Source organism: Shewanella indica, assembly GCF_002836975.1.
In the GTDB taxonomy this organism is placed as follows: Bacteria; Pseudomonadota; Gammaproteobacteria; order Enterobacterales; family Shewanellaceae; genus Shewanella; species Shewanella indica.
In genome coordinates this window covers 1-56,360 of sequence record NZ_NIJK01000033.1, presented here as the reverse complement: position 1 = coordinate 56,360, position 56,360 = coordinate 1, and the positions used below count along the sequence as shown (strand labels likewise).

Annotated in this window: 54 protein-coding genes, 7 tRNA genes and 2 pseudogenes; 32 read left to right on the top strand and 31 right to left on the bottom strand. The window is 49.6% G+C overall.

Annotated features, from left to right (window positions below; translation table 11 throughout):
* Positions 1-603: 603 nt before the first annotated feature.
* The 9 genes from CX650_RS11180 to CX650_RS11140 all read right to left on the bottom strand — a co-directional run bounded on the left by CX650_RS11180 (position 604) and on the right by CX650_RS11140 (position 4,644).
* Positions 604-678 (bottom strand) — tRNA-Gln (locus CX650_RS11180).
* A gap of 67 nt (positions 679-745) precedes the next feature.
* A tRNA-Met gene (locus CX650_RS11175) sits at positions 746-822 on the bottom strand.
* A 26-nt stretch (positions 823-848) separates the two neighbouring features.
* A tRNA-Gln gene (locus CX650_RS11170) sits at positions 849-923 on the bottom strand.
* 20 nt (positions 924-943) lie between these two features.
* Positions 944-1,018 (bottom strand) — tRNA-Gln (locus tag CX650_RS11165).
* 35 nt (positions 1,019-1,053) lie between these two features.
* A tRNA-Leu gene (locus CX650_RS11160) sits at positions 1,054-1,138 on the bottom strand.
* A 31-nt stretch (positions 1,139-1,169) separates the two neighbouring features.
* A tRNA-Met gene (locus tag CX650_RS11155) sits at positions 1,170-1,246 on the bottom strand.
* A gap of 175 nt (positions 1,247-1,421) precedes the next feature.
* On the bottom strand, positions 1,422-2,513 hold the full coding sequence (gene ychF / locus CX650_RS11150) for a redox-regulated ATPase YchF (RefSeq protein WP_101095864.1): 1,092 nt from the start codon (positions 2,511-2,513) through the stop codon (positions 1,422-1,424).
* 85 nt (positions 2,514-2,598) lie between these two features.
* On the bottom strand, positions 2,599-3,186 hold the full coding sequence (gene pth / locus CX650_RS11145) for an aminoacyl-tRNA hydrolase (protein ID WP_025011686.1): 588 nt from the start codon (positions 3,184-3,186) through the stop codon (positions 2,599-2,601).
* A gap of 189 nt (positions 3,187-3,375) precedes the next feature.
* A complete protein-coding gene (locus tag CX650_RS11140) occupies positions 3,376-4,644 on the bottom strand; it encodes an FAD-dependent oxidoreductase (RefSeq protein WP_101095868.1) in 1,269 nt (422 codons plus the stop codon).
* Between the two features lie 152 nt (positions 4,645-4,796).
* Between CX650_RS11140 and CX650_RS11135 the strand changes: the two genes are divergently transcribed.
* The 11 genes from CX650_RS11135 (at position 4,797) to CX650_RS11085 (ending at position 15,364) form a co-directional block, all read left to right on the top strand.
* Positions 4,797-5,120, top strand: coding sequence for a hypothetical protein (locus CX650_RS11135; protein WP_226685334.1), 324 nt, complete (start codon positions 4,797-4,799; stop codon positions 5,118-5,120).
* Positions 5,121-5,217: 97 nt separating this feature from the next.
* Positions 5,218-6,642 carry a tRNA (N6-isopentenyl adenosine(37)-C2)-methylthiotransferase MiaB gene (gene miaB / locus CX650_RS11130; protein ID WP_101095863.1) on the top strand — a complete coding sequence of 475 codons (1,425 nt, stop codon included), beginning with the start codon at positions 5,218-5,220 and terminating at the stop codon, positions 6,640-6,642.
* Between the two features lie 129 nt (positions 6,643-6,771).
* The gene (locus CX650_RS11125; RefSeq protein ID WP_039035894.1) at positions 6,772-7,818 is read left to right on the top strand and encodes a PhoH family protein; all 1,047 of its coding nucleotides are present in this window, start codon (positions 6,772-6,774) and stop codon (positions 7,816-7,818) included.
* Positions 7,808-8,269, top strand: coding sequence for an rRNA maturation RNase YbeY (gene ybeY / locus CX650_RS11120; protein ID WP_039035893.1), 462 nt, complete (start codon positions 7,808-7,810; stop codon positions 8,267-8,269). The genes CX650_RS11125 and ybeY overlap by 11 nt, the downstream gene beginning before the upstream one ends.
* A gap of 32 nt (positions 8,270-8,301) precedes the next feature.
* Complete coding sequence (corC, locus tag CX650_RS11115) at positions 8,302-9,183, top strand: CNNM family magnesium/cobalt transport protein CorC (protein WP_025011682.1); 882 nt, start codon at positions 8,302-8,304, stop codon at positions 9,181-9,183.
* A complete protein-coding gene (gene lnt, locus CX650_RS11110; RefSeq protein WP_101095862.1) occupies positions 9,180-10,733 on the top strand; it encodes an apolipoprotein N-acyltransferase in 1,554 nt (517 codons plus the stop codon). Before corC ends, lnt begins: the two co-directional genes overlap by 4 nt.
* A 112-nt stretch (positions 10,734-10,845) precedes the next feature.
* The gene (locus CX650_RS11105) at positions 10,846-11,565 is read left to right on the top strand and encodes a thermostable hemolysin (RefSeq protein WP_101095861.1); all 720 of its coding nucleotides are present in this window, start codon (positions 10,846-10,848) and stop codon (positions 11,563-11,565) included.
* Positions 11,562-13,193, top strand: a complete 1,632-nt coding sequence (locus CX650_RS11100; protein ID WP_101095860.1) for an AMP-binding protein — start codon at positions 11,562-11,564, stop codon at positions 13,191-13,193. Before CX650_RS11105 ends, CX650_RS11100 begins: the two co-directional genes overlap by 4 nt.
* The gene (locus tag CX650_RS11095; RefSeq protein WP_101095859.1) at positions 13,193-13,864 is read left to right on the top strand and encodes an iron-containing redox enzyme family protein; all 672 of its coding nucleotides are present in this window, start codon (positions 13,193-13,195) and stop codon (positions 13,862-13,864) included. The genes CX650_RS11100 and CX650_RS11095 overlap by 1 nt, the downstream gene beginning before the upstream one ends.
* 14 nt (positions 13,865-13,878) lie before the next feature.
* Positions 13,879-14,724: an SDR family oxidoreductase gene (locus CX650_RS11090; protein ID WP_101095858.1), complete on the top strand. Its 846-nt coding sequence runs from the start codon at positions 13,879-13,881 to the stop codon at positions 14,722-14,724.
* The gene (locus CX650_RS11085; protein ID WP_101095857.1) at positions 14,711-15,364 is read left to right on the top strand and encodes a tetratricopeptide repeat protein; all 654 of its coding nucleotides are present in this window, start codon (positions 14,711-14,713) and stop codon (positions 15,362-15,364) included. Before CX650_RS11090 ends, CX650_RS11085 begins: the two co-directional genes overlap by 14 nt.
* A 128-nt stretch (positions 15,365-15,492) precedes the next feature.
* On the opposite strand, the gene CX650_RS11080 is transcribed toward CX650_RS11085, so the two are convergent.
* Complete coding sequence (locus CX650_RS11080) at positions 15,493-16,719, bottom strand: M24 family metallopeptidase (RefSeq protein ID WP_101095856.1); 1,227 nt, start codon at positions 16,717-16,719, stop codon at positions 15,493-15,495.
* 162 nt (positions 16,720-16,881) lie between these two features.
* Here CX650_RS11080 and CX650_RS11075 point away from each other — a divergent pair, with 162 nt between their 5' ends.
* Positions 16,882-17,202, top strand: coding sequence for a hypothetical protein (locus CX650_RS11075; RefSeq protein WP_039035888.1), 321 nt, complete (start codon positions 16,882-16,884; stop codon positions 17,200-17,202).
* 31 nt (positions 17,203-17,233) lie between these two features.
* Here CX650_RS11075 and CX650_RS11070 read toward each other — a convergent pair whose 3' ends face one another.
* A complete protein-coding gene (locus CX650_RS11070; RefSeq protein WP_039035887.1) occupies positions 17,234-18,010 on the bottom strand; it encodes an ROK family protein in 777 nt (258 codons plus the stop codon).
* A gap of 84 nt (positions 18,011-18,094) precedes the next feature.
* Complete coding sequence (locus tag CX650_RS11065; RefSeq protein ID WP_101095855.1) at positions 18,095-19,285, bottom strand: MFS transporter; 1,191 nt, start codon at positions 19,283-19,285, stop codon at positions 18,095-18,097.
* Between the two features lie 115 nt (positions 19,286-19,400).
* Here CX650_RS11065 and CX650_RS11060 point away from each other — a divergent pair, with 115 nt between their 5' ends.
* The 5 genes from CX650_RS11060 to lipA all read left to right on the top strand — a co-directional run bounded on the left by CX650_RS11060 (position 19,401) and on the right by lipA (position 23,771).
* Positions 19,401-19,664 carry a hypothetical protein gene (locus CX650_RS11060; protein ID WP_101095854.1) on the top strand — a complete coding sequence of 88 codons (264 nt, stop codon included), beginning with the start codon at positions 19,401-19,403 and terminating at the stop codon, positions 19,662-19,664.
* 141 nt (positions 19,665-19,805) lie between these two features.
* Positions 19,806-21,614, top strand: coding sequence for an aminopeptidase P family protein (locus CX650_RS11055; RefSeq protein ID WP_101095853.1), 1,809 nt, complete (start codon positions 19,806-19,808; stop codon positions 21,612-21,614).
* 135 nt (positions 21,615-21,749) lie between these two features.
* Entirely contained in the window at positions 21,750-22,016 is a 267-nt protein-coding gene (gene ybeD, locus CX650_RS11050; RefSeq protein WP_028781166.1) for a DUF493 family protein YbeD, read from the top strand.
* Positions 22,017-22,153: 137 nt separating this feature from the next.
* Positions 22,154-22,813: a lipoyl(octanoyl) transferase LipB gene (lipB, locus tag CX650_RS11045; protein WP_039035899.1), complete on the top strand. Its 660-nt coding sequence runs from the start codon at positions 22,154-22,156 to the stop codon at positions 22,811-22,813.
* A complete protein-coding gene (lipA, locus tag CX650_RS11040; protein ID WP_025009861.1) occupies positions 22,806-23,771 on the top strand; it encodes a lipoyl synthase in 966 nt (321 codons plus the stop codon). The genes lipB and lipA overlap by 8 nt, the downstream gene beginning before the upstream one ends.
* Positions 23,772-23,919: 148 nt before the next feature.
* Here the strand turns inward: lipA and rimI are convergent, their stop codons facing one another.
* Together rimI and CX650_RS11030 are read right to left on the bottom strand one after the other, a co-directional pair.
* Positions 23,920-24,411 carry a ribosomal protein S18-alanine N-acetyltransferase gene (rimI, locus tag CX650_RS11035; RefSeq protein WP_167388641.1) on the bottom strand — a complete coding sequence of 164 codons (492 nt, stop codon included), beginning with the start codon at positions 24,409-24,411 and terminating at the stop codon, positions 23,920-23,922.
* Entirely contained in the window at positions 24,375-24,710 is a 336-nt protein-coding gene (locus tag CX650_RS11030) for a DNA polymerase III subunit psi (RefSeq protein ID WP_101095852.1), read from the bottom strand. Before CX650_RS11030 ends, rimI begins: the two co-directional genes overlap by 37 nt.
* 278 nt (positions 24,711-24,988) lie before the next feature.
* Between CX650_RS11030 and dpsA the strand changes: the two genes are divergently transcribed.
* Entirely contained in the window at positions 24,989-25,459 is a 471-nt protein-coding gene (gene dpsA / locus CX650_RS11025) for a DNA starvation/stationary phase protection protein DpsA (protein WP_100144124.1), read from the top strand.
* 963 nt (positions 25,460-26,422) lie between these two features.
* Here dpsA and CX650_RS11020 read toward each other — a convergent pair.
* Complete coding sequence (locus tag CX650_RS11020; RefSeq protein WP_101095851.1) at positions 26,423-26,884, bottom strand: HEAT repeat domain-containing protein; 462 nt, start codon at positions 26,882-26,884, stop codon at positions 26,423-26,425.
* Between the two features lie 156 nt (positions 26,885-27,040).
* On the opposite strand from CX650_RS11020, the gene CX650_RS11015 reads away from it, so the two are divergent.
* On the top strand, positions 27,041-28,243 hold the full coding sequence (locus CX650_RS11015) for an IS4 family transposase (RefSeq protein WP_101095850.1): 1,203 nt from the start codon (positions 27,041-27,043) through the stop codon (positions 28,241-28,243).
* Positions 28,244-28,319: 76 nt separating this feature from the next.
* Here CX650_RS11015 and CX650_RS11010 read toward each other — a convergent pair whose 3' ends face one another.
* Positions 28,320-29,678 carry a biosynthetic peptidoglycan transglycosylase gene (locus CX650_RS11010; protein ID WP_229800121.1) on the bottom strand — a complete coding sequence of 453 codons (1,359 nt, stop codon included), beginning with the start codon at positions 29,676-29,678 and terminating at the stop codon, positions 28,320-28,322.
* 932 nt (positions 29,679-30,610) lie between these two features.
* Between CX650_RS11010 and CX650_RS11005 the strand changes: the two genes are divergently transcribed.
* The 3 genes from CX650_RS11005 to CX650_RS10995 are packed head-to-tail and all read left to right on the top strand — an operon-like array spanning position 30,611 to position 32,515.
* Positions 30,611-30,997 carry a hypothetical protein gene (locus tag CX650_RS11005; protein WP_101095849.1) on the top strand — a complete coding sequence of 129 codons (387 nt, stop codon included), beginning with the start codon at positions 30,611-30,613 and terminating at the stop codon, positions 30,995-30,997.
* A complete protein-coding gene (locus CX650_RS11000) occupies positions 30,990-32,153 on the top strand; it encodes a hypothetical protein (RefSeq protein WP_101095848.1) in 1,164 nt (387 codons plus the stop codon). The genes CX650_RS11005 and CX650_RS11000 overlap by 8 nt, the downstream gene beginning before the upstream one ends.
* A gap of 2 nt (positions 32,154-32,155) precedes the next feature.
* Entirely contained in the window at positions 32,156-32,515 is a 360-nt protein-coding gene (locus CX650_RS10995; protein WP_101095847.1) for a hypothetical protein, read from the top strand.
* A gap of 123 nt (positions 32,516-32,638) precedes the next feature.
* On the opposite strand, the gene CX650_RS10990 is transcribed toward CX650_RS10995, so the two are convergent.
* The 8 genes from CX650_RS10990 to CX650_RS10945 all read right to left on the bottom strand — a co-directional run bounded on the left by CX650_RS10990 (position 32,639) and on the right by CX650_RS10945 (position 42,311).
* Positions 32,639-32,896, bottom strand: coding sequence for a hypothetical protein (locus CX650_RS10990; protein ID WP_099659516.1), 258 nt, complete (start codon positions 32,894-32,896; stop codon positions 32,639-32,641).
* A 31-nt stretch (positions 32,897-32,927) separates the two neighbouring features.
* Positions 32,928-33,740: a hypothetical protein gene (locus CX650_RS10985; protein WP_101095846.1), complete on the bottom strand. Its 813-nt coding sequence runs from the start codon at positions 33,738-33,740 to the stop codon at positions 32,928-32,930.
* Between the two features lie 236 nt (positions 33,741-33,976).
* Positions 33,977-34,237 carry a hypothetical protein gene (locus tag CX650_RS10975; RefSeq protein WP_101095844.1) on the bottom strand — a complete coding sequence of 87 codons (261 nt, stop codon included), beginning with the start codon at positions 34,235-34,237 and terminating at the stop codon, positions 33,977-33,979.
* Positions 34,238-34,384: 147 nt separating this feature from the next.
* Positions 34,385-36,007, bottom strand: a complete 1,623-nt coding sequence (locus CX650_RS10970) for a hypothetical protein (protein ID WP_101095843.1) — start codon at positions 36,005-36,007, stop codon at positions 34,385-34,387.
* Positions 36,008-39,115 carry a MobF family relaxase gene (mobF, locus tag CX650_RS10965; RefSeq protein WP_101095842.1) on the bottom strand — a complete coding sequence of 1,036 codons (3,108 nt, stop codon included), beginning with the start codon at positions 39,113-39,115 and terminating at the stop codon, positions 36,008-36,010.
* The gene (locus tag CX650_RS10960) at positions 39,112-41,088 is read right to left on the bottom strand and encodes a type IV secretion system DNA-binding domain-containing protein (protein WP_101095841.1); all 1,977 of its coding nucleotides are present in this window, start codon (positions 41,086-41,088) and stop codon (positions 39,112-39,114) included. The genes mobF and CX650_RS10960 overlap by 4 nt, the downstream gene beginning before the upstream one ends.
* Positions 41,075-41,431 carry a hypothetical protein gene (locus CX650_RS10955; RefSeq protein ID WP_101095840.1) on the bottom strand — a complete coding sequence of 119 codons (357 nt, stop codon included), beginning with the start codon at positions 41,429-41,431 and terminating at the stop codon, positions 41,075-41,077. The genes CX650_RS10960 and CX650_RS10955 overlap by 14 nt, the downstream gene beginning before the upstream one ends.
* A gap of 403 nt (positions 41,432-41,834) precedes the next feature.
* Positions 41,835-42,311: a hypothetical protein gene (locus CX650_RS10945; protein WP_101095838.1), complete on the bottom strand. Its 477-nt coding sequence runs from the start codon at positions 42,309-42,311 to the stop codon at positions 41,835-41,837.
* Between the two features lie 609 nt (positions 42,312-42,920).
* On the opposite strand from CX650_RS10945, the pseudogene CX650_RS20415 reads away from it, so the two are divergent.
* From CX650_RS20415 to CX650_RS10930, 3 genes and pseudogenes are all read left to right on the top strand, one after another.
* Positions 42,921-43,208, top strand: a pseudogene (locus tag CX650_RS20415) (transposase); the annotation flags it as partial.
* 352 nt (positions 43,209-43,560) lie between these two features.
* Positions 43,561-44,094: a zinc-ribbon domain-containing protein gene (locus tag CX650_RS10935; protein WP_101095837.1), complete on the top strand. Its 534-nt coding sequence runs from the start codon at positions 43,561-43,563 to the stop codon at positions 44,092-44,094.
* An 80-nt stretch (positions 44,095-44,174) separates the two neighbouring features.
* Complete coding sequence (locus CX650_RS10930; protein ID WP_147289694.1) at positions 44,175-44,774, top strand: hypothetical protein; 600 nt, start codon at positions 44,175-44,177, stop codon at positions 44,772-44,774.
* Positions 44,775-44,918: 144 nt separating this feature from the next.
* On the opposite strand, the gene CX650_RS10925 is transcribed toward CX650_RS10930, so the two are convergent.
* From CX650_RS10925 to CX650_RS10910, 5 genes are all read right to left on the bottom strand, one after another.
* The gene (locus CX650_RS10925; RefSeq protein WP_189484325.1) at positions 44,919-45,632 is read right to left on the bottom strand and encodes a replication protein P; all 714 of its coding nucleotides are present in this window, start codon (positions 45,630-45,632) and stop codon (positions 44,919-44,921) included.
* Positions 45,632-46,465 (bottom strand): hypothetical protein, encoded by an 834-nt coding sequence (locus CX650_RS10920; protein WP_101095834.1) that lies wholly within the window; start codon positions 46,463-46,465, stop codon positions 45,632-45,634. Before CX650_RS10920 ends, CX650_RS10925 begins: the two co-directional genes overlap by 1 nt.
* Positions 46,462-46,695: a hypothetical protein gene (locus tag CX650_RS10915; protein WP_167388640.1), complete on the bottom strand. Its 234-nt coding sequence runs from the start codon at positions 46,693-46,695 to the stop codon at positions 46,462-46,464. Before CX650_RS10915 ends, CX650_RS10920 begins: the two co-directional genes overlap by 4 nt.
* A gap of 242 nt (positions 46,696-46,937) precedes the next feature.
* Positions 46,938-47,063 (bottom strand): hypothetical protein, encoded by a 126-nt coding sequence (locus tag CX650_RS20550; protein ID WP_268248605.1) that lies wholly within the window; start codon positions 47,061-47,063, stop codon positions 46,938-46,940.
* Between the two features lie 11 nt (positions 47,064-47,074).
* Positions 47,075-47,641: a hypothetical protein gene (locus CX650_RS10910; protein ID WP_101095832.1), complete on the bottom strand. Its 567-nt coding sequence runs from the start codon at positions 47,639-47,641 to the stop codon at positions 47,075-47,077.
* A gap of 411 nt (positions 47,642-48,052) precedes the next feature.
* Between CX650_RS10910 and CX650_RS10905 the strand changes: the two genes are divergently transcribed.
* The 4 genes from CX650_RS10905 (at position 48,053) to CX650_RS10890 (ending at position 53,329) form a co-directional block, all read left to right on the top strand.
* Positions 48,053-48,640, top strand: coding sequence for a hypothetical protein (locus tag CX650_RS10905; protein ID WP_101095831.1), 588 nt, complete (start codon positions 48,053-48,055; stop codon positions 48,638-48,640).
* Between the two features lie 51 nt (positions 48,641-48,691).
* Positions 48,692-49,063, top strand: a complete 372-nt coding sequence (locus tag CX650_RS10900) for a hypothetical protein (protein ID WP_101095830.1) — start codon at positions 48,692-48,694, stop codon at positions 49,061-49,063.
* Positions 49,060-51,171 carry a hypothetical protein gene (locus tag CX650_RS10895; RefSeq protein ID WP_101095829.1) on the top strand — a complete coding sequence of 704 codons (2,112 nt, stop codon included), beginning with the start codon at positions 49,060-49,062 and terminating at the stop codon, positions 51,169-51,171. The genes CX650_RS10900 and CX650_RS10895 overlap by 4 nt, the downstream gene beginning before the upstream one ends.
* Before the next feature lie 151 nt (positions 51,172-51,322).
* The gene (locus tag CX650_RS10890) at positions 51,323-53,329 is read left to right on the top strand and encodes a helicase C-terminal domain-containing protein (RefSeq protein WP_101095828.1); all 2,007 of its coding nucleotides are present in this window, start codon (positions 51,323-51,325) and stop codon (positions 53,327-53,329) included.
* A gap of 45 nt (positions 53,330-53,374) precedes the next feature.
* Here CX650_RS10890 and CX650_RS20150 read toward each other — a convergent pair whose 3' ends face one another.
* Positions 53,375-53,515 (bottom strand): hypothetical protein, encoded by a 141-nt coding sequence (locus tag CX650_RS20150; RefSeq protein ID WP_167388639.1) that lies wholly within the window; start codon positions 53,513-53,515, stop codon positions 53,375-53,377.
* Positions 53,516-53,811: 296 nt separating this feature from the next.
* On the opposite strand from CX650_RS20150, the gene CX650_RS10885 reads away from it, so the two are divergent.
* The gene (locus CX650_RS10885; RefSeq protein ID WP_039036185.1) at positions 53,812-54,039 is read left to right on the top strand and encodes a DUF4224 domain-containing protein; all 228 of its coding nucleotides are present in this window, start codon (positions 53,812-53,814) and stop codon (positions 54,037-54,039) included.
* A complete protein-coding gene (locus CX650_RS10880) occupies positions 54,032-55,048 on the top strand; it encodes a tyrosine-type recombinase/integrase (RefSeq protein WP_101095827.1) in 1,017 nt (338 codons plus the stop codon). The genes CX650_RS10885 and CX650_RS10880 overlap by 8 nt, the downstream gene beginning before the upstream one ends.
* Before the next feature lie 93 nt (positions 55,049-55,141).
* Here the strand turns inward: CX650_RS10880 and CX650_RS10875 are convergent.
* Positions 55,142-55,218, bottom strand: a tRNA-Trp gene (locus CX650_RS10875).
* A 223-nt stretch (positions 55,219-55,441) separates the two neighbouring features.
* Here CX650_RS10875 and CX650_RS20410 point away from each other — a divergent pair.
* Positions 55,442-56,164: pseudogene (locus tag CX650_RS20410) on the top strand (IS630 family transposase); the annotation flags it as partial.
* Positions 56,165-56,360 lie beyond the last annotated feature (196 nt).

The window sequence follows — 56,360 nt, the reverse complement described above, 5'->3', positions numbered from 1 at the left end:
GCTGATTTGAGTTCGGCGAGGGCGCGGCATAATAACCTCCTTGTTAAATGCTTAAACAAAGCATAGTCGGAGACTAACTAGCGCGCCATTAATGCTGGGTGTCCATTTTTTATCCATTTTTTACTGCCAATCACCTGCGGTGCGTCTTTCGTACTGGCGATCCTATGACACGGCGAGAGTTGCGCAGCAACATGCTTTCGAGCGCGAGTCATGGATGACGAGCTGGCCGTTAAACAGGGATGTTGTTGTGAATACGTCCATGTAGCCTCGACGAAAACATCTGACCTACAAGGACGTAGGAAATGCCGAATTTGTCGGGAACAAAATTCGGCCCTGTTTTCGACGGTCACAGTTTCACCTGTGCCTGGAAATGAGGTGTATGTCTGCGGACACTTCAAATGTTTCAAGCTACTCCATTCCCACAGAATGCACCAATTCCCCCTTCGGAGCCGCCGAGGGCCATTGGCGCAAATAACGTGGCTGAGGGCATGGCCTTTCACGGCATTGGGACTCTATCCCGCCGATATGCCAATAGCTGAAAAGTTCAAACGATGAAAAACAGATACAAAAAAGCCCGTCTATGACGGGCTCTTTCGTTGAATATGGCTGGGGTACCAGGATTCGAACCTGGGAATGCCGGGATCAAAACCCGGTGCCTTACCGCTTGGCGATACCCCATCAGGGTCGGTATTAACCGATACGAATCTTAAGACTCGTGAAGACCAAGTTTGCTGCTAAAGAAACATGGTAGCTATGGCGGGACTTGAACCTGCGACCCCAGCATTATGAGTGCTGTGCTCTAACCAGCTGAGCTACATAGCCACTGTATTTTTTCTCTTTAGCGTTTATGGCTGGGGTACCAGGATTCGAACCTGGGAATGCCGGGATCAAAACCCGGTGCCTTACCGCTTGGCGATACCCCAATATATAAACTTGGTAAAGATGGCTGGGGTACCAGGATTCGAACCTGGGAATGCCGGGATCAAAACCCGGTGCCTTACCGCTTGGCGATACCCCACCAATAATCAAAGCTATTTCAATAAGAGACAGATATGGTACGGGAGGAGAGACTTGAACTCTCACACCTTGCGGCACCAGAACCTAAATCTGGCGTGTCTACCAATTTCACCACTCCCGCAGTGTCTCTTGTTTTGACATCCCAAGAAGGATGGTAGCTATGGCGGGACTTGAACCTGCGACCCCAGCATTATGAGTGCTGTGCTCTAACCAGCTGAGCTACATAGCCACGATAACTTTGCTGTTCCCCGTGCCGAGGAACGGGGCGTATTATGCTTATTCAGGTTATTCAGGTCAACAGCTTTTTTAGGCTAAATCCCGCCGCCCCCGCCGTTTGCCTATAAACCCATCAAACTGGGCAACAGATATGCAAATCCGTGTTCTATCGCCCATTTAGAGTCACTTTATACGTTAAACAGGAAGTGCATCACATCGCCGTCTTTGACGATATAGGTTTTCCCTTCCACCCGCAACTTACCTGCTTCCTTACAACCGGCTTCGCCCTTGTACTGAATAAAGTCATCATAGGCCATAACCTGAGCCCGAATAAAGCCACGCTCAAAGTCGGTGTGAATTTTACCGGCCGCCTGCGGTGCGGTAGAACCTACGCTCACAGTCCAGGCACGAACTTCTTTCACCCCGGCAGTAAAGTAGGTTTGCAGTGTCAGCAATTCGTAACCGGCGCGGATCACCCGATCAAGCCCTGGCTCTTCCAGGCCCAGTTCTTCGAGGAACTCACTGCGCTCTTCCTCATCCATTTCCGCCAGATCTGACTCGATTGCGGCGCACACAGGCACCACAACGGCATTTTCTTTTTCGGCAATGGCGCGCACTGTATCCAGATGCGGATTATTAATGAAGCCATCTTCAGAAACGTTGGCAATATACATGGTTGGCTTGAGCGTCAGCAGGTTCAGGTAAGCCACGGCTTCCAGTTCTTCCGGGCTCAAATCCAGAGTGCGCAGCATATGGCCTTCGTCCAGTACCGGCTTGAGTTTTTCCAACACTTCGACTTCAAATTTGGCGTCTTTATCGCCACCCTTGGCACGTTTTTGCTGACGCAGTATGGCGCGCTCAACACTGTCGAGATCCGCCAGTGCCAGTTCGGTATTGATCACTTCAATATCACCGGCTGGGTCAACCTTGTTGGCCACGTGAACAATATTGTCATTCTCGAAGCAACGCACTACATGGCCGATAGCATCGGTTTCACGGATGTTGGCCAGGAACTTGTTACCCAGACCTTCGCCCTTGGATGCCCCGGCAACCAGACCGGCAATGTCCACAAACTCCATAGTGGTCGGCAGAACCCGCTCAGGCTTAACGATTTCAGCCAGGGCGTCCAGACGAGCATCCGGCACTGGCACCACACCAGTGTTGGGTTCTATGGTACAGAAGGGAAAGTTTGCCGCTTCGATGCCAGCCTTGGTTAACGCATTGAACAGAGTTGACTTACCGACGTTTGGCAGACCAACGATGCCGCATTTAAAACCCATGATGTTTACCTTTCTCTCTAATTTGAGCCCGGCGCACTCGGCCCCGGACAGGATAATGAAACAGGCGTCTGACGCCTGGATAATCTTAGACCGCTTTAAAGGAGTGCAGCCTGTGCATCGCCTTGGTCATATCCTCGGCAAAGAGGATATCTGTGGCGCGCACCGCTTCATCTACCGCGGCATCGATCAGCGACTGCTCAGTACTCGGCGCCTTGCCAAGCACATAGCCACTGACTTTATTCTTGTCTCCGGGATGACCTATGCCAATCCGCAGACGATAAAAATTCTTGTTATTGCCCAGCTTGGCAATAATGTCCTTGAGGCCGTTATGGCCGCCATGACCACCGCCAAGCTTGAACTTGGCCACACCCGGCGGCATGTCCAGCTCATCGTGGGCCACCAAAATCTCCTCCGGTTGAATACGGAAGAAGTTCGCCAATGCCGCCACCGACTTACCACTCAGGTTCATATAAGTGGAAGGGATCAGCAGGCGCACATCGCGGCCCTTGAGCGTAACTCTGGCAGTCAGGCCAAAATACTTGCTGTCGGCACTGAGCTGGGCACCGCAACCTCTGGCCAGCTCCTGCACATACCAGGCACCGGCATTATGACGGGTCTGGGCATACTCGGCGCCGGGATTGGCCAGCCCGACGATAAGTTTAATCTCTGTCATCAGTCTCTATTCTGTTTATTCAACGAGAAGTTCTGCGAAGGCCAGAGGTGGCCAGGCAAATATTCACCGCTCTTGAAGCTTGACCGTTACAGGCCAAAACCCGGCATAAAAGCCAATGAAAAATGCCGCATTCTTATAAAAACGCGGCATTTTAGCACTCTCTTGCGACAATCAACAAATCGACCGGGGTTATCTCAGCCCCAGCGCATACTTGAGCACTTGCTGCTTAACCGGAGTATTGATATCCGCCAGCTTAAGGCCGGCGTTACGCAGCAGTTTAAGTGGCAACAGATCGTTACTGAAACCGGCATAGAAGAGATCCATGCCAGTCATCATCAACTGATTGTCAAACCAGCGCTGCTTTTGGAACCCCTCAAGCACTGTGGCCTTTGACCAGTCTTCGCCCTTTTCCAGCGCCTGGGTGATTGTCGCTATCAAGGCTTCGACGTCTTTGAAGCCCAGGTTAACCCCCTGCCCCGCCAGCGGGTTAATGGTGTGAGCCGCGTCCCCCAGGATCACCAAGTTATCGCGATAGTATTGCTGCGCATGGCGCCGGGTCAGCGGAAAACTGCCCTTGGCCAACACTTCGAAGTGGGGATCGAGCCTATCGGGGAAGTGATTGATGATCGCCTGCTTCAGTTGGCTGTCGCTTAGCTGCATCAAACTGCGAATTTGTTTGGCATCGTCATACCAAACCAGGGACGCATTTTTGCCCGGCAATGGCAGCAAGGAACGCGGCCCTTGCGGAGTAAACTGTTGCCAGGTCACATCCTGCTCTTCGCACTCGGTGGCGATATTGATCAACATACAGGACTGGGAATAATCCCAACCGCTGATACCAATTCCGGCCCATTGGCGCACTCTGGAGTTGGCACCATCGGCCCCCACCAGCAAGCGGGCATCGAACACTCGACCATCGTCCAGGCTAACCTCGATGCCGGCACAGGAGCGCACCATGCGCCCGACCCGCGCCGGACAGCAGAGTGTCAGATTGGGGTAGTTGTCGAATTCCTGCCACAGGGCCAGCTGCACCAAACGGTTTTCCACTATGTGGCCCAGACGCTCGGCCTTAATCTGACTGGCATGAAAACGGGTTATGCAGCCTTCCATCTCCCAGGTTTCCAGGCCACGATAGGCCACATGGCGCATACCGAGCAGAGTATCGAATGCCCCCAAACGCTCGAGTAGTGCCTCCGATGCGGCGCTGATGGCCGAGACCCTGACATCCAGAGGTTGCGAGGCATCAAAGGCCTCGGGTTCAAAGGCCTCCACCAGCGCCACTTCCAGCCCGAGTTTGGCCAACCCCAGCGCCGTCGCCGCGCCCACCATACCGCCACCTATGATGACGATATCCTTGGTCTCATGTTGTTCTGTCACTATGCCTTTCCTGCTGTCTATCTTCTCTGTCGCCTTGGCCACAGAGTTGTGTTCAATGGTAACTGTTTTGGCTTCAATCATGAGCAAATGTTGCTGCCGGCCCTCCTGAAACACCTGCTTACAAGCCGACACACGAGTCTTGGCAACCATAGGCTAGCCTCAGTGTGTCCAAGCAGTATCTGTCATGGCCAACACCGCATTGGCGGTTGTCGACATCAACAAGTGAGGATACCATGTGCAAACTTACCAACAGCCTGATAGCCGCAGCCCTTATCGTCCCGGCCGCCTTTACCTCTGGTCATATTCTGGCCGCCACCACGGCAGACCAGATGGAAGTGATAACTGTAACCTATCGCTCGTCGCTGAATTATGCCCTATATCAACAAATCACGGAAACCATGGCCGGCTTTCATATAGAGGTACTGGAGGATATCTATCTTCAGGCTCGCGCCGGTACCCAACAGATGGCTGAGCAGTTTTATCAACAGCAGGACATTCAGCTGGCCGATAATCGCTTACCCACATTGTTTGAAGGGGTACTACAGTCACCAGAGTAATTCTCAGTCCTGGCGTTCAAAAGCTGGTCAGCGGACTGAACAGCGGGTAAAATGGCGCGCTATTTTTTAAGTGGTTCCGAAGAGCGACGCAAAACTGATGAGTAAAAAACTCCATATTAAAACCTGGGGCTGTCAGATGAATGAGTACGACTCATCCAAGATGGCCGATCTGTTAAACGAATTTCAGGGCTACACCCTGACCGAAGAGGCTGATGAGGCAGATATTCTGCTGCTCAATACCTGTTCTATTCGTGAAAAAGCGCAGGAAAAGGTATTCCATCAGCTGGGCCGCTGGAAAACACTCAAAGACAAGAATCCTGAGCTGATCATTGGCGTGGGTGGTTGTGTGGCTTCGCAGGAAGGCAAGGCGATAAAAGAACGCGCCCAGTGCGTGGATATTATCTTCGGCCCCCAAACCCTGCACCGTCTGCCAGAGATGATCAACCAGGTTCGCAGCGGCGACCAGGCGGTGATTGACGTCAGCTTCCCTGAAATCGAGAAGTTCGACCGTCTGCCCGAGCCCCGCGCTGAAGGCCCCACCGCCTTTGTCTCCATCATGGAAGGCTGCAGCAAGTACTGCTCTTTCTGCGTGGTGCCCTACACCCGCGGTGAAGAAGTCAGCCGGCCACTGGATGACATCATCCTGGAAATCGCTCAACTGGCCGAGCAAGGGGTGCGTGAAGTCAACCTGCTGGGACAAAACGTTAACGCCTATCGCGGCCTGACCCATGATGACGAAATTTGCAGCTTTGCCGAGCTGCTGCGTTATGTGGCCACCATCGACGGTATCGACCGCATCCGCTTTACCACCAGCCATCCGATAGAGTTCACCCAGGACATTATCGACGTCTATGAAGACACTCCTGAGCTGGTAAGCTTCCTGCACCTGCCGGTGCAATCAGGTTCAGACCGCATTCTGACCCAGATGAAGCGCGGCCATATGGCAATCGAGTACAAGTCAATCATTCGCCGTCTGCGCAAGGCGCGGCCGGATATTCAGATAAGTTCCGACTTTATCATCGGCTTCCCCGGCGAAACCAAAGAAGACTTTGCCGACACCATGAAGCTGATTGAAGAAGTGGGCTTTGACCACAGCTTCAGCTTTATCTACAGTGCCCGTCCCGGCACCCCGGCGGCCGACTTGCCGGATGATGTGGATATGGAAGAGAAAAAGCAGCGCCTGGCAATTCTGCAAGACAGAATCACCCAACAGGCGCAGCGCTACAGCCGCCAGATGCTGGGCACAGTGCAGCGTATTCTGGTGGAAGGCCCATCGGTCAAAAATCCCATGGAACTGCGCGGCCGCACCGAAAACAACCGGGTGGTCAACTTCGAAGGCCAGCCCAAGCATATAGGCAGCTTCGTGGACGTGGAAATCGTCGATGTCTACACCAACTCGCTGCGCGGCAAGTTTGTTCGCGGAGAAGATGAGATGGACTTGCGCAAGAGCCTGCGCCCCAGTGATATTCTGGCCATGCATAATCAGGAAGACACCCTGGGCGTGACTCAGTTCACCCCGTAAGCGCCGAGACTTCCACGGCGGCCCGGCTCTTCGGACCCGGGCCGTTTTATTTTAGGCTCGATTTTCCGTTAGCATTTATGCCTTCACGCTCGTAAACTGATCAAAGATGACATCAACAGGAGTTTTTGTTTGTCTCACAAATTAACCACCATGAATCTGTATCTCGAACCGGCCGACAGCCGCCGTCTGGCGTCTCTGTGTGGTCCGTTCGATGACAATATCAAACAGCTCGAGCGCCGGGTGGGCGTCGAGATAAGCTACCGCAACAACCATTTTCAGATTGTCGGCCAGCCGCGTAACTGCCTCACCGCCAACAACCTGCTGAAACAGCTCTATGTCGAAACCGCGCCGGTAAAAGGCTCGACTCCGGATCTTGAGCCCGAGCAGGTGCATATCGCCATTCAGGAAGCCATTGCCCTGGAAGCCGACGACAGCGGTGCAGAACCCAAAGAGCACTATATCAAGACCCGCAAAGGGGTGATTAAGCCGCGCAATCCCAACCAGACCCAATATGTGGCCAACATAGTGCGCCATGACATCACCTTCGGCATAGGCCCCGCCGGTACCGGCAAGACCTATCTGGCTGTTGCCGCCGCCGTGGATGCGCTGGAACGTCAGGAGATCCGCCGCATTCTGCTAACCCGCCCTGCGGTGGAAGCCGGTGAGAAACTGGGCTTCCTGCCCGGCGATCTGAGCCAGAAGGTAGACCCTTACCTCAGGCCTCTGTATGACGCCCTGTTTGAGATGCTCGGGTTTGAGAAGGTCGAGCGACTGATAGAGCGCAATGTTATCGAGGTCGCACCGCTGGCCTATATGCGTGGCCGCACCCTCAACGATGCCTTTATCATCCTCGATGAGAGCCAAAATACCACGGTGGAACAGATGAAGATGTTCCTCACCCGTATCGGCTTCAACTCCAAGGCGGTGATCACAGGTGACATTACCCAGATAGATCTGCCGCGCAACGCCAAGTCCGGCCTGCGCCACGCCATTGAAGTACTGAGCGAAGTAGAAGAGATCAGCTTCAACTTCTTCCAGGCCCAGGACGTGGTACGCCACCCGGTAGTCGCCCGCATAGTGGAAGCCTATGAAACGCACGATCAGCGCCAGCAGGCGGCCAAGGCCCAACGCGACAGCCAATATCAACTGACAGAGGCCGGCGCCCATGAGTCTTGATCTGCAACTGGACCTGCAACTGGCTACAGAAGCGCAAAACCTGCCATCCCAGAGCGATTTCGAGCTCTGGGCCCGTACTGCCATAGGCAATAGTATGGAGCAGGCCGAACTGACCATACGTCTGGTGGACAGCGAAGAGAGCCAGCAGTTGAACCGGGACTATCGCGGCAAAGACAAGCCCACCAATGTATTGTCATTTCCGTTTGAAGCGCCACCGGGAATAACCCTGCCATTACTCGGGGATCTTGTCATTTGCGTTTCAGTCGTTGAAAATGAAGCCGGTGAACAGCATAAACCGCTACAGGCGCACTGGGCACATATGGTTGTGCACGGTTGCCTGCATCTGCTAGGTTATGATCACATCGAAGATGCCGAAGCCGAAGAAATGGAGTCGCTAGAGACCCAACTCATTGAAAGCTTAGGTTTTACTGACCCATACAAGGAGCAATAATTGCCAGGGTTCGCCCTGTCATGAAGAACACTATGAGTGACGATATCCCCCCGAGTACCAGCGCCCATAAGAAAGGCTGGTTTGACCGTGTAAGCCAGTTATTCCAGGGCGAACCTCAAAATCGCGAAGATCTGGTTGAGGTGATCCACGATGCCGAGCAGCGTGAGCTCATCACAGAAGATACCCGCGAGATGATAAAAGGTGTTTTAGAGGTATCTGATTTGCGTGTAAGGGACATAATGATCCCCAGAGCGCAAATTGTCGCCATCCAATTCAATGACTCTGTTGAGGAACTGCTCAACACTGTCATCAACTCTGCTCATTCCCGCTTTCCTGTGGTCAATGAAGACAAAGACCATATCGAAGGCATACTGCTGGCCAAAGATCTGCTGAAGTACGGCTTCAACAACAGTGAAGAACCCTTCTCACTGGAAAAAGTGATCCGCCCGGCCGTTGTGGTGCCCGAGAGCAAGAGAGTGGATGTGCTACTCAAAGAGTTCCGTTCCCAACGCTACCATATGGCGATTGTGGTTGATGAATATGGTGGTGTTTCCGGCCTGGTCACCATTGAAGATATTCTCGAAGAGATTGTCGGCGATATCGAAGATGAGTTCGATCACGACAACAGCGACGAGTCTGAAATCCGTAAAGCCGGTAACCGGGTTTACATGGTCAAGGCACTGACCGAGATTGAAGATTTCAACGAAACCTTCAACACCCATTTCAGTGATGAAGAGTTCGACACAGTCGGCGGATTGGTGTCCCACGCCTTCGGTCACCTGCCGGAGCGCAACGAGAAGATCGTCATCGACGGCATTGAATTCAAAGTGATCAGTGCCGATACCCGTCGTTTATTGCAACTCAGGGTGAAACTACCCGATCCCAACGATACTGAAGACAGTAACGACCAGTGAAGTCCACATTAGCGGCGCTTAAACGCCATCCCAAGCTGCGTCTGGTACTGGCCTTTTTGGCCGGTGCCAGTACGGCACTTTCCTTTGCCCCCTACGATCTCTGGCCCATCTACCCGCTGGCGCTGGCCTTTGGCCTGTGGCACAGTGATAAGCTTTCCCCCAAGGCCAGTTTTGGCTATTGGCTCAGCTTTGGCTTTGGCGCCTTCGCCTTCGGGATCAGCTGGGTGCATGTCAGCATGGACAGATTCGGTGGCTTGCCGCTAATTGCTTCCATGGGCCTGATGGCCCTGTTGGCCCTCTATCTGGCCTTGTATCCGGCGCTGGCCGGTGCCCTGCTGGCACGACTGGCGCCCAAGCGTCATAACTGGCAACTACTGGGGCTGTTTCCGGCGCTCTGGACCCTGTGCGAATGGCTGCGGGGCTGGGTACTCACCGGTTTTCCCTGGCTCTGGGGCGGCTATAGCCAAACCTCTGGCCCCTTGAAGCCACTGGCCTCAATGATAGGCACTTTGGGGCTCAGTTTTACGGTAGCGCTGTTGGCAGCAAGCCTGGTGCTGCTGCTCAAACGTCGCTGGCTCAGCCTGGTGGTGAGCTCGGCACTACTCACCCTGCTTGTATGGCAGGCGCCGCGATTTTCAACGGTTGAGCGCACCGGCGAGACCCTCAGCGTGGCGCTGGTGCAGGGCAATATTCCCCAGAGCATGAAGTGGGAGCCGGACGCGCTCTGGCCGACTATGCTCAAGTATATGGATCTCTCCCGCCCGCATCTGGACAGAGACTTGGTGATCTGGCCCGAGGCAGCGATACCGGCCCCCGAAAGCATGGTGGCCGAGTTTCTCGACAACGCCAACAAGGTCGCCAATCTGCGGGATGCCGCCATCATCACAGGTATCATCAGCCAGCAAAATGGCGACTTCTACAACTCGCTGATCGTGCTGGGAAATCATCATCAGAAACAGCAACAAAACGCCAACTATAGCGCGGCTGGCGACAATCAGTTCCGTAAGCATCACCTGCTGCCAATAGGCGAGTTTGTGCCCATGGAGTCGCTGCTGCGGCCCCTGGCCCCCTTCTTCAACCTGCCCATGTCCTCATTTGCCAGAGGCAATTATCAGCAAAATAATCTGACGGCGTTGGGTCATACTCTGGCACCGGCAATCTGCTATGAAATCGCTTTCCCCGAGCAGCTCAGGGCCAACGTCGCCGAGGATACCCAGGTGTTGCTGACCGTCTCCAACGATGCCTGGTTTGGTGAATCCAATGGCCCGTTGCAACACATGGAGATAGCCCAGATGCGCTCGGCCGAATTGGGCCGACCTCTGCTGCGGGCCACCAACAACGGCGTTACCGCCGTGGTGGATGAATTTGGCAATATCAGTGCCAAACTGCCGCAGTTTGTAGAAGGTGTACTCACCGCTGAAGTGCCTCTGGTCGAAGGCCAGACCCTGTTCAGCCGGGTCGGTCAATGGCCGGTACTGGGGCTGAGTGGCTTGCTGCTGCTTTTGGGGCTGTTGTATTGCCCCAAGCGACGAAAGAACAATAAAAGCTAAAACCAACTCATTGATTTTTATCTAATTGATAAAATATTAATGGACACATAAGTATTTCTTAAGACTGCTTTTCTAGGCTTTGGATACTGGTTAACAGATCCGGAGTATCTCTATGGTCAAGCAGTTTCCCCTGTCTGCCCTGGAAAAGGACGTCCCACATTCTGCCAACCCGCCTCATGTGCTTCCCGAGTGTCGCCTGTTCCATGAACAGGCAGAGGGCCGCACTGAGGTCGAAGACTATATCGCCGCCAAATACTTTCAGGTGCATGGCGCCAGGCTCAAGGAGTTTTTGCCTTTCTTACTGCAACTGACCATTAAAGGTCAGCCTCAGGGCGCCTTCGGCCTCAGGGCCGGGTGTTACTATCCCTTGTTTCTGGAGCAATACCTAGAAGCCCCCATAGAGCAACAGGTGGCACTGCTGGCCAAACGCCCGGTGGATAGGGCTTCCTTGGTGGAAGTGGGCAATCTGGCACTCACCAATAAGAGTTCAGGGCCCCTGCTGCTGGTACTGCTTGCCGCCACTCTGGCCAGAGCCGGTTTTGAGTATATGGTCTTTACCGTCACAGAGCAGGTGGAAGCGCTAATGAAACTGCTGGGCTTTTCGCCCATGCTGCTGTGCAGCGCCGATCCTGAGCGACTGGAAGGTGACAGCGCCATCTGGGGCAATTACTACCGCAACAACCCCAAAGTCATGATTGGCGATCTGCGCCTCGCCCAAGAAGTGATAGAAACCAGTCCCCGCTTGAGACGACTGGCACAAAGGCACGAATCGGATATCAACACCATGGCGGCCGAATTGGCTTATGCCAGAACCCGGGAATCAAGCCTATGACTCCATCACCTCAATTAAATCAAGCCAATATCTCTGAGTCAGGCACCGGAACCAACCTTGATTGGGATGTCCTGGGCAAACTCAACGGCGAAGATCAGGCCATTGCCCTTAGCGATGCTGGGTGGCAACTCAGCTACCTTGAACTGAAAACAGAAATCCGCCGCTACAGTGATTTCCTCAAACGCCTCAATATCCGTAGCCTGGCACTGCATGCCGGCAACAGTGTGCAGTGGGCGATACTGGATCTCGCCTGCCAGCAGGCGGGAGTTCTTTGCCTGCCCTTGCCGCTGTTTTTCTCCCAAGAGCAGTTGGCAAACTGCCTTGAACAAACCTCGGTTGAGCTGGTGCTGAGCGAAAGCCCACAAATTCAGCCTTGTTTGCCAAAGGGCTTTGCGCCGTACCAAGGTCTCAGTGAACTGGGCTGCAATCTATACGGCTGGCATTTATACGGCAGACAGTTATATGACGAGCGGCTATCTGAGGGACAGCTCTGCGACGGGCATCCGGGCCAACAGAGTGTTTGCGCCGAGAGTAGGACGGCTTTTCCGCAAGCCCCACAGGGCACAGCCAAAATTACCTTTACCTCAGGCTCTACCGGTAACCCCAAGGGGGTGTGTCTCAGCAGCGAGCATCAATGGCGGGTGGCCGAATCGCTTGCAAAAGTCACGGCCCTGCCCAGCCCCAGGCATCTTTGTCTGTTGCCCTTGAGCACCTTGCTGGAAAACATCGCCGGTATCTACAGCCCCTTGCTGTGCGGCGGCACTGTGCTGCTGCCCTCGGATAAAGCCCGCGGCATGCACGGCAGCTCAAGACTCGACAGCCGGGCGCTGCTGCAGACCATAAGCCGAGCGCAGCCGAGCAGCATGATCCTCATTCCTCAGTTGCTGACACTGCTGGTCGGGGCCTGCGAGCAAGGTTGGCAAGCGCCAGATTCACTGCGCTTTGTCGCCGTTGGTGGCGGCAAGGTCGCTCCCGAGTTGCTAATGCGAGCCAGGGAGCTTGGATTGCCGGTTTATGAAGGTTACGGCCTGTCGGAATGTGGCTCCGTCGTGGCGCTCAACACCCCGGACAAAGACACTCCCGGCTTTGCCGGCACTGTGTTGCCTCACTGCAAAGTCACCATTCGCGGCGGCGAAATCCATGTCAGCGGCGCCAGTCACCTGGGGTATCTCGACCAACCCGAGACTTGGGGCCAGGGAGAAATCGCCACCGGCGACCTTGGCCAACTCGATAAAGGTGTGCTCACCATTAGCGGGCGCCGCAAGCATCTGCTTATCAGCTCCTTTGGCCGCAATATCAGCCCTGAGTGGGTGGAGTCGGCGCTGATGGCCAGACCGCTGTTGAGTCAGTGTATGGTCCTTGGCGACGCCAGGCCCTGGCTCAGCGCGCTACTGTGCGCTCCGCACCAAGTCAGCGATGAGCAACTCCAGACCTGGCTGGATGCGGTCAATGCCATACTGCCCGACTATGCCAGGATCAAACGCTGGATAAGACTGAATGAAACCGAGCTCAAGCTTCACACCACCGCCAATGGCAGGGTCAAGCGCGCCTCACTGCTGAGCGCCCTGGCCGCTCAAATAGAACAGCTCTATCTATCTGAAACCCTATATCTTGAGGGAACCTTATAATGAATTTCTACGACCAATTACAACAAGCAACCCAGAGCGGCCGCGAGTATCTGCAGGCCAGTCCCATCATAGGCAAATGCCTGCAAGGAGAGATAAGCCTGGAGGACTATGTCGCCTTCCTGCACCAGGCCTATCACCATGTGAAGCACACTTCGCCGCTGCTCATGGCCACAGGCGCCAGACTGCCGGAAAGCAAGGAATGGCTCAGGGTGGCGGTAGCCGAATATATCGAAGAGGAGCAAGGCCACCAGGAGTGGATCCTCAATGACATAGCCGCCTGCGGTTTTGACAAGGAAAAGGCCAGACGCAGCACGCCGCTGTTTGCCACCGAACTCATGGTGGCTTACGCCTACGACATGGTGAATCGGGTAAGTCCGCTGGGCTTTTTCGGCATGGTCAATGTACTGGAAGGCACCAGCATCAATCTGGCGCTGCTGGCGGCCGAGAAAGTGCAATCGCGCCTGGGGCTGCCGGATTCGGCCTTCAGTTATCTCAAGTCTCACGGCGAGCTGGACAAGCAACATATCCATTTCTTTGAAGGGCTGATGAACCAGATTGAGGATCCCGAAGAACAAGCCTTAATCATTCACGCCGCCAACAACTTCTACCGCCTCTACGGCAACATCTTTCGCGAGCTGGCGCCGGCCCAGGCCTTGGCGCTGGCCTCCTGAAAACGGTGACCAATATGGAACTCAAACATTTGAATGTCATCATCACCGGCGCCAGTGGCGGCATCGGTAGCGCCATCGCCAGGGCATTGGCCGCCAAAGGCGCCAGGCTGCTGCTCTGCGGCCGGGATCAAGCCAAGCTCGATGCCCTGAAACAGGGCCTTGCCGGAGAACATCACACCTTAAGCGCCGATCTGACCTGCAGTGGCGGTCAATGCCAGCTGCGCCAGGCCGCCGGGGTGTTCAGCCCCAAGGTGTTGATCAACTGCCTCGGAGTCAATCAACTCAGCATGTTGGAAGCCAGCGACACCTGTGATACCCGCGCCATGATGGCGGTGAACCTGGAGGCGCCCATCAACTGTTGCCGCACCCTGCTGCCCTTGCTCAAACGCCAGTCCGAGGCCGCCATCATCAATGTCGGCTCCATTCTCGGCAGCATAGGCTACCCGGGTTCCAGTCTTTACTGTGCCAGTAAATTTGGCCTCAGGGGCTTTACCGAATCACTGGAGCGGGAGTTGGCCGACAGCAAGATTAAGGTGCTCTATTTCGCCCCCAGAGCCACGGATACCGAACTCAACACTGAGTCGATGCGCCAGCTCAATTCGGCGCTCGGCAACCGTCAGGACAGCCCTGAATGGGTGGCCGACATCCTCTGTCGCGATCTGGCCGATAATCGCCGGGGCCGCCGTTTTATCGGCTGGCCGGAAAAGCTGTTTGTGCGGATAAACGCCCTGCTGCCTGGCCTGGTTAACAATGATACCCGCAAGAAACTGCCACTTATCCGCCAGTTTTGCCAAAGGGCCATGCCAACACAAGACACGGCCAACCCCATCACCGAAGGAGAGAAACATGAAGCCATTTAAACTCTTGTGCCTGAGCGCAGCGCTGCTGGTGAGTCCTTCGCTCTGGGCCAATGACGCCAGCGATCTGGCTGTCAAACAGTTGCAACACGACTGGGCCATCAACAACTATCAACTCAGCGGCGACGAGCAGGAAAAAGCCTTTGTCAAACTGCTGAAGCTGGCAGATGAGTCGGTGCAGTCCCACCCTCAAAGTACGGGCGTGCGCATCTGGCACGGCATTATCAACTCTACCTATGCCGGGGTCAGCGGCGGCCTCGGTGCCCTCAAATATGCCAAGCGGGCTCGTAGTGACTTTGAGCAGGCGCTTAAGCAAGATCCCACCGCGCTCAAGGGCTCTGCCTATACCAGTCTCGGGGTGCTTTACTACAAGGTGCCCGGCTGGCCGCTGGGCTTTGGGGACGATGACAAGGCCGAGGAGTTGCTGAAACAAGCGTTGGAGCTCAACCCCGATGGTATAGACAGCAACTACTTTTACGGCGACTTCCTGTTGGAAGAGGACAGGTATGACGAAGCCCTGCCTTTCCTGCAAAAAGCGCTCGAAGCCGCCCCAAGGCCAGGGCGCGAGCTGGCAGATGCGGGTCGCAAGCAGGAAATCAAGGCTGCACTCGCCAAAATCGCCGCCTATCGCGATAACAGCTAACGTCAGTCAATTTTTACCGGTAAAGATTGCATTTGATGGACATGATTGGCGCTTGATTTCGAGCTCAGCCCAATATCAGTCAGCCAATACAGGCTGACTGATGGTTTTGTTATCCGGGCAAGGAACTGTTACAACTTATCCCCCTGCGCGAAGGGATCGTCAATCGACTTAGCCGGCTGGGTAAACCAGCGTGGCCCCTCTGCCGTCATATAGAAGTGATCTTCATGGCGAACGCCGAACTCGCCGGGCACACAAAGCATGGGCTCATTGGAAAAACACATACCAACGGCCAGTGGGGTGTTGTCGCCATCAACCAGATAGGGCCACTCATGAATATCCAGGCCTATGCCGTGGCCCGTTCTATGGGGCAGTCCCGGCAGTTGGTATCCAGGCCCGAAACCGGCCGCTTCCAACACGGCTCTGGCCGCCTTGTCGACACCACTGCAGGGCGCACCTAAAGCCGCCGCTTCAAAACCGGCCCGCTGCGCTGCCTGCTCCAGTGCCCACAATTGCCGCTGCCGCTCGCTTGGCGTACCAAATACATAGGTGCGGGTAATATCCGAGTTGTAACCATGCAGCTGACAGCCTGTGTCTATCAACACAGTGTCGCCCGGCGCCAGCGTCTTGGGCGACTTGACTCCATGGGGATAGGCACTGTCTTCACCAAAGAGTACTATGCAGAAATAGGAACCATTGGCACCCACGGCTCTATGGGCCTTATCGATAAAATCTTCCACCTCGGCGGTACTGATCCCCGGGCGTAATATTCTGGCGGCGGCCTTGTGCACTTCGAGCGTCATATCCATCGCCCGCTGAATCAGCCTCAGCTCGGCGGGCGATTTATGCATTCGCAATTGGGCGCTAATCTTGGCGCCGTTGACAAAGGCAAGCTCGGGGCAAGCCTCACGCAGGCCATCAAACAAAAAGAAAGGGGCCGATTCATCTATAGCCAGAACGGCGCCCGGGCGCAGACAGCCCATGCGCTCAAGCACATTGCGGCACAGCGCATAGGGACTCTGGTGCTCATGCCAAGTGTTAACCTGCCCAGGCTGCAACATAAAGCCTTTGAGGGTGTCGAGCTCAAATGCCGGCGCCAGGTATTCCAGCTCACCACGACAGGGCAAAATCGCCCCGACCATACGCTCACTGGCATACCAGCGCAGGCCGGAGAAATAGTAAAGATTGGTGCCGGCATTGAGATAGAGGGCATCTATCCCCAACTCTTGCATCAGCGCCTGGGCATTTTGTTGCCTGGTTTTGAATTCGGCGGCATCCACCGCTGTGACATCCCGAGTCATATCCACCAGCTTTGCCAACTCCTGCTCCGGGGTTGAGCCACCAACGCCTGTGCTCATAGACTTCTCCTGCTTGATTGTTTTTATTAATTGGGTACTAATCTGTTTCGGATTTTTAATATATTGTATGCAAATATTGCATGCAAATTTTAAAGTACAAACGAAATTACCAATTTCCGGTGACCGCTGATATGCTGCTTGCGCCAAACGCGGGAGTACAATATGCAGGATCTTGCCAACTATATTCTGGCTATAGAGGGACGAACAAGCTGCACTGAGCTGTTGGAGTCGGTGCAAATTCACACCACGGACGATGAAGGTTTATGGCAATATCACTTTGCCGATGGCGCCATTATCGAAAAACAGCAGGAGCTGGAACAGGAGCCAAACCGGTCCAACATCGGCGAGCTTTGCGAAGATAACTGGACCCGTTATCGGGTGCTGAAAGGAAACGATATCAGCCCAAAACAAAAAGCCTTCAGCAACCTGTGCCAAAGGGCCTTCTGGTTGAAGATGCGTCAGGCCTGCCAGGAACCAGCTTGAAGGGGGATGTCTCCCCCCTTGAGCCAGAGTATCAGGCCTGTTGCATCAGCATTACTTGCAGGCCGCGGCAGACCAAGGTCTCCATATCGTCGACCCGACTTATCTGACACTGACTGACAGTGGCTGGAACCGCCAAGTCTTTAACACCGCTGACACAGCCCTTGTAGTAGTCGGCATTGGCCAACATGCTACCGGCGAGCCAGAGTTTTTGCGGATTGAGCAGGTTAACCGCCCAGGCTATGCCCATCCCCAAATAAGCCCCGGCGCGGTAGAGTTCCACCGGGTTACGCAAGCGTCGACGCCGTACCGACTCGCCGCTGGCCAACTGTTCGAGGCTGAATTCCCCCGACTCCGTCATCACCCGGCAAGCGCCAAGCTCACCGCCCAGGCCATTGGCACCGCTGAACACCCGGCCGTTGAGCGCCAGTGACATACCGATCCCTGTGCCACACATCACCAAGAGTTCACACTGGTGTTTTACGCTGGCAATGGCGTGCAGACCGGCGTGGATATCATTGCTGATGGCCACCAGTTCACCACGGCTACTGAGCTTTTCCGGGTTAAGCCCCACCAGTGCAGGCAAGGCTCGGCAGGATATCAGTTGGTTGTCTCGCACCATGCCGGGGAAGGCCAGTGCCAGACGGTAGTTTGCAAGCCCATAATCAGATTCAAGTTCAGCCAATTGCCGATTGAGATCTGCTATGGTGAAATTCTCTCCGGTGGGGATTTTATATTGTTCTGTTGTTTCCCCTTGCCGCAGCTGAAACAGCGCGGTTTCAGTCCCCACTTCGATCGTTAATGTCGACATCAATAAACCCCTTTTTACCGTACCGCCAGAGGCGGTAGACGGCCTAAGATGTTAGCACAGTGCTGCCGGCACCGCACCTAATCATCAAGGTTCTGTTATTTGTAACGCTTTGCTTTTACTTAACTTCCACCATGCTATCAGGATAAGTTGGGTCGCAATGGCGGGAATACAGATCACCAATAGCAACTGCCAGCCAAGCTGATAAATGACCCAGCCGGCCCCCAGAGAGGCCAACGCCTGAGAGCCAAATACCAGAGAATCGTTGAAAGACTGCACAGTAAACCTCTCCTCGGGGCGATAACAGCCAGGCAACAGCGAAGTGCCGGCAACAAACAGGAAGTTCCAACCCACACCCAACATCACCAGCGCACTCCAATAGTTGAGCAGGTCACGCCCCGCCAGCGCCAGAGCCAAGGTCAGGCAGTAAAGCGCCAGCCCGGCCAACATGATGCGGGTATGCCCCAAACGGGCTATCAGGTAGCCACTTATCAGCGAAGGCAGATACATGGCAATCACATGGCTCTGGATCACCCACTTGGTATCCTCAAGGCTGTGATGCTCTATGTGATGCATATGCACAGGGGTCGCCGTCATGATAAAACTCATCAAGGCATAGCCTATAACTGCAGCGCCGCAGGCAACCCAGAGTCGGCTTTGACGCAAAATAACCGACAATGGCCGAATATCCATACGCTCAATCTTGGAGGCTTTGAGTACCGGGCCGTCATCTTGATAAAACAGCAGGCATACCAGCGCCAGCACACCGACCAGAGTCACCATCAAAAAGGCCCCAGAGTATGTTACCGGCAAAATATCCTTGGCCAGCAAGGCCAGTTCTGGCCCGAGGAAGGCGGCGAGCAAACCACCAAGCAACACCCGGCTGGCGGCCTTGGCAGACAGAGTCGGCGCCACTGACTCCATGGCGGCAAACCGGTATTGCTGAATAATGGCGCCACCGCATCCGAGCAGCAGACCGCTGGCACAAAATCCCCAGAACTGGGCATACCAAACACTAAGCGCCGCCATAACACCCGCCACACTGGTCAGCAGGGCGCCACCGATAAATACCCGTCGCCGACCCAAACGCTGCATCAAGATATTGATGGGCACAATCGCCACAGCAACTCCGACAACCATCATGGCGATAGGCAATGTCGACAGCGAGGGAACCGGGCTCAGCTCTGCCCCTATTATGCCTCCGAGCAATACCATGATAGGTGTGGCACTCATGGCAAAGGCCTGCGCCAACATCAACACCCAAACATTTAGCGGCATAAAGGCATCCTTGAATAAAAATCGAGACAGATAAAAACCTTGAACAGGCTAATAAATACACATAGAGTTAACCTAAGATAATCAGTTTTAACATTTTCATTCAAGGAAGAACATTGTGGGAAAGCGAAACTGTATCAGAGTGCTACTGTTGACCTTGCTTCTGGGCATGGGGGCAGGCTGCAGTAACCAGCCTTACTCCCCTTCTCAGGATCTCTATGACAACGTGGCCGACAATGTCGAGCAGCGCAATGAAAAGCAGGTGCGGGATCAACAACCAAGCGATGACAGAGTACGCAGTGAAGATGTCAGTAAAGGCGTAATGGCAACTCTGGTTAGCTCCTTTCTGGTGGGCATAGCGACTCTGTTTGGCAGCAATTGACTTGGACCCCCTTTACAGCTGCCACAAGGATTTCCTCATGCAAGCCCTTGCGAAGCGACTTCAGGGCTTGCCATAATCCGCTATCACTCATAAAGACAAGGTCGGTCAAGAGTAGCCAAGCCGACCATCAGCGGAGCCCCTATGTTGCAATCACAATCCCCCAAGAGCCCCCATATCGCATTACGGCTTAATGCCGTGCGCAGCGAAATGGCTAAACACCAACTCGATGCCTTTATCCAGCCCCGTGCCGACGAATATCTCGGCGAGTATGTGCCGGCGCACAACGAGCGTTTGCATTGGCTGACCGACTTTACCGGCTCGGCGGGGATGGCGATTGTGATGAAGGACTGCGCCGCCATATTTACTGATGGCCGCTACACAGTGCAGGTGAGGCAACAGGTGGACTCGACCCTGTTCAGTTATGAGAGCTTGACAGATATGCCCCAGGCACAATGGTTGGCAGAAAAGCTGCCGGTCGGTTGCCGCATTGGCTACGATCCCAGGTTGCATACCCTGGCCTGGCAGCTGGATGCCGAAGCCACGCTGAGCAAGGCGGGGATGACACTGGTGGCGCTTGACGACAACCCGGTGGATTTGCACTGGCAAGGCAGACCCGTGCCGGAAAACAAGCCCATTATCCTCTTCAATGCCGAGTCTGCCGGCAAGAGCAGCGAACAGAAGCGCAGTGAAATCGGCGCCCTGGTGAAAAAGGCCGGTGCCGATGTGGCGCTGATAGCGGCGCTGGACTCCTTCTGCTGGTTACTCAATATCCGCGGTCAGGACGTGCCCAGGTTGCCCGTGGTACTGGGCTGTGCCCTACTGGAAGCCAATGGTGAGATGACACTGTTTACCGAGCTTGCCAAGTTACCCCAGGGGATTGAAGCCCACGTAGGGGCCGGTGTCAGCTTCCGCGCCGAGGCGGAACTCGCCGAAGCGCTGCAAGCGCTTGAAGGCAGAAAACTTTTAGCCGATCCCAATAATGCCAACGCCTTCAGCCAATTACAGGCCAAAGCCGCCGGCGCCAAACTGATCGCCGGACTCGATCCTGTGGCACTGCCCAAGGCCTGTAAAAACAGTGCCGAACTGCAGGGAATGCGCGCCAGTCATATCCGTGACGGCGTTGCCGTGAGCCGTTTTCTGGCTTGGCTGGATGCCGAAGTGGCTGCTGGCCGACTCTATGATGAAGGCACTCTGGCTGATAAGCTCGAGAGCTATCGCCTTGAGGATCCCCTCTACCGCGAGCCAAGCTTTGACACTATTTCCGCCACCGGCGGCAATGCGGCCATGTGCCACTATAACCATCTCAACGGCACTCCGGCCATGATGGAGATGAACAGCATCTATCTGGTGGACTCTGGCGCCCAGTATTTGGACGGCACCACAGACGTTACCCGCACCATAGCCATAGGTGAAGTCAGCGCCGAGCGAAAGAAAATGGTGACCTTGGTGCTCAAGGGGCATATCGCCCTGGATCAGGCCCGCTTCCCGCGGGGCACTACGGGGCAACAACTGGATGCCTTCGCCCGTCAATACTTATGGCAGCACGGTTTTGACTACGACCACGGCACGGGCCATGGTGTTGGCCACTTCCTCAGCGTTCATGAAGGCCCGCAAAGAATAGGCAAGAACCTCAATGCCATCCCCTTGCTGCCCGGAATGGTGCTTTCCAACGAGCCCGGCTATTACCGGGCAGATGCCTTCGGTATCCGTCTGGAAAACCTGGTGGAAGTACGCCCCTGTGAAGCGCTCAAAGGGGCCGAACGGGAGATATTCGAGTTCGACGCTCTGACTCTGATCCCTATGGATAAACGCTTGATAGACAAGAGTCTGCTTACTGAAGCTGAGCTCAATTGGTTCAATGACTATCACAGCCGCGTTTATCAGACCCTGTCACCGCTGATGAGTGGCGAATCACTGGCCTGGCTCGAACAGGCTACCTCGCCGCTGTAACGCCCAAGGGCGCCGTCAATGGCCGGCGCCCTTTGTCAAACTCTCGGTGCTATTCACGAGAAGATCCGCCCCTTGAATTGGGATATAATAGCCGCCATATAGCTGTTATTATTTTGCCATGAGAATCTCAATCCCATGATAAGTACCACCTTTGATCAGTATCTGGAGTTTCCAACCTCCTTCCCATTTAAAGTGGTTGGCGATGCCAGCGATACCCTGGCCGACCGCGTAGTCGAAGTTGTCCAGAAGCACGCCCCCGGCGATTACAGTCCTACCACCAAAGCCTCCAGCAAAGGCACCTACATCTCGGTGACCATAAATGTGAGAGTGACCAGCAAGGAACATATCGAAACCTTGTACACTGAACTTGCCGCTATTGAAGGCGTTCGCCGGGTACTCTGATACCTGGCACTCGGCAGAGAAAGTGTGATCTGTATTACATTTTTCCTGCCAAAGCGTATAATACCTGCCGGTATCAGAGAGTGAGCACAGCTTGATACTGATTGCTATCATCTCAAACAGAGGGGGAGACGTTGCCCTTGCCAGACAATACATTGCATATCCGCCACTTGGGTAACATGGATTATGAGACTGTATGGCATGCCATGCAGCACTATACCGACACCCGTGACGAACACAGCCCGGATGAACTCTGGCTGGTGGAGCATCCACCGGTTTTCACCCAAGGCCAGGCAGGTAAGAGTGAGCATCTACTCAACACCGGCGATATCCCGGTGATCCAGGTGGATCGCGGCGGCCAGGTAACTTACCATGGCCCGGGGCAATTGGTCGCCTACCCTCTTATCAATATCAAACGGCGCAAGCTTGGGGTAAGACAGCTGGTTACCGACATAGAACAAAGCCTGGTGGAGCTGCTCAAGCGCTTCGATATTCCGGCCTATGCCAAGTCCGATGCGCCGGGTGTCTATGTCGAGGAGCGTAAAATAGCCTCTTTGGGGCTGAGGATCCGTAAGGGATGCTCATTCCACGGCTTGGCGCTGAATGTCGACATGGATCTCGCTCCTTTTCGTCGTATCAACCCCTGTGGTTATGCCGGACTCGAAATGGCCCAGTGCAAAGCACTCGGTGGCCCCCAGAGTGTCGAGGAGGCAGGCCAACACCTGATTGAAACTTTTAGCCAGCGTTTGGGCTATGAGCAAACAGTGCATCACCAAGGATTAGCAGAGTCATATGAATAGGCCAGAAAGATTACAGCCCGGCGTGAAATTGCGGGACGCCGAAAAGGTCGCCCGTATCCCGGTCAAAGTTGTGCCATCAGAGCGCGACACCATGCTGCGCAAGCCCGATTGGTTGCGGGTTAAGTTGCCATCTTCCAATCAGCGGATCCTGGATATCAAACAGGCACTGCGTAAAAATGGTTTGCACTCAGTGTGTGAAGAAGCCTCCTGTCCAAACCTGGCCGAGTGCTTCAACCATGGTACAGCCACCTTTATGATCCTCGGCGCCATCTGTACCCGGCGTTGTCCCTTCTGTGACGTAGCCCATGGCCGCCCACTCAAGCCTGACGCCGAGGAGCCTCTCAAGCTGGCACAGACCATCAAGGATATGAAGCTCAAGTATGTGGTGATCACCTCTGTGGATCGTGACGATCTGCGTGACGGCGGCGCCCAGCACTTCGCCGACTGTATCCGTGAGATCCGCAAACTCAACCCTGAGATCAAGATAGAGATCTTGGTGCCTGACTTCCGCGGCCGTATCGATCAGGCGCTGGATATTCTGGCGACCGAGCCACCGGATGTATTCAACCACAACCTGGAAACGGCTCCGGCTCACTATCGTAAGGCCCGTCCCGGTGCCAACTATCAGTGGTCACTGGATCTGCTCAAACGCTTTAAAGAGCGTCATCCGGATATCCCGACTAAATCGGGGATCATGCTCGGACTCGGTGAAAGCAATGAAGAGATTGAACAGGTGCTCAGAGATCTGCGCGCTCACAATGTCAACATGCTGACTCTGGGCCAGTATCTGCAGCCATCCAAATTCCACTTGCCGGTGGAGCGTTACGTGACTCCCAAGGAGTTTGACGACTTCCACAACCTGGCAACCGAACTTGGCTTTACCCACGCAGCCTGTGGCCCGCTGGTTCGCTCAAGCTACCATGCAGACCTTCAGGCCCAGGGGAAAGAGGTCAAATAGACCAAGCCCAAGCACCTAAAAAAACAGCGCCCACAGGCGCTGTTTTTCTATTTATGGGCACAATTTAAAACTTTAGGGTTAGCGGCAAAAGCTCTGACATAACAGCCTCTAGCCATATTAGCCGGGATGCTCTAAGAGCCAAGGAGAGCTAAGAGGCGTGAAGAGACAACTCCATCAACAGAGCATCTTCCCGGCCCTCTTTGGCCTGATAGTAATCGGCCCTGGAGCCGGTCTCAATAAAGCCCAGGCGTCGGTACAAGGCGATAGCGGCAGCATTACCCACCCTGACTTCCAGCAATAGTCTCTCCACACCAGTCTCTTTAAGCAGTTCGATTGCCGCCTGTAATAGTTGCCGCCCCAACCCCTGACCTTGTGTGGCAGGAGCGATACAGATATTCATCAGGGTCGCTTCCTCGAACAAGACCTGCAGCAAGCAAAAGCCTTGAAGCTCTTGTCCTAGATATAACCCCAGAGCGCGGTAAAAACGACCAAAGCAACTACCCAGAGTCGCCTCACTCCAGGGAAACTCGTGGGCCAGTTGTTCAATTTTCATCATCTCGTCGAGGTCATTGGCCTCCAAAGCTCTGATTGCGATAACCTCAGTCACTTCGCCTCCAATCTGTGCCAAATCTGTTGCCATAGGGCGCGCTTGCCCTCACTGCCTGACATTAATTGCGCCGGCTGCGATGAGTGTAGCCAGGCCCCTTCAACAGGCTCAGGGAACATATTCCATATCACCTCTTGCCCAGCCACAGGCCGATTACCGACGCTGCACTGCCCTGCCTCCAATCCCAATAACGCCAACACCTTAAGCACCAGGGGATGTTGCAATACACGCTCGTCAGCATCAGGCACCAACAGCATGAAAGGCACCTGGGCGGGAGAGTCTTGTCTACTGCGCCACAGCTCTATTCCCATGGCGTGCAAATATTTATTCATGGTGATTGCGCTCCGCTTTAACGCAGTTTGAAAATGTCGCCCAAAACCCATAGCGAGGGACGAACAAGAAGGGCAAAAATGACTGAAAGAAACCCGCAACAGAGCTTCCAAGTTAAGCGCTTTAGAATACCAGCTTGCTCAGCAACTGTCTGTGACCTGAGAGCAAATCCCCTGGCAATCCACTCAAACAAAATCGATTGCAGACATCTATTCTATTCACTTTAACTAATTAGCTTCCGGAGTAATATAGAAAACAGCTCATTTACGGAGGTTATATTATGAATATCAATATCGGGATCAACCAAGCCGATCGCCTGGAAATAGCCAACGGTTTGAATCGCTTACTTGCTGACACCTACAGCCTTTATCTCAAAACCCACAGCTTCCACTGGAACGTGACAGGCCCCATGTTCACCAGCCTACACCAACTGTTTGAAGAACAGTACACCGAATTGGCTGCCGCGGTAGATATCATAGCAGAGCGGGTCAGAGCCCTGGGTGAAAGAGCCTTGGGCTCCTACAGCGCCTACGCCGCTCAGACCGAAATCAAAGAAGACTCAGGCATCACAGATGCCAAACAGATGCTTGAGGAACTGCTGGAAGGCCAGGAGATCATTATTCGCAACGCCCGGGCACTCTACCCTCTGGTGAACCAAGCCAATGACGAAGCAACGGCAGATCTGCTGACCCAGCGTATTCAGCTGCATGAAAAGACCGCCTGGATGCTGCGCAGCTTGTTAGTGCAGTAATCTGGCATCACTTTGATACGGCGTTCAGAAACGGTATGAATTAGCGGCTAATGCTGAAACAAACTGAGTATCAATCTATACGGCTTACGCGTGTTGCGTGAGCCGTTATCTTATTTGGCACCGGGCAGGGTTTAACCCTGTAACAGTAGTTTTAAAGATATCTGCAAGCTGACAGTGCTAGGTGGTAAATAAACGGGTCCATATCGACCTCAAGCACTTTATGATATCTACAAAAGGAAAACGGCCCGCATATTGCTATGCAGGCCGTCTGGAATGTGGCAGGGGTGGCAGGACTCGAACCCGCAACCGTCGGTTTTGGAGTGAGTTATTTAAATCATAAAAATCAATTGGATAAGATTTTCCTTAGAAAATNGCCGTCTGGAATGTGGCAGGGGTGGCAGGACTCGAACCCGCAACCGTCGGTTTTGGAGTGAGTTATTTAAATCATAAAAATCAATTGGATAAGATTTTCCTTAGAAAATTAAACTAGAAAAAACATCGAATAAACACATGATTTTTAATGTTTTAAATTGCTAATTTCTAACTATTTTAATCACAAAAAAAGGATACCTATTCGCGCATACTTAACTACTACACTTTTATGGTAGTCCCCGAAAAATAACCATATCCATCGTTCAGCACTCTTTGTCCTTTTTATGATTACTCAAAAAATAGTCACTATGCCACTACACCCACTATCTCTGATGGCGACCTGCTTTTTAGAAAAATAACATACTACATGTGAATTGAAAGCATTTCTGATTGATTGTTAGCTCTCTCAAATCATTGAATAGTCAAAAAATGACTCTGAGCGTGTAACCTCATTTATGGACAATTTCGAGTTAAAGCATTAACTCTAACTCGTCTGCTTCGGATAAAAATATCTATGGGTTAACGTCCACATAACCGGACGACTTGAGCGCAGCGAAAGACGTTCCGCGTTAATGCGCTTGTTAGCAATATTTAGCCCGCCTTAGGCTTGGGTAAAGATTGGAACGAGTTTTCAAGCCATGCATCAAATTTTTTACCTTTTTCATATAGCATCACATCGAACATTTCAGGGGCAACGACTTCAAAGTGCTCACGAAATAGGCTTAAATCGAACTCATCCATTTTTTTCTCACGTTTAATACGCTGAAAAATTTTAGTAAAGTCCTTTGGCTTATAGCCGATATTTTTGCGCCCCAACTTAATTGGCTGCCCATTTTTAGTAAACCCTAAACTTTGAGCAATACGAAATGCTTCTTCCTTTACCTTGTAAACCTTGTCATGAAGAGCCAAACGAATAACTACATCTTGTCTCTCACGACAATCTATAGATTTGATCTCTTGCAATGCCGAAAGTCTCTTTTTCCAACTGGTTTTGCAATTCGCTGCTTTAACTAAACCTTTGATTTTACTTTCCAAGCCATTGTTTTCTGTCATTTTATATCCTCATTTTTAAACCTTGAAGTTGAATAATATTGCTAACGCCTCAATCTAGGGAATCCCCAGATAATTCCCTTTTTATTCAATTCAGTAGACACGCATGGTGTTGATTGATCTAATTGATTTCGCCAAAAAACTACCAGATCCAACACCATGCGTGATGTCCATATCTTACACGATTTACTCAAAAAGCAATGCCCGCAAATACATCAAAAACGGCTTAATTCTCTGATGGTTGCTACAGAAGCATTACTTGATGGCAATCAGTTGTCACTCACTCAACTTGGTCGCAATATCTCTGGTGCGGTGGCGCCAAAGCACAACATCAAACGGATAGACAGGCTACTCGGCAACCCGCATCTACACTCTGATAAATTCGCTATTTATCAATGGCATGCCAAGTTACTCTGTGCAGCTAATCCCATGCCGGTAATCCTCATTGATTGGTCTGATGTCCGTGAACAATTGCGGATGATGACATTGCGAGCCTCTGTCAGTGTGCAAAGGCGCTCGGTTACCCTGTATGAGCGTACTTTCAAGTTTGCCGACTACAATGCTCCCCGCAGTCATAACGCCTTCTTGGCGGAGTTGGCACAGATGCTGCCGTCCCATGTGTGTCCACTGATTGTCACCGATGCGGGTTACCGCAATACCTGGTTTCGGGAGGTGGAACGATATGGTTGGTTTTGGCTTGGCCATGTCCGTGGGGATGTCGGCTTTCTCCTGGCCAATAATGCCCAATGGCAGTCGAATAAGTCGCTTTATCCCTCCGCCACGGCGAAAGCCCGGCATATTGGTTACGTAAAACTGGGACGAAAATCGCCTATGCGCTGTCATTTACATCTGTACAAGGCTGCGCCGAAATATCGAGCCGACAAGCGGTCATCCAAAGCAGGACGCAATCATACGACACAACAAAGTTACCGTCTTGGCAGTAAAGAGCCTTGGTTACTGGCAACCAACTTGCCTACGGAGGCGTTCTCGTCAACGCAGGTGGTCAAACTTTATGCCAGACGGATGCAGATAGAAGAAACCTTTCGCGACCTCAAAAGTCCCCAATACGGCATGGGACTCAGACAAAGCCGCAGTCGTTGTCCGCGCCGTTATGATGTGTTGTTGCTGATAGCTTTGTTGGCAGAAATCCTGCTTTGGTGCATCGGTCTGGCAGCCAGGCATCTGGGATGGCAGCGGAGGTTTCAAGCCAATACGATACGTGACAGAAACGTGCTATCTATACTCCGGCTCGGCAAAGAAGTGAGACGACGTCCGGAATACTCAATCAAAGAATCGCATTTTCGCTGGGCTTGGGGTGAATTTCTTAAACTGGTTAACATCTCTGGGAGGCCAGAATTATGAGGGGATCCTCCAGCGCCTCAATAACCGGCGCAGCTTAGCTGCGTCCGGCGCCGAAGGCGCGTAGTTGATTGACTTGTTAAGCACTTACACCTTCAGCCAATTTAAGTAATTCGGTTTGATCTGCTGTGATTTTACCCCTTTCTACAGCATCATAGTATAAATCAACAAGGCTCTTTATATCGTCATCGATCAATAGCCCGTTCTCTTTTGCAGATCTAACTGTTTCAATTATTTTATTAACAAGCAATTTTGACCGAATATTACTTACCCTTTCAATGAGAAAGAAAGCTTGCGCATTAGTTGGGTTTTTCTCTGTATTACCCCAGAAGTGATTCATGGCTGCGACAACACCAAAGCATCGACGCTCGAAGCGCACGGACGAGATATAAATATCTAGAATTAGATCTTTACTAAAAACGCTCGTAATCCACGGTGCCAATGCCAACTCAATAAATTTACGCCTTTTTGTTTTGCTTAAATCTGTAATAAATAGCGTTCGCACAAGCTGCTGCACAATGGTTGAACCTCCGGATCTTGGCTTAATATTAATCAAGCCTAATAAACTTCGAGCAAGCGATTTATAGCTAATTCCAGAGTGACTATAGAAGTCTTTATCCTCAATGAAAACGAGAAACTTCTTGATATTTATGGTAGATATTTTGAGCCTGTCAGTTTCATAGACTGCCAATTTAGCTCGATATGCGATGTACTCAGTATTTTCAGTTAATGGCAGCCCTATGATTCTAGATAAGAACTTATAAAATAGAAGCCGAGATGTTTCATGAGTATCTAACAAAGATAACCGATAGATAACCATTGCAGTTAAAAACCAGAGAAATCCCATTAACAAAATAAAAATTGAATTAATTTCCTTTGGAATAACACCAGGATTCTGTTTAATAAAGTAGGCGCTCAAGAATAATACTACCGAGCTTGAAATAATTGAAATAATCCAGAAAGGGTAAGCCGCATATGTTAGCCAACCGGGGAATAATCTCAGAGCAAGCGGCTGATCCGCTCCTTCGATTCTCCAGTTGGGCAGCAAGAGCTGGACATTTCCGTAACTTAACCCCAGCATTCGCCTCAATATAATGACCTTTCTTCCGGAAAAAACAATTGCCCTTTGTCGGTCAGAAAAATACTTTAGACTTATAAATGAGAACCCAATAATTATAGACAATAAAATTAATGAAATAATGTACGGTGGAATTACTCCACTAAAAACGCTTATTAGTTGGCTTGAAGAACCAACCAATAACGACCCTAATGCAGCCGATGAAACAAGCGTCACATTTGATGCGTTTAGAAAAACCCTTTCTTCTGATTCTAGGTTCTTGGCTGAAACCTTATACTCCTCTAAAGCAATATCGCGATCATCAAAATGGTAAGTAGGAAAGTGCTGTCGCCATCCTTGTTTATAGTCTTCTTCGATCAATGTACGATTTCCATTTTATTGCTTAACATTTTATTAGTGCGCATGCGCGTTTACCTCGTTGGACCAGTGAAAACGCGCACAGTTAACTATTTGTATGTAATGAACTTATCAGCATTTTGCTAAATTCACCATCTGGAAAAACGCGCATGCGCGTTTCCCAAACCTATTATCCAACCTAAGGTTTTTTGTAATTACATGATTTTAATCATATTTATTTATCTTTAAATGTGAAAACACGCACAAAGTTGGGATAAAAATCGTCATGATTGCAATATGACTGTATGCCCGTCCAGCGTTTAGGCTTTTCAACGAAAGACAACATTTGAGTGAAATGAATGAAAATTTGTAGGCGAGAAAGTCTGCGTTTGACTTCGCCACAGACAACGACTCAACTCGTTTGGGGGCATAACTTTCTTCGCCTCAACTTAGCCCTGTTCATAAGCTTTAAAAACCTGAGTTTAGCAACAGTGCAACGTTCCCATAGACCTCCTAGTTAACCGTGCAACGGCCCCACATACGCTCTCAGACCAACGAAAAAGTCCGCATACAAGTGATTTGGCCTTCATTTTGTTCAGTAAACGCCCCCAATTGGGCTTTGGGTAGTCCCTATCGTGCAGCCATCCCATAGGTTTAAGGGGTTAATCGTGCAGCCAACCAATATATCCAAGGCTTAAACGTGCAATGTTCCCACATATGCCCTTGCAATGGCGTTACATGTCACATTTTACATTCGTGACATGTAACGAAATATAAATATCTTTTTAAATTCATTTATATACGTTCAACCAGTAACACCAACCTAAGTCAAAATCTGGAAATTTCCTTCTGACTCTACAGACAAGACATTTGTCCAAATTGGGCAGTTTGGCGTGCCAATCTCGGCAATTATCAGCGGGATAATGGCTCCGTTCACTAAGCACGGAGTTATTTTTATGAAGTTAAATGGCATTGAGCTGCTCCACCTAGTTGTAGCACATGAGCTAAGAGAAGTTTGGGTCGTCAGGTTAGACCCACCCGATCAGCCCGGCAATCGGGGGCCAGATGGTGACCTGCTCTGGCCGGAGGTTTTGCTGTGCAAGAGTTCTGAGGATGCAACTCATTTGGCTGAGTACCTAAGCAAAGCAGCCTTTGATGATTTTTCTGATTTTATGGCCGCAGAAGAAGATGGGGAAATCCATTCAGTACCTCAGGATGCAGATCAGTACATAGTTACGCTCTGTAAAAGCATTCAAAGGTACAGATACGCATGGCTGGTAGAGCCAAGCATCAAAAGCATCTCACAAATCACATTGCTCAAGGAGGCTTTTCAACATGATTAAAAAGTCATTGAGTTTGCTGGCCTTTGCATTAATTGCATACTCAAACGTTACACTTGCTCAGGAAAGCGCCACTGTGGGTCAAAAATCCTCACAAGAAAAGCGCACCCAAAGAGAAACCACACTGAACGATGAGACCAGCATGGAGTTACAACGCCAAAAAGGAGAAGAAGCAAGAAAAGGTGAGGAAAAACGAGACACGACCTCCACATCAATGCGTGATGCAAACGAAACATCATCTAGGCAGCAATACCAAAAGGCTAACCGTCTTTCTGTAAAAACAGCCCCACTTTCTATTCTTGTAGAGCTATTTGCCTATGTCGAAAAAGGCAAATCTGTAAGAGGGAAAACAGCAAACGTCATCAGAAATTGTTCGCTCATTACGAACCCACAAGCGCCACAATTTCCAGAGTTAGAACCCAAACCCTTAGTTACAAGCGTTCAGGCCTGCATGGCCTGGAACAAAGAAAAAACACTGGGACAATGCCAAGTTGAGTTGCAACAGGCAGCTTTCAACTGGGCGACCACTGGCATGCCTTCATCTATAAGAGTTCCATCTGAACGACTAAAAAGAGAAGGTGTTTGCTGGGCAGTCTACGGACTTGTAGCAGAAGCAACGCTGGATGAAATATCAAGCGGGATTTCGGTCAACGGAAGTGGCAAGTCAGCGATAAAAATGGCGCTTGCCAAGGCAATGAGTAAACAGCTCATACGTAATGACTTACCAGAAAAGGCCTTGAAGATAGTAGATAGACAATTTGGAAGGAACTGCGTAGTGCCATCGACACGAGGGTATCAGTATGAAGGAAAATACGAATGGTCATGTGGCTCTTTTTCTGCTGATCCAAAAAATCTATCAGCTTCAATTGGCGAGTTCACTGTCTTTGGCCGAGGAAACTCACTCTTTGGAGAGTCATGGGAGCTGGAGACATCATTAAATCACGACACTCTTTTTTCATTATCGACTACCAGAACTAACTCAAAAGAAGCATCAACGTCTAATACTCAGTATGCAAGCACCGACAACCGCTCATCCAAGTCCCGAAACCTTTCAATGAGAACGTCTGAACGATTACAAACTGAGGAAGCATCCAATCTCAGCAACTCCACGGAGGCAAGCTTCACAGTGTCTCAGCCAGGTATAAAAGGGGGTAATTAAAAATGAAATCTGTACTGTATGGCATCATCATTGCCTGCCCAATCACAGCCATTGTGATCTACTTTGCCTTAACTGGTAGGCAGGAAGTTCTTATCCAACAAAAAACACATGAAGTTCAGCAACAAATCCGCTCGGAAGAGTTTCATCGTGACTTCTCTAAGGCTTGGGCTGAGTTTGATCTACCCAACCAGCATGATAAGGCCCTCCTCTCGTCGGAAAACGCTGAACGGAACGAGCGAATAAAGCAACTCAAAAAACTTCGCTCTCAGTTGGAAGCGGATAGCGGTGAGTCAATGGATGACCTCAAAGGAGACTTAGCTGAGATGAGAAAAGCATTGAAGGAGGCAGAGCAAGAAAAATAGTTTTATTACTTAGCTTAGCATTCTTCAAATACAGATAAAAAGGCAGGATTTCCTGCCTTTGTTTGTATTTTTTTCAGTTTCCTCATTTATTTGAATGTGACTTCAACATTTAGGGTTTACGCTTTATTCCTTGGCCTCCACATTTTCAAACCTGGTGCATTGTTCTAACTTGCTGCCATATGCCGAGCGCAGGCGTTGCCCTACTTCCTCCCAATTAGCCTGTGTGACCTTGGCAGGATCGTAGACGAAACGACAAAGAGGCTCGCCGTCACTAGCTTTCTCGATGGTGAACATTACGCCATCCACTCGATCAGGGTTCGCAGCACACCCAGCCAAAGAGAGCATAGATGCGATTGCCACTGCTAAGATTGCTTTTTTCATTTCAGTTTCCTCATTTATTTGAATGTAATTCTCAACGACCAATTGACTGTTTTTTGTCGCGGTCGATTCTTTTTTCACTGTGTTGTTGGTGCTGAATTGACGATGCAGCTTGGCGTTCTTTTTCTCTCGATTGAGCCTGGGATATAGATTTTTGATGTTCTGGGCGAGGTTGATATTGGCTGTACTCTTTCTTGGCAGAGTGAGATAGCTTGTTATAGGTACTAACTATCAGCTTATCCGCCTCCTTCTGTTGGCCACTTTGCTCTAGCCGTTTGGCATTGCTTATGGCATCTGACATCAGTCCATGCCGCTGTTCTGTTTTTACCTCTAGTTGAAGGCGGGATAACTCAACACCAAGGGCTTTTGTCATTTTCCCAATATCTTTTTTTAGTTCCTGGGCAGCTTGTTGTTGCTTAGCATTATCTGGCTCAAAAAAGATTTTCTGGATAGCCTTTGCAGCCATCCAAACCATGGCTCCCGCTGCTTCAGTGAAAATATCGTTCTCCAGATAACCTCTTTGATAGTTAGAAAGCGTTTTAGAAAGCCAGTTATCTTGGGTTGGTTTATCGAGCCCCATGCTTTCAACCTGCTTCATTAGCAACTGGACAGAATCAACAATTTTCATCTGCTGCTCAGATAGCTGTCGATACTGCTCATTCATGTGAGCATGCTCAAAAACGCTAGTTTTAATCTGCTCATCTTTAATAGGATGACTATTCATACTCTGCACAATTGACTTAGCCGCCGATTCAAGCTGCCCAACCAACTTGTTAGGGTCGGAGACATCAGCTTTGCTAAGTTCTTGATAGAGCGCCGCAACTTTCGCTTTTTCGTTCAATTCCATTCCAATTACCTCTTAATGACGATGTTTTACATGTAGGTTTCCATTAACCCACTCTGCGCTAATGAAATTATTGGGCTCGGTAATGTGTTCAAAGTGGCTAGCTGACGCCTCTATATCTGCATGAAAGCGCTCGATCTCAGCCTGATAAGTCCGCATTTCAGCTACAAGGTTGGATAGTTGAGAGTACAGATCTGGCTTGGGCTCTCTTCTGAAGATTTTTCTGAAAATACTGGTAATCATTGAGTGCCGCCTTGATACCAAGAAGCAATAGGTTCGAAGTGATCTCCCCACTCCATGATCTTCAAAAAGTCATCGGTGTTATCGACTCTGGCGAGTCCACAATATGTTTTCGTGTATCGACCATCGAGGCACTTCAATACCGTGAAATGAAGAGGTTCACCAGATTCTGCTCTTGCCGCAGTTACACCTCGTCTTTGATGAATGTGAGCGTCATTTATTGGAAGTACTAATCCGTTAACTTGAATCTCTGCCGCCATAGTGTCCTCATTTATCTTTACTCTCTTTGAGCTAATATTTTCTCAGGTGAGCAAGCTTTAGATGGCACGCCAAAGTGCCCAATTTGGACAAAAAAGAAAGGGGCCTGAGCCCCTAAAAGAATGAGTGGAGAAGTTGAATTCGATGATCTAGCGTTTGTGTTCGCCAGCTTCTATCTGTTCGCGAGAAAAGACTGTGGGACAACGTGACAGATCCGGTTTTCCATAACCATTCACAGCCTCAGACCTGCTACATATGTAGGCATCAAACCGACCTGCCGCTTGCATCATTTTTTCTTTGGCCTTCATTGACTCGCTTGCCTTTTCTAGGTAATCACAGGCAGGATAAGACCAAGTTGCGAGTCCTGAATGACCTGCCGCATATGTAGAGCAGGTTTCCCGCTCCATGACTTTTTCTTTGTAACTTGCAATACCACTTCCTTTTTTCTGGAGTTGAGTCTGAATAGTTGAGTCGTGCTGGTACGGACCGGGATAGCTCCAATAAGGCACCTGATAGTTGTTGAATGCAGGAGAGTACACCGACATAAACCCACGAAGACCCTCGCTTTCGCCAGCAATGTAATCAGCAACACGTTTCCAGTTACCGTCTGTCCATTTCAAACAATGGTAACCTCCATCCGCTTGGCGAGGTTTAGCTCCCAGCGCGATAGCGAGCTCATCAATTTCGATGTCACTATCCTGGCTGCTATTATCTGTACCAAACGCTGCACACATACCACCCACGTGCATTACGGATATGACGCTGGAGCGGCCTATGGCGTACGGTTTGATATCAAACGCATCAAAGTATCCAGTTCGTTGATAATTATAGAAGTTGGCAGCAATCATATTCATTGCTCCAGATCTGGATTGCATGTTTAACACATCTCGAGACATTTTAAGCGCACTATCCCAACCAACTCGCGACGCCGCTGCCGCAATAAGGCTGCCCATCACATCATTATCATGAGACGAGATAGTGTATTGAACAGATGAAACTGGAGTCCGCACTGCACAGTATTCGTAATATTCATTAAAGGCTAGATCCTTACGCGCTTGTGGAGCGGCTGTATTGTGGTTCACCAAGAATTTATCCAAGCTCAGTTCCTGACCGTTCTCCGTACACTCACTACCTCCGTTGATTAGACAACGCTCATAAAGTTCAACCGTGCTTTTGAAAGAGGCAACGTTGGTAAGCGCATAATGGTCGATAAAATCGTCTACTGAGAACATTTGACCAGAATCATTGAAGCAATCATGGAATCCGTACTTCATGGCCTTATCTGCTTCATCGGAATAGCGATCTATTTTTGAAAAATTCACCTTCCTTTCTTTTTGGCGTCGCTCATCATTGGTTGTACGAATGCGCTCCAGGGCTGCTGATTGATAACCAGGCTCTAGCAACGCCTCGGTCCAAGAGTTAAAGGTTTGCCACTCGGCACCTAAATTTGCCACCATCTTAGCTGCCGAGTTGAATGCCTCCTCACTGCCGAAGTCTTCCTGTCTGAATCCAACGAGTTTCATGTCGGCTAGTGCCGCTTGTATGTCCGGATCTATTTTTTCAATTTTTTGGACCGACGTATCTGTCTTAGTCGTGTCGGCGATGTTAGGCATGGTCGCGGAGCAACCTGCCAGTGCAGTCATTACAACGATTGACGTAAAAAGAACTTTCACTTTTAGATCTCCCTTTAAGTTCTGTATCCATTCCATTTTTAAATAAAAGGGCAGTCTAGCTAGTACGCCAAACTGCCCTTTTTGGACAATGGACTGCAATTATCTTGTTAGACTGCGTTCACTGTCGCCTCTTGATATACCTTTAGCCTGAGATTTACCAGTTGTCTGCGTTGACGAGCGTCCTGACTCTGGTTGTTGCCATAGCTTATCAATCAAGTGATCCAGCGGTTCCAGAGACTGGTAACGGCTTTCCTTAGCCGTCTGTTTTTGACCTGAACGCTGCTCCACAGCTCGGACAAACCCTTCCTTTGAATCGGTGTATAGATACACGCGGTCCTTTGCTCTTGATATCTGCACGTAGAACTGTTCCGTGTTCAATAAAGCTTCCCGGTTGGTTTCGGCGTGCACAAACACGTTCTGGGCTGTCTTACCTTGGGCAGCATGAACCGTCATGGCGTAACCGTGATCCCAATGGGAATTAGCCAGTTTGGACATGTCAAACTCACCAGTTTTACCATTTGAAAGTCTGAAGGTTACGTTCGTGCCTTCTATCTTCTCAACTGTGGCCGTGTCATTGTTCAATCGTCCAGTTGGCTTATCATTATCACGCCACACGATCTTCTCACCAACGGCCAAACCACTTTCAGTTAGGTTGAACATCTGGATGTTCTTGGCCGCATAGCGTTCAGGGGAGAAGCGAATCAGCTCAGCCTGCTCATTGGCCCCGAACTTCTTAAGCAAGATATCGTGGTTATCTCGACCAACAACCTGATAATACAGGCCCTGCTTGATGCCCTCACGCTTGAAGCTACGCGCAAACCGGACGATTTGCCCATTTTGATACGATGTCACCACACGCCGTTCAGCTTCGGTTGCATCGACTGGTGATAGCTGGTTAGTTCGGAGCTCTTCGCCCAGAGCACCTTCTTTTTTAAGGGCATCACGAACTAATTCATTGGTGCGACGACGGCCCTCTCGACTTGGTTCGAGGATAATACTTTTGGCTCGTTCCTGCGGCGCAAGAGCCATGTAGTCCGTCACAAGCTCTTGTCTGCGGGCTTCACCGCTTTTGTCATGGTCGATCTTTCCGCTTTTTTTACGAGAGACCATTTCCTTTATCGTGCTACCGCTCTCCTCTAATCGACTGAGAGCGTGAGAGGCATTCTTCATAAGGGAGAGATACACCGCATCCCGAGTACCTCGGTTCGTCTGCCGAACGATTTCTTCCAGATGGTAGGTTTCCATCCCATGGTTCTGTAGCTGCCGAAACGCTGCGCCAGCCTCAACTGAGGCGAGCTGCCGGACATCACCCGTCAGAATGACGCGAGCGCCCACTTGACCAGCCCGCTGTAGCAGGTCACGCATCAGCTTAGTTCCCACCATACTGGCCTCATCGACCACCCATAGCTGCGGATTTTTTTGCAGGCCCTTGGTAAGCTCCTCCCACTCTCCCTGCAACTCTGTTCGTTCGTAACGGAGTTCGTCGAGCCGTTTTTGATAGAGCGGTGAATTTTCGGGAATACGAACCCCATTTTTTTCATCCACATACGGATTGGCGAGGGCTTTTTCGATTTGCTCTAACCGCTTATTAATTTTGTCGATCTGGGCACGAGTTTTCCGTTCTTGAACCCACTCGTTGCGGTTTTGTGCTAGAAAAGATTGAATCGTTCCAGACTGAATTCCAGCACCCTCTATCAGACTCTGACCAGCAGAGTTCGTAGGTGTGAGCCCCCTCACGTCATACCCCATCTCCCTCGCTGTATCAGCTACGGTTCGTAAGACGGAGGTAGTTTTAGCCGTACCAGCGAACCCTTGCGCTCCGACGATCCGGTTCTCGGTAAGCAGAATGCCCTCCGTGGCTTTCCTTTGGTCAGCATTCCACTCATATCCAAGTTCATTCGCCTTCTCCTCGGCATTAGAAATGGCTACAGTCGCCTGCTCCCGGCTGCAAAATGCCTGAACGCGGTCGCGGCCAAGGTATTCCTCCTTGAGTACCTCATCCTCGATTTCGATGGCCGCTTTCGACGTATATCCCCGCACATCAATCTCTTGCTTGCTGACCTTATCAAAGGTTCTAACCGACTTCTCTATTAGCTGACCACCGCCGATTGCAGCATCAATCGCATTCTTTACATCAGAAAGTAGCACTCGCGATCCGGCATAACGGCTAGCCACTTTAACTAAATCGTGGTGCGTCCAAGATGTGTCACGCTCCCCAAGGTGTTCAGTCGCCCACATGACGGCTTCGTTAGCTAATTCAACCCGCGCCAAAATTGCCTCGGATTGCTGCTCTAGGCTTGGAATGTTTTTCCGTGACAGAGCTATTACTTCTTTCAACTCGGTCAGCTTCTCAGAGCTGATTTCAGCATGCCAGCGTTCAAGAAGTTCACCCCGTTCTGCCTGAACCTTTCTATCCCGAGTGTCTAGAGTAGCAGCCTCTTTCTCGGCGGCTGTAGCCGTGTCTCTGGTTTTTCCACGGGCTTCCAAGGCATCCCCAATAGCCTCTGAACGCTTCGAGAATTCATGGACAACATCTTTATCAAGGCCTGTAATTTCCCAAGTTCCATCTTTTGCATGATCCAGGCTATACCCCAAAGAGCGCACCTCTTCAGCGAGATATTGCCGATAAACGAGGCCTAAGTGCTTCTGATCAACAAAGAGGGGCTTGTTCTCAGTGGAACGCCACTGCCCATCACCGCGCTGTGTTATGTTCATCAGGACGCAATGAGTATGGAGTTGTGGGTCGAGGGCGCGACTGGTTGTGTGCTTGAAGGTGGCGGCCACCATCGAGCCGGTTTTTTCGTACTTGACTCTATTCTCGGTTCGGTTACGGTTCCTAGTAACAATATATTCCTGTTCTATATAGCGCAGAGCGGCGTGCACGGCCTTATCGTGGGCGCTCAGTAACCTTTGATCACCAGCAATTTCAGCCAGGATAGAAACACTCTTGGGCGCTGAGAAGGTCACATCCGTTCCTGGTTGATGCTTCCACTCACCATCTCTGATAGTTCCAACTCTCTGCCCATCGGGAAGCTGGCCTTCCAAAAGAGATTTGAAAGTTTCTCGCTGCACGTCTCCTGATAAACCCAGCGCTTCTGCTCCCGAACCAACCCACTCAGACGGAGATAGGCCATCGACATAATAATCGTCTTTTTCAAAGTAATGACCTGCCTGCGAGGCACTTTTTATTGCTTTGGGTGACATCATGATTTTTTGCCTCCTTTCCCAAGCAGACCAAATACCAAATCATCATCCATTCCGACAGTTCCCAATACTGAATGTACTTCCTGCTCAATGTCACTTGGGCTTGGCACTTGCTCTTTAGGCTCATCAGTAGCCCGCACGTTAGAAAGTTCTTTCGGAACAAAGTCAGTATCAGCTTCCATTTTCATTGCTCTTGCGGCATTGAGCAGGCGCATACCAACAGTCTCATTCTCATCACCTTGATTAAAACCGTCAGCGATCTTTGGAAGTCTCAAGAATGGAATATCAATACGGGCTTTACTCTCCACGCCCCAAATTTTGGCAAAACAAGACAAATCAGGCAGGTCCATGATTTCACTGGGAAGAACAATTTTTCGGTTTTGGCGTTTAGAACTGACCCGAACACCGTCTCGAATGTCATCGGCGGAGTAGTTTAAGTCTTCATCAACTTCCTCACGCTCAGCTTCACCAAGTACTTTGGAGACCCACTCAGCAGTGTCGGCATTATTCAAACGAAAATGAAACTGTGTGGAGCACAGGCCAAGTATGGTTTTAGAGGTATTTTTTCCAAACTCTTCCTCTAGCTGGTTTATTTCCTGAATACCCAAAACAACAGCCGCACCGAAGCCCCGCCCTTCGGCCATCAACATTGAAAGAGCAGGAATTTTTTTGAGGCTTGGTAGCTCATCGACAACAATCCAAAGAGTCCGCTCGTTATTAACCCCACGCGCCATCAACCCTTTGGCCGCAGCTTGTATCCACGTTGAGATGAGAGGTTTCTGTATTTCTATTTCAGATTCACGTACTGGTAAGAATAACCAACTATCATCGGCATTAGGTTCATCGCCTTCTGCTATCCAATCTCTTATAGAAAAGAATCCCTTTTTATTCTCTTCTTTCAACAGGCGAAGTGGACGAACACCATCTACGATGGTTGAACGGATACTTTCGAGAGTTCTCTCGTTATCTTCATTGAAATATGTCGCTGCTGGAGTACCTGCAACCAGTTCTTTGAGTAACTCAAGATCATTCCACGCTGTCGCCCGAAGAAGTGAAAGCAATGACTTCGGTCCGTCTAGATATAAATTCTGAAGTGCGGCAGAAACAACTGCTCTGGCAGCGGATGTAAAGAATTTCTCAGAACCGCTATTACTATTAGAACTAGGTAAAAGTGTCTCAGATATCCAGTCCGCATCAAATGGTGATGCCATTTCTTCCCATGGAGTCCATTGGTGTGAGCGGCTATCTGCCGGATTGAGTATGTGATCAACTCCGTCCCGGTAGAACATCTCTACGAACTCGCCTTTCTTGTCATATACCACGGCTCGGTCTCCACGAGCGCGAATAGCTTTAAGCAAATGAGTTAGTGCAGTAGATTTACCGGCCCCGGTGGTGCCACTAATCAAGGTATGCTTTTTTGAAAATCCTGTGGGTAAAGGGAAATCGCCGAGGGTTAAATCAGAAACACCATGCTTTTCTACGATTTCTCCTTTCACTTTTTCGGCTGAAACAAGTTTCGCCCCTCGAATATATTTGTCTTCTTTGATTTCCTTACCTCTTTTAACGGCCTTAACAACAAGATAAACACCAATAGGCAAGTACAATACAAAGAGCGAACTGAAAGCCCATCCAAAGGATTTGATAAGCTTAACAGCAGCTTCCTGGAATAGTGGTTCATTTATCACCACAGAGGATGGCAGAGAGTCGCGCCCATCTAGGGCAACACAGGTTCCTATAGTCACGCTTGAAAATGGTTGTACTAGTGCCTTCAATTGTGCCCAAAGATATGTACTAGCGTTTTGCAAGACACATTTATCGGCGTCTATCCCGATGTATAACAGGCCACCGACAATCGCCAACAAAACACCAGGCAGAAAGATCCAAATCCCGCTGAATAACAACATCTGCTGGCTATGAAGCCATGTGTCCGCACCACGAACAAAGTCACCGACTCGACCTTTTCTAATCGTTGCCATTATCGTCCCCTCCAATAAAGTGAGAACGCAGTGCATTTGTGCGCGCTGAAATGACCTGTTTAGCCTCAGCCATTTCATCCTCAGAGCAGGTCTTTTTGAGCAGAAAATCTGTGGTTGCCACGTTGATCGACAACAGGTTAATTAGCTGCTGATAAATCTCTTTCTGATCCACTTGTACATTTCTGATTTCGCTTAATGTTGAGTCATTATTTAACGCCTGTTCGATCAAAGACACCGCCGTTTTACTAACCGTTTGCCCCGATTCTTTAGCTAATTCCTTCAACAAAATATGTACTTGTCTAGGTGGATATATTTGTACGCGATACGCCTTAGAAACTCCCATTGTAGTCCCCCTTATCCCTGATTCTCTTGTGTGCAACTCCCTTGCAACTCTGTGTGTACAGAGGTACAGGGAGTCCCCTCAGAAGGCGCTACTGCGCCGGATGAGACAGACCACTCGCGGTGAGTGGGGTGTGGAGAAAAATCCGGGCAAAGCACGGTTTTTTCTTGCTGTGAGATGGGGTCCCCGAGCGCTAAGCTCGGGGTGATTGAAGAAAATAGTTCCGCTAGTTTTCTGGTAGAATATTCGCGTCGCTCTGCTGCCAAAAATGCCAACTGAGAAGCTATGGTATTGATTGCATCAACGGCGGTACTAGATTCAGCAGCAATCTCTAGTATTTTTAGATAGCTGCTACCACAGCAATGCTGGCAAGTATAAGGATTGTTAAGGCTAAACTGATTAGGCATCACTTAGCCTCCTGCCATCGGATATCAATGGAATCACAGTTTGGTAAATTGAGCTCCGCCATTGATTCATAAGACCGACTGACAGCAGCTCTCTCAGCTATTAGCTCCGGGTTATCTTTACCTTTATTTTTAGCTTTTAATGCTACTGAGCAAACGGGTTTCTTACCTCGATTATCCCAATAAAATTCAACTCCAGGATTAAACTCCCAACCATAAAGCTCTATATGGTCACACTGATGCTCGTAAATGGTCTTCCGAAGCTCACCAAGATCTTTCTTATATTCATCCCAATTAGTTGTAAAGTGAGACAGAAAACATAAGTTATTTCCGTTTTCATGAGCAACGGTTAGCTGATGGCGAGTAGTGGTGTATTGTTCAACCGTGCTTGAATTTCCAACATAGCTAATGCTTTGGGTTGTACAACCAGCCAGCATACCGACAGCGACGAGCGCAGTAGTTAAAGTGATCAATTTCATTGCTTTATCTCCTGATTGATTAAAATCAGGATTATTTTTACTTAGAGGGGAGTCATTATTGGCACGCCAAACTGCCCAATTTGGACAAATCAGAAACTGGGTAAAAATAGGCAGGTATCATCCAAAAACCACCTGTTGATGGCTTTCTGATGTAGCGCAGCCACAACTTTCCTTGGTCGTAATCGAAAAGCGACCTATTGATGGTGTTTTGGTGGTATTCAGTAGGGTTTAGGCCGTCTCATCCCCTCAGTGTCATCGAAAAGCCACCTATTGGTGGTATTTCAGTGGTTTTTGAGATAAACAACGAATGCAGGTGTGTTTTTAGGGGTCAAAAAACAATAGGTTGGGCTTAAGGAATGCACACAAGCCTAAGGGTAGATAGATTTAATCTTCAGATCATAGGTAACGAGATTCAATGTAAGGTAGTACACCATTCAGTTCATCACTTTTCCTCTGCCAGTTCACCAGGGAGAAATGATGGTAAACATCTTATCGCAAACACGCTTTTGCCCCAAACTTGTTTCGCATGACTGAACCAGTTCTGCTTGGTACTGGATTTTAGACCTAATTTTCGTAATGCTAGTAAGTGTCTACGATTTCAGTGGCGATGAATTTATTCGCCGCTATTTACTGCATGTTTTACCGAAAGGATTTATGCGAGTGCGGCATTTTGGCTTTCTGGCCAACGCGTGCCGTCGTAAAAAACTCGCGCTCATCAAGCCACACTTGCATCAATCTCAGCCAGCCATCGCGAGTCCAGCGGTGAAGGAGCTCTATACGTGGCTCTGCCCAACATGTCAGCACGGTCATCTGCAATTCCAGGGGATAATAAAGCCTGCTGAGTTACTGATAAATACAGCTCAGTTTGCGTCGCCTCGCGCCGCAGGGTTGCCTTGAACTAGAGGATAACGTAAGCGGTAGTTAACGTGTGAGGGATGAGAGCGGATGGCGTGATGCCGATGCAGGGGAAGAGTCATGTTTGACACTTGAACTTACGGGCCAACACGCGCCATCGGCAACACTAAACACGGCCAAAACCGTTGCAGAGGAGGTTAAAGCACAAAATAATTCAAGCAATTAGTCCTCAATCGGTTAAAGAACCCCCTACCGTAAAAAAGCAAATTCCTATAGCATGATTAATACCAAATAGTACGGATGTGGCAGCGGCCAAGTCCAACAATCGATTGATGCCCAGCAAACAGCACAGGGCATCAATACTAAGACGTTATGTTCAAAAAGGAGAAATCGAGTGGCACTCGTAAAATGTAAAGAATGTGGAGAGCAGGTAAGCACAAAGGCGAAGTCATGTCCTAAGTGTGGAGCTAAGCCACCGAAGAAAACGTCTTTCCTTACATGGGCTGTATTAGCCTTTATCGTCATTACTGTTTATGGCGCATATCAGCAGGAGTCGAATATGACTCCTGAGCAAAAGGCTGCGAGAGCAGAGAAGCGAGAAGTCGAAAAAGCAGAAGAAGCGAAGAGAGATGCTGAGAAGAAAGCAGCTCAAGATGAAAAGTACAAAGAGTACGCTTGGATTGAAAAAGGAAAGGATGCTGTACTTGCCAGGCTCAAAGATCCAAAATCGGCAGAATTCAAGGACGTATATTTCTTTCGTGGTGCAGACAATGTTCCAATGACCTGCGGCCAAGTTAATTCTAAAAACTCATTTGGCGGCTTTGTTGGGTTTCAGCATTTCGTTTCGGGCGGTTCACCAGATATGACCTTCTTGCAAAATGAAGTCGATGATTTCGCATCAGTGTGGAACAAGTTCTGCACCAAATGAACAATTTGCTGCACCGGACAAACCTACGCTGCGCTTCGTTTTTCCGGTGAGCAAGGCGTTAGCCCAAAATGGAGAATCACATGATCAAAAATATTTTAATAGGAACGGTTATTGCGCTCGGAATGACCGGCTGTACTAGCATGGCTGACACTATGTCTAAAGCTGCTGGCCTTGGAGTTGTGTCGCAAGAAAAATCAACTTTTGATAACGCGACAATTATTTCTGTTTCCCCAACATTTCTTTATACAAAAGGCTCTTGGGGAAACAGCATTAAGCTTGGGGCACGTTGGTCTAGCAAATCACCGGAGTATGTTGCCTTAATTCTTGCATATGACTCCAGCATCACCAGTAGCAGCACGGCATACCTAAGCCTTACTGGCATAGACATTAACATCGACGGAGAAATATCTTCACACTCCACGGGAAGCCCAACAAACCTTGACAGCAGCGGCTACAACTCTGTGTCAAAAAACATTTACACATCCAGCCAAAATACCGTTGTCATTCCGTACACTCTTCTAGAGCGCATGGTTTCAGCAAAGGACTGCCGCCTCCGCATACAAACAGGCAAGGGCTATGAAGACTCAGAGTTTTCTATTGAGCGTATACCGGGCGGCCAAGGCACAGCAATTCTGTCAATAAAAGAGTTTATGGCCAAAGTTTCTGCGACAAGGGGCTAACAAAAGCAAGCAATGGGATTGTCAAACGCTACGCGTTTGCCAATCCCTGTTGCTGGCGTTATCGCCAGAGAAATTTTAATCCGAAACTCAAAAATTAGAGTTGGGGTTCTAACTCATTTATGTCCAATTGGCATTTAAAGGCGGCTACTTACCGCCCTTCAGCATCCTTTTCAACCGTTCGATGTTCTGCTTGGCTACTTCTGATTCTACTGGCCGTGGTGCAGGCCGTGGCGGCAGTGCCTTGGGGATCTCTACATTAAGATCTTCACCAGCAAGGACGCGCCGGACAGCAATTTCATAGTTCCGCTCAAAAATCGGCCAAGTTTCTGTTTCTTTGCGATTTCGGATGTCAAACGTCCCTGTATTTTTTAAAGCAATGTACACCGCAGGGTGGCTCCACTCATCATTTGTCATCTCTGCGAGGCGATGCGCGTTACGGCAGGCCTCCAGGTATGCTTTCCTTGTGTCTGGCAATCCATAGTCAGCAGGGTCTGGGTGGCACCAAGCGATGAACTGACCTATGCTGGGCCAGAAGGGGGACTCTGAGCGCCGAGCCTTTGCCAATCCACATTTTAACTGCGTTTCAGTAGTGATTTTCGCTTCAACCAATCCGCGAGCCCAGGATCGCTTGGCTGCATCGATGTCCGATTTGTATGTGAACGTCTGTCGCCAGGCCGGAAAACAAGCTTGTAGCTCAGCAAATAGTTTGTTGATGATGCCTGCCGCCTCCTGGAGGCGGTCAGGATGTGGCTGATGTTCTTTGCGAGGACGTTTAACAGTCTCCTCATTTTGCCCAAACTTCACGGTTTGGGCATGACTATCCAAGGAAATGATCTCCGCGATGTTTCTTGCTGCCATTACCAACCTCCTTGCGCCCAGCTTGTATCGTTCAGGTCTTCAATAAGCGAACGATTTTGAGGGCTTCGGTTACTGGGAGTCAGCCAATCTGCCTTAAGGCCAGCCCACCCCCTCAGAACACACGTTTCAATCGCGTCGCCTAGGCAGATGCCAACTTTCGCCGCCTCCCGCTCTACCAGCAGCACAGCGTCCTTTGTGAGAGTCGCGCGTTTTTTCTTGCGGATTGCTTGCCACTCTCGGGCGTGGACCGGATCTACTCCCCGAGATACAAGAGCATCAACAAAATCAAAACGCGTCTGAGCGTGGGTATTATTAATATCTTTGTAGCTCTCTGGGATCTTTTTGGAATAGTTTGCTGAAACCTCGCATTCTTGTGTGCGACAACCGTGCAAACTAGTTTGCGAATAATCGCTATCCAGGTTGCGATTTTTCGCAGACTGGATTTTTTGTCCGCAATCAGCAAGAAATCGTAAGTACGCATCATGATTTACACGGTAGTGAAGTCTCGCTGGCACACCTGAACGTTTTTCTTCCAGAAGGTGCATATCACACAGCTTGCGGCGAATTTTCCTCAGTGCATCTCTCTGAATTCCGAGGCAGGCTTGCCAGCTTCCGAGCTCTGAAAAAATATTGGTAGCCTCTGGATCTGGCTCCCCTTCAGCGGGTAGATCGAACCATCCACCGGCTTCTGCCTTGAGACTGCTTAGAAACGACGCCTGTTGTAAAAATGCAGCGGCTTCCAGCCCAAGCGCTTGAATTGATGCACGTGGTATCGCGATGCGTGGGCCGTCAATTGCTCTTGCGAGATCAACTGAGTTAAGAGAACTGCTCATTTATCTCCTCCAGCGACGCAGACGGGGCTCATAACAAAACGACGATTAATTTCAGCTTCTACTACTGGATTTATAGCGGTTGGATGCAGTTTGGTGAAATGTGCAATGGCCAGGCATACATAAGCACGATGAGAAGAATAGCCGCTTGCAGCCGCCACATCGAGCATCAATGAAAATGGTTCCGACGAAACAATCTTGCGGAAATAAGAAGGGTGAATTTGTACGTTCATAACAAACCTCAACGAATAAAAAGTTGAGGCACTGCGCTCGCGGCTTAAATTTCAGCGCTCAGCTCCACCCGTGCCAGCTTGATGGAGGTTGATGGCGAGACGCTTTAACCAAGTAAGCAGACTTGAACCTACAAGGTCGCTCTGGACTAGAACTCGCGGTGGAACTTTTACATGTAAAAGTTTTCCGCTTACCAAATCAATTAGTATGCTGTTTTTATATAGCGGCCAGCTACCACAAGCGATTAAAAGCTGGATACAATGATTGCTGACACAATCTTGCCAAAAATTTTAGTAATGTCCACTCCAAGCAGACTTGCGATTACTAAGCCAGCAATTACCATTTCAATTTTTGTAATTTGTGTGTACATAACAAATCTCCTCAAAACAACGGTTGTTGGTCACCAGATTTAGGGCGGGTAACAATATGTCCAGGACGGTGATCTGCTTTGGGATGCTCCCAATTACTCTTTCCACAAGTAGGACAGCATTTACTGACAACTTTATCTCTCAATCCAGGCCCACTAAAAACTTCACTCTGACAATGTACACATTCAACAAAAAAAGCCTCACCACTTTTTATTTCTTTACATGCTTTGTAAAAGCCAGATATATCAAAGTCTTTTTCACTTCTTAACCACTCAGATGCTTTTACAACAGCTTCTACATGAGGCATTTTTTCACTCAGCTCACAGTAAACATGAATTGCTGCCGAATATTTTATCCAATCCTCCTTTGACAGAATATCCTGTCCGTAAACCGCTCGGCGATGTTCCTTAATGGCTAAATCTTCCCTTATTTTTCTAATTTGCTTATGAGTAAAGGAGGTCTCTTCCATAATAATGGAAGTAGAAAACCCTTTTTTCACAAGAAAATAGCCAAACGCCCATCGATTAAGGTGATGGTTACCTGGCAGGAACGGTAGTAGTTTGAATACATTGGAACGCATAAAGCCCCCTGTTCAAAGTTTAAAACAATGAACAAGTGAGACCCCATGCCTTACTTGGTGTCCTAATCACAAATTGTGAATAGGCTATTTGAATGGGCTGAGTTGAACTCAGCTAAAATAATATGCTGTTTAAAGGCCAGCTACCTATCTAAATAATAGCAAGAAGAAGGGAGTTGTCAACAACTCCAAACCCAAAATTATTCAGTTATTTCACTCAGTTAAGTTTGTTTCGTCAGAACAAATCTTAATTACTGTAATTATCATAATTACGATAATACCGTAATTTTCGTAACCCTAATCTTTTTTCCATTTTGTCCAAAAAGGGCAGTTTGGCGTGCCTAAATATCTGCCGCCCACCCGCAAAATTCTCCATGCGAAAACGCATTTTCTATTCAACTGGAGATACAACAAATGCAAGTTTTTAAATACACCGCCCTGTCAGTAGTTATTTCCCTATCGTCCGCCGCTGCTTTTGCTGGTACAGGCACGGGAACTTCTCAAATCTCGGCAACCCCGCCAGCTTTGTCTGTGGCCGAAGTTCAGCCGTACACAATGACTTTGGAACGCAAGCCGGGAGCCGCTCCAACTGGCGGGTTCTCTTTAAAAAGTTGGGCGACTTATTTGGCGCAAAATCCGGAGGACACAGTACAGCCCGGCTGCTTAAAAGTGACAGGAGATATGGATAAATCGGTCGGGATTACCATCACTAACCTGTCAAATCCCACAGCTCCAGGTGGAGCAGCTTTAAGCTTTTCGGGAACACCGAAAATTAACCTAACTACTTCAACTGTTGACTGCTCAGATGCGATCTCAAAAACGAGTACAGGCGTGGGAGTTAATGCAGCGCCAGTGGCAGCAACCACATCAGCTTCTGGTGAGCTCTACATAGCCTGGTCGTATCGTCAGCCAGCCACGGCAAGCACCGGATACATGCAGCTCAGCACGTGGGAGGAAGGGATCTTTTCTGGAACCGTCGATCTTCAAATCGACTACCAGTAATCACTCGTTTAGGGACTGACCAAGTCAGTCCCTAGTCCTTTGGAGGTCCCTATGAAGCCCCTTATTAATTCAATCATGATGGCGACGCTAGCAGTTCTTCTATCAGCACCTGCGACTGCATTTCAACTTAAAGCCCATGACGTAGAGATCAGTCGTAAGTCAACGACTGAAATCCCAGTATCAAATACCCTAAATTCGCCAATAATAGTGAAAATCACCCCACCAGATGGGGTACAAGTATTTCCCCGACGCTTCCAACTGCTGCCAGGAGAGCGGCAAGTAGTAAAAGCACGAGAGAGAGATGGGAAAGTCTTATCTCAAAAAGCAAAGATGGCATTCTCATATGCCGTACAAAGCGAAGAAAAACAAGGCGTTCACTCAAGAATCACGCTGAGACTCCCGGTGAGGGAGGTTTCTCGATGAAGAAAAAACTTTCACATGTGAAAGTTTTTGTGCCCACAGTCTTGTTGGCCGCAGCTTTCACACTCACAGCTTCACCAACTCGTGCGGATGACTACCTGATGAAGTTTGTCGTGAACGGACAAAACAAGGGGGAATACCTTGTTTCTCGTGAAGTAGATAGTGCCATTGCTGAACCAGGACTATGGCATGCTGCTGGTGTAAACACAAAAGAGCAACTTCCCTTGGAAAGGTTAAACAATCTTGGTCATGTCAAAATTGTTTGGTCAGAACAAACCATCTACTTTTACCCTCGTAACAGCGTAGCCAAAGCCAGAAAGGTCACCCCAGATGTTACAATTGAGCCAGACGTATCCAGTCTGGATGTAAAATCCTTTGACTACTTTCTCACCTATCAAAGCAAAGGTGATATTTCGGGTAGCATCACGGGAACAGGCCGAGTCGGAAACCTCGATGTAGATATTAGAGCTGGACTAGGAGGGCAAGAGTCATATTTCTCCAGCCAGTGGCACGACGAGGAGAACAGCAACGTCAAAGGCATTGAAGCCGGTCGTGTTCAGCGTTACGGGCTGGATGGTTTCTCACTCACGAATGAAAGTAGCCTTGCCACTGGATCATTTTCTAATGACCAAATTGAGCTTTATTGGCCTGTTGGAACAAGGGTAGATGTTTACCGTGACGGAACCTATTTACAATCTCTGGTTCTGGATAGCGAGCCGTTCTCTTACAAAATCGAACTGGATTACAGCAATAATCAATATAAATTTGACGCTGTATTGCCCGATGGCACAACGGACACCAAAACAGTAGAAAGAGCCATTTCTGGACGACTTGCACCCGTAGGAGGGCTCAACTATCAATTGGCTCTAGGCAAGTCTCCAACCACGGATGAAAGCAAACTAATTGGACACTTAGCCTACGGCGTGACTAATGAATTGTCACTTTTCGCTGGTCAGGATGAGCAGGAAAGACAGTATTTTTCCGCTTTATATTCAAGTGATAACTTTTCATTTGAGCCTGCTTGGTATGGCAATAGTGGATACGCTCTGAGCGGTTCTTGGCAGGATGACGATCTTTCGATCTTTGGACAACTAAGTGATTTAGACAACTATCAATTACGCTCTGTTAGTGTTTCATCACGCTCTCTGTTTCAACCAACTATTCAGTACTCTTCCCGCACGCACGACGGCTATGAAACTCAGGAAACGACGCTACGCACGTATCACAGCACGCGCATTGAGACACTGAATACATCAATATCTTTATCTCCATACTATTCGAATCGTTTAGCCAATGGTGTCAGATCCAACATCTTTGGAGGGCGGATGCTTGCTAGCATGGAAGCGGGTTGGCAGGTTTTGGCGTCTTATGAGCGTGAAAATAAAGATCTTGATGGTATTGGAGATATAGAACGCTTCAGTGGAGAGGTATCAAAACGATTCAGTTTGGGGCGGATCACCTACCGCTACACGGCAAGCAATTTTGGTCATGGGTGGGAAGGTCAGCAACAAAGCTTGCGTGCTGATCTTTGGAGTTGGAGGTTTGCAACCCTGTCTGCTTCGTTCAATCATTCGCCTAGTGCTGGTAATAACATTACTTTATCAATTGGTGGTAGCTTTGGCCGCACCGGATTCCAGCGAACTCCCCAGAGAAGTCAAGCCACGCTTGTGTTGTCCACATGTCGGGATCTTAATGCTGATGGTATTTGCCAAGAAGATGAACCGGAAGTTAAGGGGGTTGTTGCTAGTTTGGATGGTCGCCAAGTGAAAACTCCAGCCATTATTGATTCTCTGACTCCGTACCGTCGGTACGATATAGAAGTATCTGGAGATTTTGGATTGTCGCCTCGATACAATTCCATTCAGTCAGGTCGGCTAGTTCGTGGAGGGATAAATCATCTTCGCCTGCCTTTGTCTGAAGTTAGGGAAATTGAAGGCCAGCTTGATCGAGACGGAATTAGAGTTGCTCTTGTTGACACAGAAACGGGAGATTTTCTGGAGGAACAAACCACTGAATTTGGGGGATGGTATCTGTTTTATGCACCGGCTGGACGCAAGGTCAAGGTTGTGGAAGAACCTGAGTTAAAACCGGCTAAAAACTTTCACATGTGAAAGTTTCCATATCCGCTTGCTGCTTCACAATACCCTATATCAAAAACCACTTTTTGCGCCCTAAAAGGGCAAGTACAGAGGCGATGATGTAGACATAATGACAGTAAACTGAGCCATCTCTATTAAATATATAAATGGAAGGATGAATTACATGGCAAAAGTTAAGATTCCACAGCAGCTCGCCCAAGCGCTATTGCCCGACAACACAGAAGACATCCTTGGCAAAGATGATCAAAAGAAAGTCGCAGATGTTGCGAAGAAAATCATCGTCGATGCGATAGAACAGGGGATCAGGCCGAAGATGGATGCCCAGAGCGATGAGGGGAGTGTCGCATTCCACTACAACCTGACGTTCCCCCAACAAGTCAGCGCCAAAATAAGAACGCTGATGCGAGAGCACAAACAGCCTGAGGGGCTACTGCTTTTTTATATTTTGAGCGCTGGGATCGAAAAGGAGCTCTACGTCAATCACCAGCTTACCTCGGAAGAAAGTGAGCACATGATGGACGTCTATCTGAATCCCCTTGCGATGAGGCCAAGAAAGGAGCAGCTCATCTTGGCGGATGCGATAAATGACACCCTCGCCAAAGGGGGCATCGGCATGGTCGAAGGTGGAACAGGGATAGGTAAGACGCTGACCATCCTTGCCAGTGCTAATCAGATCGCCGCTGCAAAAGGGCAGCGCTCTGTTATCGCAACAAACACCATAAGCAACATCCAGCAGATGGCTAAGACCTATGAGCGACTGGTGGCGGCTGGTGTGAAGATGGTTCCGCTTAGGGTTGTGTTGGGAAGAAACAGCTTCGTGAGTGTGGACAAACTGCGCCGGTATCTGGCCGATGACGAGATCCCTCAAGAAGTCCTCCATGCTGTCGAACGATGGATGCAAACTGGCCTGCTTCAAGAGCGTGAAATCGACGCCGCTCCCGCATATTTGCTTGATGAGCTGGTCAGCCTTTTCCCCAATGCTGCTACGTCTGAGGTCGTGCTGGGGGTGGACGCATCGAGCGAAGACCCAGGGTATCTGGCCTATAAAAGTCAGTTCGTGCGAGAAGATGTTTACCCTGAAATCGTGCTCTGTACCCACGCAATGCTTGCCATAGATGCTAAAACTCGACGCATCAGGATCGCACAGAGCGAGCGTGACTTGACTGACGAGCTAGCCCAAGATGTGTATAAAAATGATGAAGATGTGTTGCCTATATACCAATTCCTTTTTATCGATGAAGCGCACCTCCTTGAGGAAACAGTGTCCAAAATTTTTGGCGACAGTAACCTCACTCAAGCTTGTATGGAGGGAATGTGGCAACAGGTGTCAGCGGCCACTTGCATCAGTGATACACTGTATCTTCCCAAGTTGGGGGGGTTCACATGCAGTTACTTCGCAAACAACTTGTTTATCCCCGAACGTCGGCTCAAAACCTATACGCCTATCACTCCGCCGTGGCTGAAAAATAACGTCCATGAAATTTGCCTGCCTCCAATGGAGCTCGACAAGGCCCAGCGTTTTGTGCCGGTAGGTCGAAAGCAAAGCAATGATACGCCTGAGAGCCGAGAGAAAATGCACAGCGCCTGGCTGGACAACATTGCTGAGCAAATCGTGATAGCTCACGGCCAAGGTGAAGGGGGAACGCTGGTCCTGATGACGTCGTTTGCCGATGTAAAAGGCATCTCAGAAAGGTTGGGTGAACTAAAAAATCCGCTTGTCAAAGCGAATAGGGACATTACAACCGAAGCGCAGAAGGTTGCCTATCTGAATGCTCTGAAAGCTGGTGAGAAGCCGTTATGGCTTGCATTGGGCGGCGCATGGACCGGCCTTGACATCAACGGCAAGCATATTGGGCTGAGCGATGAGGAAATCGCAGAGAAAGATAATGTGATCGCCACGCTCATCATTCCGAAGCTACCTTTCGGCCTGAACCGTTCATTGTCTTACCACGCACGTCTGGCTCGCTCCCGCAAGCAAGGGGCAATGGACGTCATGGAAACGGTTATCCGCTTCAAACAAGGCCTTGGACGCCTGATCCGCTTGGAGAACCAGCCTAAAAACCGTCGCATACTGGTTTTGGATGGCAGGCTGAGGATGCCAGAATACAAAGGATTTCTTGGGCCTTTCATGCGTGAGATTGAGTCCTATCCAAGAGTAAGGTCGATCTGACAGCTCAACTTTCACATGTGAAAGTTTTTTGTGCCTACTCCATCGTCAGCCGTCTGATTTATCGTCAACGGCTGACTCCTCAGCCTTCTCATCAATATCCTTCAGAATTTGCGCAGCCTTTTCATTGGCTAGCAAAACCACCTCTAGTTTTTCTTGCTCGATGATTTCATCTAACGATCTTGCCATGATGCCCTCCTTCTAAGTTCGAACTATTATAAACTGTATTGAATAACGAGAGGAATGACGGATGACGCCGTTGATCTGGGGAGTCTTGGGATTATTTGCCTTCTTTACAATAGTCACTATAGGTAGTCTGTACCTTTACAGTAAGCGGGATAAGCACTGAGCTAAATAACGCTCAATGTGTCCGTATTGGGCAGTTTGAGAGTTCATCACTTGAAAAAATGAATGAGAAAATAGTCGCAAATATATTGGAGCCAAAGGATTAATAATTCTTTGCTCAAGCATTATGGATAACTAATATGGCGACCATTTTAAACGAAATGCTAACGGAGCAACAATTAATAGAGCTAACCGGCTATACGAAAGCAAGCGCCCAAATCAAGCAGCTAAAGTTACAAGGAATACATTATCACTTACGTAGTGACGGTAAGCCTGTAGTAACGTGGACGGCGGTAAACTACCCATTTACACATCGAGTGGTAGCAAATGACAATCTTCCTAATTTTGAGGCAATAAGCAATGGCTAAACGCAAACCAGAAGATGCATGGATGCCAAAAGGCGTATACCTGCATAAGGTTCGCGGTAAGCCTACAAGCTACATTATGAAGAACGGCAAGCGCACAATTACTTTATGCTCGGCATCTTCAACACGCGCAGAGGTTTGGACGGCATATGAGGCAGCTATTGAGAAATCACTGACCAAATACACATTCAAACGCATGGCTGACGAGTACCAGGCATCTGCAACATTCAAAGAATTAGCACCTCGCACTCAACGCGACCGCGAACGTGAGCTTGCGATGTTCAATAAGGTATTTGGGGAGATGGAGCCTGATACAATTAAACCCCATCATATTCGTCGTTACATGGATATACGAGGCAATACAAGCCGTACACAAGCCAACCATGAACTATCAGCTTGTAGCGTGGTATTCGGATGGGGTTATGAACGTGGACATTGCAAACACAACCCAGCTAAAGGCGTTAAGAAGTTCAGAAACAAGTCACGAGATCGTTACATCACAGATCATGAATTCAAAGCACTCCTTGAATGCTGCGAACTTCGTCTAAGGCTAGCTTGCGAAATCAGTTATCTATGTGCTGCACGTCAAGCTGATGTTCTCTCACTGAAGTGGTCACAGATACTGGATGAAGGGATCTTTATTCAGCAAGGTAAAACGGGCAAGAAGCAGATCAAAGCATGGTCGCCGCGCCTGAAAAAACTCATGAATGAAGCAAAATCATTGCACGAAGGTGTAGCCAGCATCTTTGTGATCAACAAAACTGGTGGTGGCAAATTAACCTCTGATGGTTTGCGCAGCAGTTGGCGCCGTGCAATGGATAAGCTCGCCGTTACTCATCCTGACATTGAACGCACATTCACGTTCCACGATATCAAGGCAAAAGGTATATCAGACTTTGATGGAAACATTCACGACAAACAGCAATTTAGCGGACACAAGACCGTTGGACAGGTGAATGTCTACGACAGAAGAACAGAAGTGGTGCCAACAATTGGCAGTGTTAAGAAGTGAATCATTATTCAAAATGCAGCTTAGATATTTCTAACAACTTTTCTAACACAAAGGAAAACGGCCCGCATATTGCTATGCAGGCCGTCTGGAATATGGCAGGGGTGGCAGGACTCGAACCCGCAACCGTCGGTTTTGGAGACCGCTGTTCTACCAATTGGAACTACACCCCTGTGGAACGAGGGGCATTATGCAAAAAGCCTTCCTAAAGGTAAAGGACTTTTTGGTACAAACCCCGCTGATTGCAGCTTTTTCAGGCAAAGCTATGGCATTGTAGGTATCCCGGAGTTTCTGGGGACAACGTCAGTAAGGTAAGGTTGCTGTAAACAACAAATTATCTAGGTTCACCAAGCCAAAGACTTTGCATGCTTCCCCCAAAGAAGCACCCATATAAAACTCAGCATTATCCTGCAAGCTACTTACAGTGTGATGGTCAATGTATACTTATTACTTAATGCACTTGATTTCAGTCGGATAACCAGCCGTTCAAAACACCCCAAGCAGTCTGATGAAGCTCAAACGGCTTTTAAAAAACTTCCTGATGGAAACTAACCTTCACACACCTATCCATATACGACCACCCCAGATTGATATTTGGTTTCAGGACGAAGCCAGATTTGGTCAGCAAAATACAACAACACGACTCTGGGCACCGAAAGGCAGTAGACCCAGAGCGCTAAAACAGCAGCAGTTTGAATACGCGCACCTCTTCGGCGCAGTCTGTCCCGCAACAGGAGAAACTGAAGCCATCATCACGCCGTTTGTTAATAAGGACATCATGCGCCAGCACCTGGAACTGCTCGCCAACCGAACTAAACCAGGATGACATGCTGTGGTGGTAATGGATGGTGCAGGGTGGCATACCAATGACATTGCAGTTGATATCCCCAACTTGTCGATATTCAAATTGCCGTCCTATTCCCCGGAGCTAAACCCCATCGAACAGGTGTGGAGTTGGCTACGCCAACGTCATCTCGCTAATCGCTGTTTCAAAGGATATGAGGACATTGTGGATGCTTGCTGTCAGGCTTGGAACAGGCTTGGAACGACTTCGTCAGCAGTACAAAGCGAGTGATAAAGATGTGCACCAGAGACTGGGCGAAAGTGACTGAACTTTAATGCGGAATGGTATCACATGGGGGCGAAAGACATCTGCTCATCAAGCACAGCTTGATAGATGGCTGGAGCGCGAAGCAGCTTGGCTGCAAGCTAAGGGGTAAACACTGCGCCAGCAGCTTTGGGCTGCATGTTAAGTCGTGCTCGCTGGAAGCGAGACAAACAAAAAAGCCCTAGCATTCAGCTAGGGCTTTTTTGT

Bases quoted from the DNA above. Each gene is read 5' to 3' on its own strand.
- ychF (WP_101095864.1), bottom strand. From the start codon at position 2,513: ATGGGTTTTAAATGCGGCATCGTTGGTCTGCCAAACGTCGGTAAGTCA.
- pth (WP_025011686.1), bottom strand. From the start codon at position 3,186: ATGACAGAGATTAAACTTATCGTCGGGCTGGCCAATCCCGGCGCCGAG.
- CX650_RS11140 (WP_101095868.1), bottom strand. From the start codon at position 4,644: ATGATTGAAGCCAAAACAGTTACCATTGAACACAACTCTGTGGCCAAG.
- CX650_RS11135 (WP_226685334.1), top strand. From the start codon at position 4,797: ATGTGCAAACTTACCAACAGCCTGATAGCCGCAGCCCTTATCGTCCCG.
- miaB (WP_101095863.1), top strand. From the start codon at position 5,218: ATGAGTAAAAAACTCCATATTAAAACCTGGGGCTGTCAGATGAATGAG.
- ybeY (WP_039035893.1), top strand. From the start codon at position 7,808: ATGAGTCTTGATCTGCAACTGGACCTGCAACTGGCTACAGAAGCGCAA.
- corC (WP_025011682.1), top strand. From the start codon at position 8,302: ATGAGTGACGATATCCCCCCGAGTACCAGCGCCCATAAGAAAGGCTGG.
- CX650_RS11105 (WP_101095861.1), top strand. From the start codon at position 10,846: ATGGTCAAGCAGTTTCCCCTGTCTGCCCTGGAAAAGGACGTCCCACAT.
- CX650_RS11100 (WP_101095860.1), top strand. From the start codon at position 11,562: ATGACTCCATCACCTCAATTAAATCAAGCCAATATCTCTGAGTCAGGC.
- CX650_RS11095 (WP_101095859.1), top strand. From the start codon at position 13,193: ATGAATTTCTACGACCAATTACAACAAGCAACCCAGAGCGGCCGCGAG.
- CX650_RS11090 (WP_101095858.1), top strand. From the start codon at position 13,879: ATGGAACTCAAACATTTGAATGTCATCATCACCGGCGCCAGTGGCGGC.
- CX650_RS11085 (WP_101095857.1), top strand. From the start codon at position 14,711: ATGAAGCCATTTAAACTCTTGTGCCTGAGCGCAGCGCTGCTGGTGAGT.
- CX650_RS11080 (WP_101095856.1), bottom strand. From the start codon at position 16,719: ATGAGCACAGGCGTTGGTGGCTCAACCCCGGAGCAGGAGTTGGCAAAG.
- CX650_RS11075 (WP_039035888.1), top strand. From the start codon at position 16,882: ATGCAGGATCTTGCCAACTATATTCTGGCTATAGAGGGACGAACAAGC.
- CX650_RS11070 (WP_039035887.1), bottom strand. From the start codon at position 18,010: ATGTCGACATTAACGATCGAAGTGGGGACTGAAACCGCGCTGTTTCAG.
- CX650_RS11065 (WP_101095855.1), bottom strand. From the start codon at position 19,285: ATGCCGCTAAATGTTTGGGTGTTGATGTTGGCGCAGGCCTTTGCCATG.
- CX650_RS11055 (WP_101095853.1), top strand. From the start codon at position 19,806: ATGTTGCAATCACAATCCCCCAAGAGCCCCCATATCGCATTACGGCTT.
- ybeD (WP_028781166.1), top strand. From the start codon at position 21,750: ATGATAAGTACCACCTTTGATCAGTATCTGGAGTTTCCAACCTCCTTC.
- lipA (WP_025009861.1), top strand. From the start codon at position 22,806: ATGAATAGGCCAGAAAGATTACAGCCCGGCGTGAAATTGCGGGACGCC.
- rimI (WP_167388641.1), bottom strand. From the start codon at position 24,411: ATGGCAACAGATTTGGCACAGATTGGAGGCGAAGTGACTGAGGTTATC.
- CX650_RS11030 (WP_101095852.1), bottom strand. From the start codon at position 24,710: ATGAATAAATATTTGCACGCCATGGGAATAGAGCTGTGGCGCAGTAGA.
- dpsA (WP_100144124.1), top strand. From the start codon at position 24,989: ATGAATATCAATATCGGGATCAACCAAGCCGATCGCCTGGAAATAGCC.
- CX650_RS11020 (WP_101095851.1), bottom strand. From the start codon at position 26,884: ATGACAGAAAACAATGGCTTGGAAAGTAAAATCAAAGGTTTAGTTAAA.
- CX650_RS11015 (WP_101095850.1), top strand. From the start codon at position 27,041: ATGCGTGATGTCCATATCTTACACGATTTACTCAAAAAGCAATGCCCG.
- CX650_RS11005 (WP_101095849.1), top strand. From the start codon at position 30,611: ATGAAGTTAAATGGCATTGAGCTGCTCCACCTAGTTGTAGCACATGAG.
- CX650_RS11000 (WP_101095848.1), top strand. From the start codon at position 30,990: ATGATTAAAAAGTCATTGAGTTTGCTGGCCTTTGCATTAATTGCATAC.
- CX650_RS10995 (WP_101095847.1), top strand. From the start codon at position 32,156: ATGAAATCTGTACTGTATGGCATCATCATTGCCTGCCCAATCACAGCC.
- CX650_RS10990 (WP_099659516.1), bottom strand. From the start codon at position 32,896: ATGAAAAAAGCAATCTTAGCAGTGGCAATCGCATCTATGCTCTCTTTG.
- CX650_RS10985 (WP_101095846.1), bottom strand. From the start codon at position 33,740: ATGGAATTGAACGAAAAAGCGAAAGTTGCGGCGCTCTATCAAGAACTT.
- CX650_RS10975 (WP_101095844.1), bottom strand. From the start codon at position 34,237: ATGGCGGCAGAGATTCAAGTTAACGGATTAGTACTTCCAATAAATGAC.
- mobF (WP_101095842.1), bottom strand. From the start codon at position 39,115: ATGATGTCACCCAAAGCAATAAAAAGTGCCTCGCAGGCAGGTCATTAC.
- CX650_RS10960 (WP_101095841.1), bottom strand. From the start codon at position 41,088: ATGGCAACGATTAGAAAAGGTCGAGTCGGTGACTTTGTTCGTGGTGCG.
- CX650_RS10955 (WP_101095840.1), bottom strand. From the start codon at position 41,431: ATGGGAGTTTCTAAGGCGTATCGCGTACAAATATATCCACCTAGACAA.
- CX650_RS10945 (WP_101095838.1), bottom strand. From the start codon at position 42,311: ATGAAATTGATCACTTTAACTACTGCGCTCGTCGCTGTCGGTATGCTG.
- CX650_RS10930 (WP_147289694.1), top strand. From the start codon at position 44,175: ATGATCAAAAATATTTTAATAGGAACGGTTATTGCGCTCGGAATGACC.
- CX650_RS10925 (WP_189484325.1), bottom strand. From the start codon at position 45,632: ATGGCAGCAAGAAACATCGCGGAGATCATTTCCTTGGATAGTCATGCC.
- CX650_RS10920 (WP_101095834.1), bottom strand. From the start codon at position 46,465: ATGAGCAGTTCTCTTAACTCAGTTGATCTCGCAAGAGCAATTGACGGC.
- CX650_RS10915 (WP_167388640.1), bottom strand. From the start codon at position 46,695: ATGAACGTACAAATTCACCCTTCTTATTTCCGCAAGATTGTTTCGTCG.
- CX650_RS20550 (WP_268248605.1), bottom strand. From the start codon at position 47,063: ATGTACACACAAATTACAAAAATTGAAATGGTAATTGCTGGCTTAGTA.
- CX650_RS10910 (WP_101095832.1), bottom strand. From the start codon at position 47,641: ATGCGTTCCAATGTATTCAAACTACTACCGTTCCTGCCAGGTAACCAT.
- CX650_RS10905 (WP_101095831.1), top strand. From the start codon at position 48,053: ATGCAAGTTTTTAAATACACCGCCCTGTCAGTAGTTATTTCCCTATCG.
- CX650_RS10900 (WP_101095830.1), top strand. From the start codon at position 48,692: ATGAAGCCCCTTATTAATTCAATCATGATGGCGACGCTAGCAGTTCTT.
- CX650_RS10895 (WP_101095829.1), top strand. From the start codon at position 49,060: ATGAAGAAAAAACTTTCACATGTGAAAGTTTTTGTGCCCACAGTCTTG.
- CX650_RS10890 (WP_101095828.1), top strand. From the start codon at position 51,323: ATGGCAAAAGTTAAGATTCCACAGCAGCTCGCCCAAGCGCTATTGCCC.
- CX650_RS20150 (WP_167388639.1), bottom strand. From the start codon at position 53,515: ATGGCAAGATCGTTAGATGAAATCATCGAGCAAGAAAAACTAGAGGTG.
- CX650_RS10885 (WP_039036185.1), top strand. From the start codon at position 53,812: ATGGCGACCATTTTAAACGAAATGCTAACGGAGCAACAATTAATAGAG.
- CX650_RS10880 (WP_101095827.1), top strand. From the start codon at position 54,032: ATGGCTAAACGCAAACCAGAAGATGCATGGATGCCAAAAGGCGTATAC.